53 protein-coding genes, 6 tRNA genes and 1 rRNA gene (2 of these 60 cut by a window edge) are annotated in these 57,671 nt (G+C 52.6%); 15 read left to right on the top strand and 45 right to left on the bottom strand.

Annotation, left to right across the window (positions count from 1 at the left end; genetic code table 11):
- Positions 1–395: the 3' portion of a homoserine/homoserine lactone efflux protein gene (gene rhtB / locus CJP72_RS08050; protein WP_162380347.1), read on the top strand. Its footprint begins 226 nt before the window's first position; the window shows 395 of its 621 coding nt (coding positions 227–621); its start codon lies beyond the left edge, outside the window; it ends in the stop codon at positions 393–395.
- Positions 396–435: 40 nt separating this feature from the next.
- Here rhtB and rhtC read toward each other — a convergent pair whose 3' ends face one another.
- From rhtC to pldA, 3 genes are all read right to left on the bottom strand, one after another.
- On the bottom strand, positions 436–1,056 hold the full coding sequence (rhtC, locus tag CJP72_RS08045) for a threonine export protein RhtC (RefSeq protein WP_162380346.1): 621 nt from the start codon (positions 1,054–1,056) through the stop codon (positions 436–438).
- A gap of 63 nt (positions 1,057–1,119) precedes the next feature.
- A complete protein-coding gene (recQ, locus tag CJP72_RS08040) occupies positions 1,120–2,949 on the bottom strand; it encodes an ATP-dependent DNA helicase RecQ (RefSeq protein ID WP_162380376.1) in 1,830 nt (609 codons plus the stop codon).
- A gap of 77 nt (positions 2,950–3,026) precedes the next feature.
- Positions 3,027–3,896 (bottom strand): phospholipase A, encoded by an 870-nt coding sequence (gene pldA / locus CJP72_RS08035; RefSeq protein ID WP_162380345.1) that lies wholly within the window; start codon positions 3,894–3,896, stop codon positions 3,027–3,029.
- A 161-nt stretch (positions 3,897–4,057) separates the two neighbouring features.
- Between pldA and yigI the strand changes: the two genes are divergently transcribed.
- Together yigI and rarD are read left to right on the top strand one after the other, a co-directional pair.
- Positions 4,058–4,525, top strand: a complete 468-nt coding sequence (gene yigI, locus CJP72_RS08030) for an acyl-CoA thioesterase YigI (RefSeq protein ID WP_162380344.1) — start codon at positions 4,058–4,060, stop codon at positions 4,523–4,525.
- Between the two features lie 51 nt (positions 4,526–4,576).
- Complete coding sequence (gene rarD / locus CJP72_RS08025) at positions 4,577–5,473, top strand: EamA family transporter RarD (RefSeq protein WP_162380343.1); 897 nt, start codon at positions 4,577–4,579, stop codon at positions 5,471–5,473.
- 84 nt (positions 5,474–5,557) lie between these two features.
- Here rarD and corA read toward each other — a convergent pair whose 3' ends face one another.
- From corA to lptM, 8 genes are all read right to left on the bottom strand, one after another.
- On the bottom strand, positions 5,558–6,508 hold the full coding sequence (gene corA / locus CJP72_RS08020; protein ID WP_162380342.1) for a magnesium/cobalt transporter CorA: 951 nt from the start codon (positions 6,506–6,508) through the stop codon (positions 5,558–5,560).
- Positions 6,509–6,661: 153 nt separating this feature from the next.
- On the bottom strand, positions 6,662–6,718 hold the full coding sequence (gene ysgD / locus CJP72_RS25430) for a YsgD/CorL family protein (RefSeq protein WP_238340021.1): 57 nt from the start codon (positions 6,716–6,718) through the stop codon (positions 6,662–6,664).
- Positions 6,719–6,931: 213 nt separating this feature from the next.
- Positions 6,932–9,094 carry a DNA helicase II gene (gene uvrD, locus CJP72_RS08015; protein ID WP_162380341.1) on the bottom strand — a complete coding sequence of 721 codons (2,163 nt, stop codon included), beginning with the start codon at positions 9,092–9,094 and terminating at the stop codon, positions 6,932–6,934.
- A gap of 149 nt (positions 9,095–9,243) precedes the next feature.
- Positions 9,244–9,960: a 5-amino-6-(5-phospho-D-ribitylamino)uracil phosphatase YigB gene (yigB, locus tag CJP72_RS08010; protein ID WP_162380340.1), complete on the bottom strand. Its 717-nt coding sequence runs from the start codon at positions 9,958–9,960 to the stop codon at positions 9,244–9,246.
- A complete protein-coding gene (gene xerC / locus CJP72_RS08005) occupies positions 9,960–10,862 on the bottom strand; it encodes a tyrosine recombinase XerC (RefSeq protein WP_162380339.1) in 903 nt (300 codons plus the stop codon). Before xerC ends, yigB begins: the two co-directional genes overlap by 1 nt.
- Positions 10,859–11,566, bottom strand: a complete 708-nt coding sequence (locus tag CJP72_RS08000; protein ID WP_162380338.1) for a DUF484 domain-containing protein — start codon at positions 11,564–11,566, stop codon at positions 10,859–10,861. The genes xerC and CJP72_RS08000 overlap by 4 nt, the downstream gene beginning before the upstream one ends.
- Positions 11,563–12,387, bottom strand: coding sequence for a diaminopimelate epimerase (gene dapF / locus CJP72_RS07995; protein WP_162380375.1), 825 nt, complete (start codon positions 12,385–12,387; stop codon positions 11,563–11,565). Before dapF ends, CJP72_RS08000 begins: the two co-directional genes overlap by 4 nt.
- A gap of 36 nt (positions 12,388–12,423) precedes the next feature.
- The gene (lptM, locus tag CJP72_RS07990; protein WP_162380337.1) at positions 12,424–12,627 is read right to left on the bottom strand and encodes an LPS translocon maturation chaperone LptM; all 204 of its coding nucleotides are present in this window, start codon (positions 12,625–12,627) and stop codon (positions 12,424–12,426) included.
- A gap of 137 nt (positions 12,628–12,764) precedes the next feature.
- Between lptM and cyaY the strand changes: the two genes are divergently transcribed.
- A complete protein-coding gene (gene cyaY, locus CJP72_RS07985; protein ID WP_162380336.1) occupies positions 12,765–13,085 on the top strand; it encodes an iron donor protein CyaY in 321 nt (106 codons plus the stop codon).
- Positions 13,086–13,127: 42 nt separating this feature from the next.
- On the opposite strand, the gene cyaA is transcribed toward cyaY, so the two are convergent.
- Positions 13,128–15,674, bottom strand: a complete 2,547-nt coding sequence (gene cyaA / locus CJP72_RS07980) for a class I adenylate cyclase (RefSeq protein ID WP_162380335.1) — start codon at positions 15,672–15,674, stop codon at positions 13,128–13,130.
- Between the two features lie 391 nt (positions 15,675–16,065).
- Here cyaA and hemC point away from each other — a divergent pair, with 391 nt between their 5' ends.
- Genes hemC through hemY form a run of 4 tightly spaced genes read left to right on the top strand, consistent with a single transcriptional unit; the run spans position 16,066 to position 20,206 of the window.
- Positions 16,066–17,007 carry a hydroxymethylbilane synthase gene (hemC, locus tag CJP72_RS07975; RefSeq protein WP_162380334.1) on the top strand — a complete coding sequence of 314 codons (942 nt, stop codon included), beginning with the start codon at positions 16,066–16,068 and terminating at the stop codon, positions 17,005–17,007.
- A complete protein-coding gene (hemD, locus tag CJP72_RS07970; protein WP_162380333.1) occupies positions 17,004–17,753 on the top strand; it encodes a uroporphyrinogen-III synthase in 750 nt (249 codons plus the stop codon). Before hemC ends, hemD begins: the two co-directional genes overlap by 4 nt.
- 12 nt (positions 17,754–17,765) lie before the next feature.
- Complete coding sequence (gene hemX, locus CJP72_RS07965) at positions 17,766–19,007, top strand: uroporphyrinogen-III C-methyltransferase (RefSeq protein WP_162380332.1); 1,242 nt, start codon at positions 17,766–17,768, stop codon at positions 19,005–19,007.
- A 2-nt stretch (positions 19,008–19,009) separates the two neighbouring features.
- Positions 19,010–20,206 carry a protoheme IX biogenesis protein HemY gene (gene hemY / locus CJP72_RS07960; protein WP_162380374.1) on the top strand — a complete coding sequence of 399 codons (1,197 nt, stop codon included), beginning with the start codon at positions 19,010–19,012 and terminating at the stop codon, positions 20,204–20,206.
- 595 nt (positions 20,207–20,801) lie between these two features.
- Here hemY and CJP72_RS07955 read toward each other — a convergent pair.
- The 20 genes from CJP72_RS07955 to trxA form a co-directional block, all read right to left on the bottom strand.
- Positions 20,802–20,878, bottom strand: a tRNA-Pro gene (locus CJP72_RS07955).
- A 42-nt stretch (positions 20,879–20,920) separates the two neighbouring features.
- Positions 20,921–21,007 (bottom strand) — tRNA-Leu (locus tag CJP72_RS07950).
- 22 nt (positions 21,008–21,029) lie between these two features.
- Positions 21,030–21,105, bottom strand: a tRNA-His gene (locus tag CJP72_RS07945).
- Between the two features lie 56 nt (positions 21,106–21,161).
- Positions 21,162–21,238: transfer RNA gene (locus CJP72_RS07940), tRNA-Arg, on the bottom strand.
- 102 nt (positions 21,239–21,340) lie between these two features.
- Entirely contained in the window at positions 21,341–22,726 is a 1,386-nt protein-coding gene (gene thrP / locus CJP72_RS07935; RefSeq protein WP_162380331.1) for a bifunctional threonine/serine APC transporter ThrP, read from the bottom strand.
- A gap of 274 nt (positions 22,727–23,000) precedes the next feature.
- Positions 23,001–23,741 carry a lipopolysaccharide N-acetylmannosaminouronosyltransferase gene (gene wecG / locus CJP72_RS07930; RefSeq protein ID WP_162380330.1) on the bottom strand — a complete coding sequence of 247 codons (741 nt, stop codon included), beginning with the start codon at positions 23,739–23,741 and terminating at the stop codon, positions 23,001–23,003.
- A 2-nt stretch (positions 23,742–23,743) separates the two neighbouring features.
- Entirely contained in the window at positions 23,744–25,096 is a 1,353-nt protein-coding gene (wzyE, locus tag CJP72_RS07925) for an ECA oligosaccharide polymerase (RefSeq protein ID WP_162380329.1), read from the bottom strand.
- The gene (locus tag CJP72_RS07920; RefSeq protein ID WP_162380328.1) at positions 25,093–26,172 is read right to left on the bottom strand and encodes a TDP-N-acetylfucosamine:lipid II N-acetylfucosaminyltransferase; all 1,080 of its coding nucleotides are present in this window, start codon (positions 26,170–26,172) and stop codon (positions 25,093–25,095) included. Before CJP72_RS07920 ends, wzyE begins: the two co-directional genes overlap by 4 nt.
- Positions 26,169–27,419 carry a lipid III flippase WzxE gene (wzxE, locus tag CJP72_RS07915; protein WP_162380327.1) on the bottom strand — a complete coding sequence of 417 codons (1,251 nt, stop codon included), beginning with the start codon at positions 27,417–27,419 and terminating at the stop codon, positions 26,169–26,171. Before wzxE ends, CJP72_RS07920 begins: the two co-directional genes overlap by 4 nt.
- A 1-nt stretch (position 27,420) precedes the next feature.
- A complete protein-coding gene (rffA, locus tag CJP72_RS07910) occupies positions 27,421–28,551 on the bottom strand; it encodes a dTDP-4-amino-4,6-dideoxygalactose transaminase (protein WP_162380326.1) in 1,131 nt (376 codons plus the stop codon).
- A gap of 4 nt (positions 28,552–28,555) precedes the next feature.
- Positions 28,556–29,233, bottom strand: a complete 678-nt coding sequence (rffC, locus tag CJP72_RS07905; RefSeq protein WP_162380373.1) for a dTDP-4-amino-4,6-dideoxy-D-galactose acyltransferase — start codon at positions 29,231–29,233, stop codon at positions 28,556–28,558.
- Positions 29,211–30,092, bottom strand: coding sequence for a glucose-1-phosphate thymidylyltransferase RfbA (gene rfbA, locus CJP72_RS07900; RefSeq protein ID WP_162380325.1), 882 nt, complete (start codon positions 30,090–30,092; stop codon positions 29,211–29,213). Before rfbA ends, rffC begins: the two co-directional genes overlap by 23 nt.
- 18 nt (positions 30,093–30,110) lie before the next feature.
- Entirely contained in the window at positions 30,111–31,178 is a 1,068-nt protein-coding gene (gene rffG, locus CJP72_RS07895) for a dTDP-glucose 4,6-dehydratase (protein ID WP_162380324.1), read from the bottom strand.
- Complete coding sequence (gene wecC, locus CJP72_RS07890) at positions 31,178–32,440, bottom strand: UDP-N-acetyl-D-mannosamine dehydrogenase (RefSeq protein ID WP_162380323.1); 1,263 nt, start codon at positions 32,438–32,440, stop codon at positions 31,178–31,180. The genes rffG and wecC overlap by 1 nt, the downstream gene beginning before the upstream one ends.
- On the bottom strand, positions 32,437–33,567 hold the full coding sequence (gene wecB, locus CJP72_RS07885) for a non-hydrolyzing UDP-N-acetylglucosamine 2-epimerase (RefSeq protein WP_162380322.1): 1,131 nt from the start codon (positions 33,565–33,567) through the stop codon (positions 32,437–32,439). The genes wecC and wecB overlap by 4 nt, the downstream gene beginning before the upstream one ends.
- Before the next feature lie 55 nt (positions 33,568–33,622).
- Positions 33,623–34,669, bottom strand: coding sequence for an ECA polysaccharide chain length modulation protein (wzzE, locus tag CJP72_RS07880; protein ID WP_162380321.1), 1,047 nt, complete (start codon positions 34,667–34,669; stop codon positions 33,623–33,625).
- Between the two features lie 12 nt (positions 34,670–34,681).
- A complete protein-coding gene (wecA, locus tag CJP72_RS07875; RefSeq protein WP_162380320.1) occupies positions 34,682–35,785 on the bottom strand; it encodes a UDP-N-acetylglucosamine--undecaprenyl-phosphate N-acetylglucosaminephosphotransferase in 1,104 nt (367 codons plus the stop codon).
- Between the two features lie 239 nt (positions 35,786–36,024).
- Positions 36,025–37,284 (bottom strand): transcription termination factor Rho, encoded by a 1,260-nt coding sequence (gene rho, locus CJP72_RS07870; protein ID WP_002437993.1) that lies wholly within the window; start codon positions 37,282–37,284, stop codon positions 36,025–36,027.
- An 87-nt stretch (positions 37,285–37,371) separates the two neighbouring features.
- On the bottom strand, positions 37,372–37,491 hold the full coding sequence (locus CJP72_RS26110) for a rho operon leader peptide (RefSeq protein ID WP_162380372.1): 120 nt from the start codon (positions 37,489–37,491) through the stop codon (positions 37,372–37,374).
- 130 nt (positions 37,492–37,621) lie between these two features.
- Complete coding sequence (gene trxA / locus CJP72_RS07860; RefSeq protein ID WP_001280776.1) at positions 37,622–37,951, bottom strand: thioredoxin TrxA; 330 nt, start codon at positions 37,949–37,951, stop codon at positions 37,622–37,624.
- A 166-nt stretch (positions 37,952–38,117) separates the two neighbouring features.
- Here trxA and rhlB point away from each other — a divergent pair, with 166 nt between their 5' ends.
- Entirely contained in the window at positions 38,118–39,383 is a 1,266-nt protein-coding gene (rhlB, locus tag CJP72_RS07855; protein WP_162380319.1) for an ATP-dependent RNA helicase RhlB, read from the top strand.
- A gap of 6 nt (positions 39,384–39,389) precedes the next feature.
- Positions 39,390–40,877, top strand: a complete 1,488-nt coding sequence (gene gppA / locus CJP72_RS07850; protein ID WP_162380318.1) for a guanosine-5'-triphosphate,3'-diphosphate diphosphatase — start codon at positions 39,390–39,392, stop codon at positions 40,875–40,877.
- Between the two features lie 10 nt (positions 40,878–40,887).
- On the opposite strand, the gene CJP72_RS07845 is transcribed toward gppA, so the two are convergent.
- Together CJP72_RS07845 and rep are read right to left on the bottom strand one after the other, a co-directional pair.
- Positions 40,888–41,898 (bottom strand): hypothetical protein, encoded by a 1,011-nt coding sequence (locus CJP72_RS07845; protein WP_162380317.1) that lies wholly within the window; start codon positions 41,896–41,898, stop codon positions 40,888–40,890.
- A gap of 24 nt (positions 41,899–41,922) precedes the next feature.
- Positions 41,923–43,944, bottom strand: coding sequence for a DNA helicase Rep (gene rep / locus CJP72_RS07840; protein ID WP_162380316.1), 2,022 nt, complete (start codon positions 43,942–43,944; stop codon positions 41,923–41,925).
- Positions 43,945–44,060: 116 nt separating this feature from the next.
- Here rep and ppiC (CJP72_RS07835) point away from each other — a divergent pair, with 116 nt between their 5' ends.
- Together ppiC (CJP72_RS07835) and ppiC (CJP72_RS07830) are read left to right on the top strand one after the other, a co-directional pair.
- The gene (gene ppiC, locus CJP72_RS07835; RefSeq protein WP_162380315.1) at positions 44,061–44,342 is read left to right on the top strand and encodes a peptidylprolyl isomerase PpiC; all 282 of its coding nucleotides are present in this window, start codon (positions 44,061–44,063) and stop codon (positions 44,340–44,342) included.
- A 49-nt stretch (positions 44,343–44,391) separates the two neighbouring features.
- Positions 44,392–44,673, top strand: coding sequence for a peptidylprolyl isomerase PpiC (gene ppiC, locus CJP72_RS07830; protein WP_162380314.1), 282 nt, complete (start codon positions 44,392–44,394; stop codon positions 44,671–44,673).
- A 95-nt stretch (positions 44,674–44,768) separates the two neighbouring features.
- Here the strand turns inward: ppiC (CJP72_RS07830) and ilvC are convergent, their stop codons facing one another.
- Positions 44,769–46,244, bottom strand: a complete 1,476-nt coding sequence (ilvC, locus tag CJP72_RS07825; RefSeq protein WP_162380313.1) for a ketol-acid reductoisomerase — start codon at positions 46,242–46,244, stop codon at positions 44,769–44,771.
- Between the two features lie 167 nt (positions 46,245–46,411).
- Between ilvC and ilvY the strand changes: the two genes are divergently transcribed.
- Positions 46,412–47,302 carry an HTH-type transcriptional activator IlvY gene (gene ilvY / locus CJP72_RS07820; RefSeq protein WP_162380312.1) on the top strand — a complete coding sequence of 297 codons (891 nt, stop codon included), beginning with the start codon at positions 46,412–46,414 and terminating at the stop codon, positions 47,300–47,302.
- Positions 47,303–47,496: 194 nt separating this feature from the next.
- Here ilvY and ilvA read toward each other — a convergent pair whose 3' ends face one another.
- From ilvA to ilvL, 6 genes are all read right to left on the bottom strand, one after another.
- Positions 47,497–49,041: a threonine ammonia-lyase, biosynthetic gene (ilvA, locus tag CJP72_RS07815; protein WP_162380371.1), complete on the bottom strand. Its 1,545-nt coding sequence runs from the start codon at positions 49,039–49,041 to the stop codon at positions 47,497–47,499.
- A 2-nt stretch (positions 49,042–49,043) separates the two neighbouring features.
- Positions 49,044–50,894, bottom strand: a complete 1,851-nt coding sequence (ilvD, locus tag CJP72_RS07810) for a dihydroxy-acid dehydratase (protein ID WP_162380311.1) — start codon at positions 50,892–50,894, stop codon at positions 49,044–49,046.
- A 61-nt stretch (positions 50,895–50,955) separates the two neighbouring features.
- Entirely contained in the window at positions 50,956–51,885 is a 930-nt protein-coding gene (locus CJP72_RS07805) for a branched-chain amino acid transaminase (RefSeq protein WP_162380310.1), read from the bottom strand.
- A 17-nt stretch (positions 51,886–51,902) separates the two neighbouring features.
- On the bottom strand, positions 51,903–52,166 hold the full coding sequence (ilvM, locus tag CJP72_RS07800) for an acetolactate synthase 2 small subunit (RefSeq protein WP_162380309.1): 264 nt from the start codon (positions 52,164–52,166) through the stop codon (positions 51,903–51,905).
- Positions 52,163–53,809 (bottom strand): acetolactate synthase 2 catalytic subunit, encoded by a 1,647-nt coding sequence (gene ilvG / locus CJP72_RS07795; protein ID WP_162380308.1) that lies wholly within the window; start codon positions 53,807–53,809, stop codon positions 52,163–52,165. Before ilvG ends, ilvM begins: the two co-directional genes overlap by 4 nt.
- 139 nt (positions 53,810–53,948) lie before the next feature.
- The gene (ilvL, locus tag CJP72_RS07790; RefSeq protein ID WP_001311244.1) at positions 53,949–54,047 is read right to left on the bottom strand and encodes an ilv operon leader peptide; all 99 of its coding nucleotides are present in this window, start codon (positions 54,045–54,047) and stop codon (positions 53,949–53,951) included.
- Positions 54,048–54,397: 350 nt separating this feature from the next.
- On the opposite strand from ilvL, the gene CJP72_RS07785 reads away from it, so the two are divergent.
- On the top strand, positions 54,398–55,918 hold the full coding sequence (locus tag CJP72_RS07785; protein WP_162380307.1) for a YifB family Mg chelatase-like AAA ATPase: 1,521 nt from the start codon (positions 54,398–54,400) through the stop codon (positions 55,916–55,918).
- A 25-nt stretch (positions 55,919–55,943) separates the two neighbouring features.
- Here CJP72_RS07785 and maoP read toward each other — a convergent pair whose 3' ends face one another.
- Positions 55,944–56,282 (bottom strand): macrodomain Ori organization protein MaoP, encoded by a 339-nt coding sequence (gene maoP, locus CJP72_RS07780; protein WP_162380306.1) that lies wholly within the window; start codon positions 56,280–56,282, stop codon positions 55,944–55,946.
- A 106-nt stretch (positions 56,283–56,388) separates the two neighbouring features.
- Between maoP and hdfR the strand changes: the two genes are divergently transcribed.
- Entirely contained in the window at positions 56,389–57,234 is an 846-nt protein-coding gene (hdfR, locus tag CJP72_RS07775) for an HTH-type transcriptional regulator HdfR (RefSeq protein ID WP_162380305.1), read from the top strand.
- Between the two features lie 116 nt (positions 57,235–57,350).
- Here the strand turns inward: hdfR and CJP72_RS07770 are convergent.
- From CJP72_RS07770 to rrf, 3 genes are all read right to left on the bottom strand, one after another.
- Positions 57,351–57,426 (bottom strand) — tRNA-Trp (locus CJP72_RS07770).
- A gap of 53 nt (positions 57,427–57,479) precedes the next feature.
- Positions 57,480–57,556: transfer RNA gene (locus CJP72_RS07765), tRNA-Asp, on the bottom strand.
- A gap of 54 nt (positions 57,557–57,610) precedes the next feature.
- A 5S ribosomal RNA gene (rrf, locus tag CJP72_RS26275) occupies positions 57,611–57,671 on the bottom strand; it runs 51 nt beyond the window's last position.

The raw sequence follows: 57,671 nt of genomic DNA, 5'->3' as shown, positions 1-57,671 counted from the left end.
AGTGGGCGGGGGCCGCCTATCTGATTTGGCTGGGTATTCAGCAATGGCGCGCCGCAGGCGCTATCAACCTGAACACAATGGCCAATACCCAGTCGCGTGGCCGATTGTTCAAACGCGCCGTCTTTGTCAATCTGACCAACCCAAAGAGCATTGTTTTTCTTGCCGCCCTGTTTCCGCAATTCATCATGCCGCAAGAACCACAACTGATGCAGTACATCATCCTCGGCATCACGACTATTGTGGTCGATGTGATTGTGATGATCGGTTATGCGACGCTGGCGCAACGCATTGCTGCGTGGATTAAGGGGCCAAAACAAATGAAGGCGCTGAACAAAGTGTTCGGTTCGTTGTTTATGCTGGTCGGCGCGCTATTGGCCTCAGCAAGACATGCCTGAAACGTTGCCGGAAAGCGCAACGCTTATCCGGCCTACCTACTTAGCGCGAAATAATCAGATGAATACCAAAACCCGCAAATAGTGCGCCAGCAAAACCGTCGATCCACTTCGCCAGGCGCTGATAACCGCGACGCATTTTCGGCAGGGCAAACAGACTGGCAACAATCGTAAACCACGCCAGCGTTTCCACGATAATCAGCGCGAAAATACCCCAGCGCGCTGTCGTACCGATATTATCACCGACAAACAGTGAGAATACCGAGCCGAAGTAAATAATCGCTTTTGGATTCGCCAGGTTGGTCAGTAAACCTTTCAGGAAACTACGTCCGCTCTGCGCCAGTTCCACCTGCGGTGCGGGAGCCGTCGTTTCCTGTTTTTTCAATGCGCCACGGAGCATTTGATACCCCATCCAGCACAGGTACAGACCGCCGCCCACCATGATAATGGTGTGCAGCCAGGCCATTTTCTCAATGATCAGATGCAGCCCAAGCAGCGCCACGCCCGCCCAGACCATCACGCCACAGGTAATGCCCAATACGCCCATCATCGCTTCTTTACGGGAACGGCTGACCGCCGTTTGGGAGACGAAGAAAAAGTCTGGTCCAGGACTCATCAACGCAACAATGTGTACCATGGCTACGGTGAGAAATAGCATCAACATAAAAATGACTCGCGGGGGAAGAGTTCAGTGAGTCACCATCCTGGCACTTTTTTTCCTGGCTGACTACTCTTCGTCGCCGCCATCAACATGCGCGCGAATTAGCGCCATAAATTCTTTGCCAAAACGCTCCAGTTTCCGCATGCCGACCCCGTTTACGCTGAGCATTTCACTCGGCGACACCGGCATCTGTTCCGCCATTTCAATCAGTGTCGCGTCGTTGAACACCACATAAGGCGGGATATTTTCTTCATCGGCAATCGCTTTACGCAGTTTACGTAATTTAGCAAACAGCTTGCGATCGTAGTTGCCGCCGAAGGATTTCTGCATCACACGCGGCTTCAACGCAACGATACGCGGCACGGCAAGCTGAAGGGGCACATCGCCGCGCAACACCGGACGCGCCGCTTCTGTTAACTGGAGCGCAGAGTGGTGGGCGATGTTTTGCGTCACCAGCCCAAGATGAATCAGTTGGCGGATCACGCTCACCCAATGCTCGTGGCTCTGTTCGCGGCCAATGCCGTAGACCGGCAGTTTGTCATGGGCTAATTCACGAATACGTTGGTTGTTCGCGCCGCGAAGTACCTCCACGACATAGCCCATACCAAAGCGCTGGTTAACACGATAGATCGTCGACAGCGCTTTGCGCGCATCCATTAATCCGTCGTACTGTTTTGGCGGATCAAGGCAGATATCGCAGTTGCCGCAGGCTTCCTGGCGCCCTTCGCCAAAATAGTTAAGCAACACCAGGCGGCGGCAGGTTTGCGCCTCAGCAAACGCCCCCATCGCATTCAGCTTATGCCGTTCGATATCCTGCAACTGTCCGGCAGGTTTTTCTTCAAGACAGCGTCTGAGCCACGCCATATCCGCCGGATCATAGAACAACATCGCCTCAGCTGGCAGACCATCTCGCCCTGCCCGACCCGTTTCCTGATAGTAGGATTCAATATTACGCGGAATGTCGAAGTGCACCACAAAGCGGACGTTGGGTTTGTTAATCCCCATGCCGAACGCCACGGTCGCCACGACGATTTGCAGATCGTCGCGCTGGAATTTTTCCTGCACATCTGCGCGAACCGTATTCTCCAGACCCGCATGATACGCCGCCGCGCTGATCCCGCGACTTTGCAAACGCGCGGCGGTGTCTTCCACTTTCACACGGCTATTACAGTAAATAATGCCCGACTTACCGCGCTGCTCCTGAACGTAACGCATAAGCTGATCGAGCGGTTTAAACTTCTCCATCAACATGTAGCGAATGTTTGGGCGGTCAAAACTGCTGATCTGAATTAACGGATCGTTGAGTCCCAGCAGACGAACAATGTCCAGTCGGGTGGTGTCGTCAGCCGTTGCGGTGAGCGCCATAAACGGCAGGGCGGGGAAACGCTGGCGAAGCTGACCCAGTGCGGCATATTCCGGGCGGAAATCGTGCCCCCACTGCGAAATACAATGGGCCTCGTCAACGGCTAACAACACGGGGTTCCAGTGCGCAAGATGCTCAAGAAAGTTATCCAGCATCAGGCGTTCAGGTGCGATATACAGCAGGCGGACTTGCCCGGTACGACAGCCCGTCATGACCTCAAGCTGTTGTTCACGGCTCTGGCTTGAGTTCAGACACGCCGCTGCCACGCCGTTGGCCAGCAGTTGATCAACCTGGTCTTTCATCAGAGAAATGAGCGGTGAAACAACGACGGTTAGCCCGTTCAGAAGCAGCGCCGGGATTTGATAGCACAGGGATTTCCCGCCACCGGTCGGCATTACGACCAGACAGTCGCGACCGGAAAGAACGGTGTCGATAATCGCTTCCTGACCAGGGCGAAACTGTTGGTAGCCGAAGGTTTCCTGCAAAACCTGTTTAGCTCCCGACTCCAGATTCAACACTTCCGCCTGCGCCACATTAACCCCATTCACCAGAATAAAAACAGGCGCTATTTTCAGCGCCTGAGAAAGAAACTGCAATGTTTAACTGCTTATCAGAAGATATCGTTCAGCATCACACCCACACCGACACGCGTCTGATTAAAGTTATAGTCAATCAGGGATTCGCCATACCCGCTGTAGACCTGAGTATAGAGACGAACGTGTTTCGTTATCGGATAGCTGAGTCCAAGCTCTGCGCCGCCGTATCCGGTATTCCAGTTATACTGCCCTTTTGCACTTAACACCGCGTCACCGAGGTGGTAGCCGATTTTAAGCTGGTAATACCCCATGTATTTGGTGATGTCAGGGTTATCATCGGTACTGCCCACGACAAACCATGGCTTCACTTCCACCAGCCAGTTGCCATTATCAGCCATCAGACGGGTATAAATACGGTTCCAGCTACGCGATGTCGGATCAGAACGGCCATTAGAATCGTGGTTATACCCCGTTTCTACGTCGCGCAGTGTCCAGCCCGCAAAGCGATAGTCGGTAGCAAATCCAAGGAACAGTTGCGGCTCGTAGTTCGTTTCACGGAAAGGTGAAGACTCTTCGCTATTCGACAATTGCCACCAGGATTTCTGGGTGTAGGACGCCCCCAGCACTGAATTCTCCCCCAGAATGCCACGCCAGAGAGGGAAAGCCAGACTCAGTTGAAACTTCACTTCATCTTTCCGGGCATTATCCGACCAGTCATAGCTACTGATCGCTTCTTTGTTCATGTCACTGGTAGCGGTGTAAATCAGATAGTTAGTGTCATAGGGATACAGCGTGAACGGACTGTCATGCTCTTGCAGCATGTTGGCGATAATACTGCCCCGCACCACCGGTACATTTTGAACCTCTTTCTCTGTCGCGTCCTGCGCAAACGCGGCCAACGGCAGCATTGCTGCTGGTAATAACCCCCCCAGAATTGCCCGCATCGTTACACTTCTCCTGAACTAAATATTGATGATTGTAAAATTATGTATCACGCATTCTACATACTTACTCAATACCTGTTTAGTTATCCTCTCCTAAAGTAGAAAACAACAAACAAGAAGCATAATATCAACATTTCATTAACCATGGAGTATCCAATCGTATGTCTGTTGTACTTACTGCTGAAGAAGCCCTGAAATTAGTGGGTGAAATGTTTGTCTACCATATGCCGTTTAACCGGGCATTGGGGCTGGAACTGGAGCGCTATGAAAAGGAGTTTGCCCAATTAGCTTTCAGTAATCAGCCGATGATGGTCGGGAACTGGTCGCAGAGCATTTTACATGGCGGGGTGATTGCTTCCGCGTTAGACGTTGCGGCCGGACTGGTTTGCGTGGGGAGTACGCTGACCCGCCACGAAACCATCAGTGAAGATGAACTACGCCAGCGGATGTCACGCATGGGGACAATCGATCTACGCGTCGATTATTTACGCCCAGGCCGTGGGAATCGTTTTACCGCCACCAGTAGTTTGCTCCGGGCGGGTAATAAGGTCGCCGTGGCGCGTGTGGAATTGCATAACGAGGATCAGCTTTATATCGCCAGCGCTACCGCTACGTATATGGTGGGGTAAGCACGTAAAAAAAGGTAAACTGCCGTTACATTTCTGATATGAGTTTTCCCGATGGATGCTAAGCAAACGCGGCTGGGCGTATTACTCGCTCTTGCTGCTTATTTTATTTGGGGTATCGCACCCGCATACTTCAAGCTGATCTCTTACGTTCCAGCGGACGAAATCCTGACGCACCGCGTAATTTGGTCATTCTTTTTTATGGTGGCGCTGATCAGCGTCAGTCGCCAGTGGTCGTATTTAATCACGCTACTGCAAACGCCGAAGAAGATCTTCCTGTTGGCGTTGTCGGCGGTCTTGATCGGCGGCAACTGGCTGCTCTTTATCTGGGCTGTGAATAACCACCACATGCTGGAAGCCAGCCTGGGCTATTTCATTAACCCTCTGGTGAACATTTTGCTGGGTATGCTGTTCCTTGGCGAACGTTTCCGTCGCATGCAATGGCTGGCCGTCGCGATGGCGGCCTGCGGCGTGCTGGTGCAACTCTGGACCTTTGGTTCTTTACCCATTATCGCGCTGGGTCTGGCGTTCAGTTTCGCCTTTTACGGTCTGGTTCGTAAGAAGATTGCCGTGGAAGCGCAAACCGGCATGTTGATCGAAACGCTGTGGCTTTTACCGGTCGCCGCGATTTATCTGTTCGGCATTGCCGACAGCGCCACCAGCCATATGGATAAGAACCCGATGTCGCTGAACCTGTTGTTGATCGCCGCAGGCGTTGTCACCACGATACCGCTGCTCTGTTTTACTGGCGCGGCAACGCGTCTGCGTCTCTCCACCCTGGGATTCTTCCAGTATATCGGCCCAACGTTGATGTTTATTCTGGCGGTCATGTTTTACGGTGAAACGCCGGGAGCCGATAAAATGGTGACGTTCGCCTTCATTTGGGTGGCGCTGGCGATTTTCGTGATGGATGCGATTTATACCCAGCGCAGAACGCGCAAAGGGTTGTAGTGTTTTTTTGCCGGATGGCGGCTGCGCCTTATCCGGCCTACGGGATCTGTAGGCCCGGTAGGCGTCGCGCCACCGGGCGAATCATCAAAGCCAGTTCTTCCGCTTAAAGTACAGATACGGCGCCAGCCCCGCGAGCATCATAAAGACAATCGCTCCTGGATAACCGAAGCTCCAGTGCAGTTCCGGCATAAATTCAAAGTTCATCCCGTAACTGGAAGCCACCAGCGTCGGCGGCAGGAACACCACAGAAACCACCGAGAAGATCTTGATAATCCGGTTCTGCTCGATGTTGATAAAACCCATCGCCGCCTGCATCAGGAAGTTCACTTTCTGGAACAGGGATTCGTTATGCGGCAGCAGGGATTCGATATCGCGCAGGATCTCACGCGCCTGCTCCAGTTGTCCGCCCGGCAAACGCGCTTTACGTACCAGGAAGTTGAGGGCGCGCTGGGTATCCATCAGACACAGGCGAACCTTCCAGCCGATATCTTCCAGTTCCGCCAGCGTGGAGAGCGCTTCGTCATATTCATCACCCTGATGCCCTTCCATGATCACGCGGCTGAGTTTTTCCAGATCGCTGTAGATGTTTTCGATTTCATCCGCCAGTTGTTCGATTTTGGTTTCAAACAGATCCAACAACAGCTCATACGCATTGCCGTCTACCATCGCCTGGCTACGCGCACGCATGCGATAGAGACGAAACGCCGGCAGTTCACGTTCACGCAGGGTGAATAAACGGCCATCACGGATGGTAAATGCCACCGTGGAGTTACCGGCGTGGTCTTCCGCATCTTCAAAGAAGAAAAAGGAGTGAATGTGCAGACCGTCGTCGTCTTCAAAGAAACGAGCGGATGCTTCGATGTCTTCCAGTTCAGGACGTGTTGCCAGGCTCTGACCCAGTTCAGATTGTACGCGCAGGCGCTCGTCGTCGTCCGGTTCGACCAAATCGACCCATACAGCATCAATCAGGGTTTGTGACTCCTCGACTTCCAGCCGGGTCAGTCGGTTTTTTTCCAGTTGAAATGCGCTCAGCATGACCGGGACTCCCAATGCATAAAAATATCGGACGTTCGGTGGGCACACAGAAACAAATTGGGTTTCAGACCATTAAACAGCCTGACTCAACGCGACGGGAAAAGAGAGAAAGTCGCTGACAACCGCGAAGGCTATCAGCAAAAAGGGATAGCCTTAGGAGTTGATCCTGGATGACAGGATAATGAGCCAGCATCTACTGGGTGTGTCCAAGGCGAATGTCCTCTTAGCGTAATCGTGCGCGCATGTTACGCCAGCATAAATTTGACGTCAACTCGCAACGGAACGCGAAAAAGTAATTATTTCCCCTAATGCTTTAAGGTTAGCAGAGAGGGATGATTTATCTATGTTTTCAGAACATTAAGCGGCAGATTGCCGGATGGCGACTTCGCCTTATCCGGCCTACGAATCATAAGGTTAGTGATGTTAGACCGTTTCCAGCCGGGCATAGGCCGCCACTAACCATTTGATTCCCTGCCCCTGAAACGCCACCTGCAAGCGACTGTGCTCACCGCTACCTTCCAGATTCACAATGGTGCCCTCGCCGAACTTAGCGTGGCGCACGCGCTGGCCGAGTTTGTAGCCAGTGTCGTTCTCCGCCATCGGTGTTCCCATCCGCTGATGACTAACCGGGCGGCTTATCGTCGCGCGCAGACGCACTTCTTCTACGCAGTTTTCCGGTAGTTCACCGATAAAGCGCGACGGGCGGTGGTAAACCTCTTTTCCGTACAGACGACGCGTTTCGGCGTAGGTCAGGGTCAGTTTTTGCATCGCTCGGGTCACGCCGACGTAAGCCAGACGACGTTCTTCCTCCAGACGCCCACCCTCATCAAGCGACATCTGGCTCGGGAACATCCCTTCTTCCATACCGACGATAAACACCTGCGGGAACTCTAACCCTTTCGCCGAATGCAGGGTCATCAACTGCACCGCATCCTGCCAGGTATCCGCCTGCCCTTCGCCCGCTTCCAGCGCAGCATGGGAAAGGAACGCCTGCAACGGCATTAAATCTTCGTCTTCTTCGTTGTAGCTGAACTGGCGCGTTGCCGTCACCAGTTCGTCTAAGTTTTCGATACGTGTCTGGCCCTTCTCGCCCTTTTCCTGTTCGTACATCATGCGCAGACCGGAGTCTTTCACCACGCGATCAGTCTGAACGTGCAGCGGCATATCGGCCGTTTCTTGTGCCAACGCGTCAATCAGCTCCATAAAGCGCTGTAACGCGCTCGCAGCGCGGCCCGCCAGCGCTTTCTCCTGCAACAGCTCGCGGCAGGCTTGCCACAGCGTCAGTTGACGATCACGTGAAGTCTGACGCACCACATCCAGGGTACGATCGCCGATGCCGCGCGTTGGCGTGTTGACCACGCGCTCAAACGCTGCGTCGTCATTACGGTTGGCGATCAGGCGCAGATAAGAGAGTGCGTCTTTGATTTCCTGACGTTCGAAGAAGCGCATACCGCCATAAATGCGGTACGGCATACTCGCCTGGAGTAACGCCTCTTCCAGCACGCGTGACTGGGCGTTGCTGCGATAGAGAATGGCGCACTGATCCAGCGCGCCGCCGTTGTCCTGCCAGGTTTTAATGCGGTTGACCACGAAGCGGGCTTCGTCGAGTTCGTTAAAGGCGCAGTAGAGCGAGATAGGCTCGCCGTCCGCACCATCGGTCCACAACTTCTTACCGAGACGACCGTTGTTGTTTTCAATCAGCGCGTTCGCCGCGCTCAAAATATTGCTGGTTGAACGGTAGTTCTGCTCCAGGCGGATGGTCTCCGCACCGGGGAAATCATTGAGGAAGCGCTGGATGTTTTCAACCTGCGCGCCGCGCCAGCCGTAAATTGACTGGTCATCGTCGCCCACGATCATCACTTTGCCAGTATCGCCCGCCAGCAGGCGGATCCACGCGTACTGAATGTTGTTGGTATCCTGGAATTCGTCGACCAGGATATTGGTGAAGCGTTCGCGGTAGTGCTGAAGGATATGCGGTTTGTTGAGCCACAGTTCGTGAGCGCGCAGCAGCAGTTCTGCGAAATCGACCAGCCCGGCGCGGTCGCACGCTTCCTGATAAGCCTGATACACCTTCTGCCAGGTCTGCTCAACAGGATTACCGTAGCTCTGGATGTGATGCGGGCGCAGCCCTTCGTCTTTCTGGCTGTTGATGTACCACATCGCCTGACGCGGCGGCCACTGCTTCTCGTCGAGATTCATGGCTTTGATTAGGCGCTTCAGCAGACGCAACTGGTCTTCGCTATCGAGAATTTGGAAATCCTGCGGCAGATTAGCATCCAGATGGTGCGCGCGCAGCAGACGGTGCGCCAGCCCGTGGAAGGTGCCGACCCACATCCCGCCCTGCGTCGTCCCCATCAGTTGCCCGATACGATGGCGCATCTCCGCCGCCGCTTTGTTGGTGAACGTCACCGCCATAATGGAGTACGGCGAGCAGTTTTCTACGCTCAGTAACCAGGCGATACGGTGAACCAGCACACGCGTCTTACCACTCCCTGCCCCTGCCAGCACCAGCATGTTAGTGCGCGAGGCAGCGACGGCTTCGCGCTGTTTATCATTAAGGCTGTCGAGTAGGTAAGAAACGTCCATTGGTGGCACCGCCGCGTTAGGAATAGATAAACTGCGAAATGCCCGATGGCGCTTCGCTTATCGGGCCTACGTGATTGCAGTCACCGTAGGGCGGATAAGCCTAGCGCCATCCGCCAAAACCCTGGAATTTTATACAGAACTATTGAGGATTATATCAGCGAGACCAGCGATGCCAACCGGGAAATTTCCAGATGCGGCAACAACCGGCTGTCATTGGTCTGCATCAAATCAGCATTCTCTGGCTTGATCCAGCACGCCTGCATGCCGCAGCGAATGGCGCCAGCGACGTCAGTGGTCAGATCGTCACCCACATGCATGATTTCGCCAATCGGGACGTTGAGCTTCTCCGCCGCTAAGGCATACATGTCGCTAAACGGCTTAGAACGACCGTCCGGCCCCGCCCGCAGAACAAACTCAAAATAGTCGCCCAGACCAAACAATTCCGGCTGCGCATTACCGTTGGTGATCGCCACCAGCGGCCACTTTTCAGCAAGCGCAGCCAGTGTGTCGTGTGTCTCCTGCGGGACGACAATCCGGCTACGCCACTTTGCGAAATTCATCATTGCGGCGTTGGCACCCGCTGTTGCCTCTTCCGCTGATAATCCCGCATTCAACATGGCTCGTTCTACCGCACGGTGCCGCCATTCGGTCACATCATGATAAATCTCGGGTTCCGCTTCACGCACCGCCTGGCGTAAACGCTGCAGGTCGGTGTTTTGTAATGTGCGGAGCGCAGGGTGATAGTTTTGCACAAAGGCGAGCGCTTCCTGCTCCGTGCGCAAAATAACCTGACGGTTATCATAAAGGGTGTCATCCAGGTCAAAGGTGAGCGCAGAGATGCGCCCCAACGGCCGGTAAAAACGCATTATTTCCCCCGTTTGGCGCGCGGATGCGCCGCATCGTACACCGAGGCCAGGTGTTGAAAATCAAGATGAGTATAGATTTGGGTGGTCGAGAGGTTGGCATGCCCCAACAGTTCCTGCACGCCGCGTAGATCGCCGCTCGACTCCAGCATATGGGTGGCAAACGAGTGGCGCAGTTTATGCGGATGCACATGGCTATTCAGCCCCTGCTTAATGCCCCACTCAGCAAACCGTTTTTGCACGTTACGCGCTGAAATCCGTTTCCCCAGTTTGGAGAGAAATAACGCATCGTCATCACCGCCAAACAAACCGCGAAGATCCAGCCAGTGTTCGATCCACGCCACCGCATTACGCCCGATGGGCAGGCGTCGCTCTTTGCTGCCTTTCCCCATCACCCACACTTCGCCAGTGTCAAGATCGAGATGTTTAATATCCAGCCCAACCAATTCTGACAAACGTAACCCTGCGCCGTACATCACCTCCAGCATTGCCCGGTCGCGCACGGCAAGCGGATCATTGAGGTCGATATCCAGCAGGCGATTCACATCGTCAACGTCGATATTTTTCGGCAGATGGCGCGGCGCTTTGGGTGCGGAGATCCCTTTCGCCGGGTTGGCCGGTAACTCGCCCTGGCTCACCAGCCAGTCGAAGAAACTGCGTAATGCAGAGAGGCGCAATGCCAGACTGGCTGGCCCAAGCCCTTTGCGACGACTGCGCACCGCAAAACTGCGTACTCTCGCAGCATCACATTGTTGCCAGCTTTGCATTCCGGTTTCCCCGGCTAAAGCGATAATGGCATCAAGCTGACGCTGATAGTTCAGGAGTGTTATTGGGCTAAGCTGCCGCTCCACGCCCAGATAACGCAAAAAACGGGCAACATCCTGAGAAAGCGGCAAATCCGTCATACACGTTCAATCCAACGCTCAAGCAACTCCGGCAATATTAGCGCTATCTCTTGCAGCAACTGCGTCCCTTGCCCCTGCTGATAATGGTGAGCATCACGACTGCTGAAAAGCATGACGCCAAGATCGCCCTCGCGTCCCAGCATTGACATCGCCACCGAGCCTATCGCTTTGGCTTCCGGCAGCACCACCAGCAGTTCCGGACCGTTGAGCGGACCAAGATAGTGCTGTTCCTGCCCCAGACGCTGAATACGCAACGGTTCGAAGGCCTGGCGGCTTAATGCCAGATGCGTGAAACTCGACGGCGCACCGAGACGCCAGCGATCGGGGAATAGGCGGATTGTTGCGCCTGCAAGCCCAAGATCGCGCGCCCAGCGGTGAAAACGTATCAGCAACTCATCCAGACTGCTGGCTGACGCCAGTCGCCCCTGGAGATGCAACAGCCGATTAAACAGGCTTTCGTTGGCGTTCGCCTGCTCCATCAGTAGCGTCATGTTCTCTTCGAGAACATTGATATGGTTGCGCGCGCGCGCCATATGCCATTCAACTAAAGAGATGGTTCCACGCACCGGGTGCGGGACACGCATCGCTTCGACAGCGCGCGCATTGCGGATAAAAAACTCAGGGTGACGCTGCAAATACTCGACGACCGCACGGTCATCCAGTTCCATGAGTGTTTCCTGTAGTTCTTCCCCTGGTTGCTTCATAGATGAATAAACCCGTCGTAGACATGTGCCGCCGGGCCAGTCATATATAACGGATGGCCCGGACCTCTCCAGGCGATATCAAGACGACCGCCCGGTAATTCCACGCGTACTTCTTCTGCCAGCAAACCCTGCTGAATACCGACAGCCACAGCAGCGCACGCGCCACTGCCGCAGGCCTGGGTTTCTCCTGCCCCACGCTCATAAACGCGTAACCGGATATGCTCGCGTTTGACCACTTGCATGAACCCGATATTAGCGCGCTCCAGAAAGCGTTCATGATTTTCCAGAACCGGTCCCAACGTTTCTACGGCAGCCGTATCAACATCATCAACCTGAATCACGCAATGCGGGTTCCCCATCGAAACGACGCCGCACAATACTGTCTGTTCAGCGGCTCGCATAATATAGGTCTTTTCCGCTTTGTTGGCGCGAAAAGGCACTTGCGCCGGTTCAAAGTTGGGCTCGCCCATATTGACCCGCACCAGTTCGTCGTCGGTGACGCTCAGAACCATGCGGCCATTGGCCGTGCTGACGCGTATATCGCGCTTGTTCGTCAACCCTTTCAGGCGAACAAACCGGGCAAAACAGCGTGCACCGTTGCCGCACTGCGAGACTTCACTCCCATCCGCATTAAAGATGCGGTAATGAAAATCCAGCTCGGGATCGTAAGGCGGTTCGACAACCAGCAGTTGATCGAACCCGACACCCAGATGTCTGTCCGACAGACGGCGGATCAGCTCCGGCGAGAAAAAGACATTCTGCGTTACCGCGTCGACGACCATAAAATCGTTGCCAAGGCCATGCATTTTAGAGAATTGCATCATTCGCTCCATTCACGCGGGTACAGGAGTTTACCGTCAGTAATTCACCTGAGTAGGGCCGTCGCCTGTTGCACGATCATTTCGTTCTGGCACGGTGGATTGCGTTTGCGGTTCAACCTTATGCGTCGGAGGCGGTGCATTTTTGTCCTCTGGCGGAAAATAGAGCGGGCCTTTAAGACCACAGCCTGTCAGGCTGAACAGAGTAAGAAGTACAGCGAGTGCCGGAAACACGTTTTTCATTGTGGATTGCCTGTAGGTTCATGCTTTCTGTTTTCTATCATCGCAGGAGAAGACGTAAAAGCAAGAGTTTGCCTGCAAACTGCAACGTGTTTTGTTTCGCGTTATACTGCGAACATCACGAAAAATGGGATAAAAAAATGAACGACAGTGAATTTCATCGCCTTGCAGATACCCTGTGGATGACCATTGAAGAGCGCCTGGACGACTGGGACGGCGACAGCGATATCGACTGTGAAATTAACGGTGGCGTGCTGACCATTACCTTTGAAAACGGCAGTAAAATCATCATCAACCGCCAGGAGCCACTACATCAGGTGTGGCTGGCGACCAAACAGGGTGGCTACCATTTTGATCTGAAAGGCGACGAATGGATCTGCGACCGCAGCGGCGAGACGTTCTGGGCACTACTGGAACAAGCTGCAACGCAACAAGCGGGTGAAGACGTTAGCTTCCGTTAAGTTTTATGCCGGATAGGGTCTTCGCCTTATCCGGCACAAACATCAAGAGAAATACTGCTGTAACAACGGCGTGTCGTTGTCCTGGCTGGCCGGGGGTACCGTACCAATCGACTGCGCGCGGAACGGGATCACCTGCAGACGGCCATCGGTATTCACGATCTGGTAGAACTGCGGCAAGTTGAAGTTGATGAAACTGGAGCCATAAGTAAAGCGATCGTGGGAGGACGAGTAGAAGCGGCTAACGTCGCGTACCAGCTCCTCTTTGCTACCTTCGCAATGATGGTACACTTCCGGCCGGTTACTTTCGTCCAGAATGTAGATGTTAAAGCCTTTATCATCGCCCGTTTCTTCGAAGAAGAACTGGATAATCCCTTCGCTGGCAAAACCATCCACCACGGACGGTAATTTCACATGGTTTGTCTCAACCTGCACAGAAAGCCCGTGCAGCTTGTTGTGTGAAATCGCGCCATAGAACTCAATGGCGTTTTCCAGCTTCTGTACAGAAACGTTCAGACGTTCAAAGAACAGTCCCCAGGTCTGGCCTGCAACGCGTAGCGCTTTGAAACGCCCGGTTTCCTGCCGCGTGCTGGAGAGACGCAGTTCAATACACTCAGAGACCAGTTGCTGTACGCGGGTGCGAATCAGTCCACGTAAATGCTGGCTGTAGCAGAACACTTCCACGCTGTCCGGCGGGGCGGCATCCTGGTGCATTTTGCCCAGAATCGTTTTCAGCGCTTCAATCATCGCCTGCTCACCGTTGAAATGCAGAGTACGCACTTCGTTCCATGAGTTGCGATACAGCAAGTCAACGCTGCCCACCAGGCAATTTTGCTCTTCGCCAAAGCTGAAAATATCCAGCTTGCGGAAGTCAAAATGCACCACCTGATTACGGAACGCCGCTGTCGGATCATATTCAAGGTTAACGATAATCGCCAGGTGACGAATTTCACACGGACTGTAGAGCGCTTTTGGCGTTGGTGCTGGCAAACGCAGAGGGAAATGGTGCGACACGTCAGCGACCATCTCCTGCAGCTTCGGCAGATCAACAATGCCATTACCTTTAATAAACAGATGGGTACGTGAGGTCAGAAGACCATTAAACCACGCCCAGGCCACCAGTTTGTTCAGATAACGGTTATATTCCAACGGCTGGTGACTGATGATGGAATCCATGTTCGGCGCACGGTTGTAGAGATACCAGCCTGAACGGTTGGCACGCCCCGGCGGCACATGGATAAACGTCAGATTCGGCTCGGAGAGATCCGGAGAAATCTGCGGGTTCACCAGCGTCACTTTACCCGGCAGCGCCTCAAATGCAGCATACAGTTTACGGGTCAATACCCCGATATCCTGTGGACTGGCGCTAACGCTAAGGTTGTTACGGCGCGCAAAACGGATCAGGTTACGATAGCTCTGCATCATGGCATCGAGCAGTTCGTTGTGTGCTTCACGGACTTGATCGATCTTCCAGTTAGCGCGATTGTCGAGCATGGTCAGACGCGCTTCGTCCCATCCCCACTCTTTGACTAACTGACTTAATACTTCACGGCGCCAGCCAACACAGGCGCGTTCACGACTCAGTTTCTCGCAGACTTTCAGGTAGAAACACCGACGCACCAGATCCAGGCGCGTTGGGTCTTCAATCGCCGTGAGATATTCAGTCACGCGTTCCAGCATCATGCAGTAGGGATCAAGACCAAAGGAAACGATCTCGCCATCGTGCAGACGCTGTTTGATGTCTTTCGCCAACAGGCGCGGATTCGGGTATTCCCAGGAATAGGCTTCCAGCAGCAGCGTTTTCAGCACCGCCTTGTACGGTGAATCAATGCTCTTGTACAGCTGCCAAAGACTGGCGCCAAAGTACTCTTCCGCAGAGAGTGAGCTCAGCCCGCCCAGATCCAGCCATTCATTTGGTGTTAACACGCCCTGTGCGTAGAGCGTCATCACGTAATCGTCGTAATGCTCTTCTTCGTCGCACGGCACCATACTCCACAGAATACGTTTGCCGGCCAGACGCACAGCGGTGCGATAAAATTCATCCAGCAGCAGGATATGCTGTGTGGAGCCACAGTCTTCACCACCCAGACTGCCGCTTTCATTGTGGCGGAAACGGTTTTCATCGATCAGGAAGAAGCTGACTTCAACACCCAGCGAGGCGGCCCAGCTTTCCAGAAGACTGCATTTACGTTGCAGTAACTGGCGCTCTTCGCTATCGAGCCAAGATTGATGGCAGACCCAGATATCCAGGTCTGAAGAACAGCTTTGCCCTACTGAAGACGTACTGCCCATTGAGTAAACGCCAGTGATCGGCAATTCACCTTTCGGCGGATTCTGCACAGACATACCGCGGTGCAGTTCCAGTTCATTCAGATAGTGGCGTTGGGTTTCATCAGGCGAGTAGAAACAGATGCCTTTGGGAACGTTACCATCCAGGTATCCCGGCATCAGCGGATGGTGATAATGCAATAATGTCGGCAGCAGACTGTATACCTGCTGGAAAGCAGGTCCCATGGCAGCAAGCGCGCGATCCACACGCAGTTGATTTATGGCATCCAGTCTCTGTTTCAAAGTCTCAATATAGAGGTACAAGACGTATCGCCTGATGTTGCTACCCGTCATGTTTCTGTTTGCCGCCACTGTAGCGTGGCTTTGCAAACGTCATCACTCGGGATATACCGTATGTCAAAAATAGCCGTTGCCTTTTTTCGCCCCCGTCATTTTGAGGGACAGACGAAAAAATGGTCTAAAACGTGATCAATTTAACACCTTGCTCATTGACCGTAAAGAAAGTTGCACTACTTACCAGTGTAGCACCGTTCGCTTCGTGTAAATTCCGTAGTATGGCAAGGCGCTTTCTCGTCACTCTTCACTGCCATTGACGACACAACGCCTTCTCTCTCACTCACCTTTGACCGTAACACTGACATCCCACTTGTAAGGATGTTAGGATGGTCCACGGACGATAATGACGGTAACAAGCATGTTAGACAATGTTTTAAGAATTGCCACACGCCAAAGCCCTCTTGCGCTCTGGCAGGCACATTTTGTCAAAGACGCCTTGATGGCGAATCATCCTGGACTGGTTGTTGAACTGGTGCCAATGGTGACGCGTGGCGACGTAATTCTTGATACCCCTTTAGCAAAAGTGGGAGGAAAAGGGTTATTCGTCAAAGAGCTGGAGGTCGCGCTGCTGGAAAAGCGCGCTGATATCGCGGTGCATTCCATGAAAGATGTACCGGTTGAATTCCCGCAAGGCCTCGGACTGGTCACCATTTGCGAACGCGAAGACCCGCGCGATGCGTTCGTCTCAAATACCTATCATCATCTGGATGAACTGCCGGCAGGCAGCATTGTCGGCACCTCCAGCCTGCGTCGCCAGTGCCAGTTGGCCGAACGCCGTCCGGATCTCATTATCCGCTCGTTGCGCGGCAATGTTGGGACGCGCCTCAGCAAACTGGATAACGGTGACTACGACGCCATTATTCTGGCCGTTGCCGGATTAAAACGCCTCGGTCTGGAGTCACGTATTCGCACCGCCATGCCGCCAGAAATTTCGCTTCCCGCCGTCGGGCAAGGCGCGGTTGGCATTGAGTGTCGACTGGATGATACCCGTACCCGGGAACTGCTGGCACCGCTGAATCATGATGAAACCGCTGTACGTGTCAAAGCGGAACGCGCCATGAATACCCGCCTGGAAGGCGGCTGCCAGGTCCCCATTGGCAGCTATGCTGAAATCATCAACGGTGAAATCTGGTTACGTGCGTTAGTGGGTGCCCCTGATGGTTCGCAGATGATTCGTGGCGAACGTCGCGGCTTGCCTCAGGATGCCGAACAGATGGGCATCTCCCTGGCCGAAGAACTGCTGGAGAACGGAGCCCGCGCCATTTTGACAGAGGTTTACAACGGAGAAGCCCCCGCATGAGTATTCTGGTCACCCGCCCGTCTCCCTCAGGGGAAGAGTTAGTGAGCCGTCTGCGCACACTGGGGCAGGTGGCCTGGAGCTTTCCGCTTATTGAGTTCACGCCAGGCCGCGAGCTCACTACACTTGCCGACCGCCTGACCACGCTGACTCAGAACGATCTCGTTTTCGCCCTTTCACAACATGCTGTCGCTTTCGCCCATGCTCAACTTCAGCAGCAAGGGCAAAACTGGCCAGCGCTCCCGCAGTATTTTGCTATTGGTCGCACCACAGCGCTGGCGCTTCATACGGTGAGCGGATGCAATATTCGTTATCCTCTGGATCGGGAAATTAGCGAAGTCTTGCTACAATTACCTGAATTACAAAATATTGCAGGTAAGCAGGCCCTTATTTTACGTGGCAACGGTGGACGTGAACTGTTAGGAGACACCCTAATCGAACGCGGGGCTGATGTCACTTTTTGTGAATGTTATCAACGCAGTGCAAAACATTACGATGGTGCTGAAGAGGCCATGCGCTGGCACTCTCGTGGTGTGACAACGGTGGTTGTCACCAGTGGCGAGATGTTGCAACAGCTCTGGTCAATGACACCACAATGGTATCGGGAACACTGGTTACTACGCTGTCGACTGCTGGTCGTCAGCGAGCGTCTGGCGCACCTCGCCCGGGAACTGGGCTGGCAAGATATTAAGGTCGCTGATAACGCCGACAACGATGCGCTACTGCGCGCATTACAATTACTCTCATAATGGGATGCCATAATGACGGAACAAGAAAAATCCTCCGCCGCGGTTGAAGAGACCAGGGAGGCCGTGGAAACCACATCACAGCCAGTCAAAACTGAGAAAAAGAGCAAAAATAGCACCTCGCTGATCCTGAGCGCAGTCGCCATTGCCATTGCCCTTGCGGCAGGTGTTGGACTTTATGGCTGGGGGAAACAGCAGGCGACGACGCAGACTGCCACCAGTGATGCGTTGGCTAACCAACTGACAGCGTTGCAAAAAGCGCAGGAAGCCCAAAAAACAGAACTCGACAGCATTATTAAAAAACAGGCAATGCAGTTGGATGAGGCGAACCGTCAGCAAACGACACTGGCGAAACAGCTCGCCGACGTGCAGCAAAAAGTCGCCACGATCTCCGGAAGCGATGCCAAAACCTGGTTGCTGGCGCAGGCTGATTTTCTGGTGAAGCTTGCCGGACGTAAGCTGTGGAGCGATCAGGACGTCACCACCGCCGCAGCGCTGTTAAAGAGCGCAGATGCCAGCCTTGCGGATATGAACGATCCGAGCCTCATCATCGCTCGCCGCGCCATTACCGATGATATCGCCAGCCTGTCATCTGTCTCACAGGTGGATTACGACGGTATTATCCTCAAAGTTAACCAACTCTCTAACCAGATCGATAATCTGCGTCTGGCTGACAACGACAACGATGACTCACCGATGGATTCCGACAGCAGCGAACTGTCGAGCTCCATTAGCGAATGGCGCATTAACCTGCAAAAAAGCTGGCAGAATTTTATGGACAGCTTCATTACCATTCGTCGTCGCGATGAGACTGCCGTGCCGCTGCTGGCGCCAAATCAGGATGTTTACCTGCGTGAAAATATCCGTTCACGCCTGTTAGTCGCGGCGCAAGCCGTTCCACGCCACCAGGAAGAAACATACCGCCAGGCGCTGGATAACGTTTCCACCTGGGTTCGCGCTTACTACGACACCGAAGATGCGACGACCAAAGCGTTCCTTGATGAAGTGGACAAACTGAGCCAGCAGAGCATCACCATGGATGTGCCGGAAACGCTGAAAAGCCAGGAAATTCTTGAGAAGCTGATGCAAACCCGCGTGCGTAATTTGTTGGCGCAATCAGCAACTTCGGCACCTGAGCCGACATCTGAATCTGAATCTGCACCTGCACCTGCACCTGCACCTGCACCTGCACCTGCACCTGCACCTGCACCTGCACCACAATCAGACACTCCGTCCACTGCACCGCAAGGAGAATAATGATGCTAAAAGTATTATTGCTCTTTGTATTGTTGATCGCCGGCATTGTGGTGGGCCCGATGCTCGCGGGTCATCAGGGATACGTGCTGATCCAGACCGACAACTACAACATTGAAACCAGCGTCACCGGCCTTGTGATTATTCTGATCGTCATGATGGTTGCTCTGTTTGCGATCGAATGGCTGCTACGCCGCGTTTTCCGCACAGGTGCACACACACGCGGTTGGTTTGTGGGTCGTAAACGCCGCCGTGCGCGCAAGCAAACGGAACAGGCGCTCCTCAAACTGGCAGAAGGTGATTATCAGCAGGTTGAAAAGCTGATGTCGAAAAATGCCGATCATGCTGAACAACCGGTGGTGAACTACCTTCTGGCCGCCGAAGCGGCGCAACAGCGTGGCGATGAAGCGCGTGCAAATCAACATCTCGAGCGCGCTGCCGAGATCGCAGGTAACGATACCATCCCGGTGGAAATCGCCCGCGTACGTCTGCAACTGGCACGCAATGAGGACCACGCGGCGCGCCACGGCGTAGACAAACTGCTGGAAGTGACGCCACGCCATCCGGAAGTGTTGCGTCTGGCAGAGCAAGCCTATATCCGCACCGGCGCATGGGGATCGTTGCTGGAGATTATCCCGTCGATGGCGAAAGCCAAAGTCGGTGATGAGGAGCATCGTACTCTACTGGAACAGCAGGCATGGATTGGTCTGATGGATCAGGCGCGCGCCGATCAGGGCAGTGAAGGGTTACGTAGCTGGTGGAAAAACCAAAGCCGTAAAACCCGCCATCAGGTTGCCCTGCAGGTTGCCATGGCAGAACATCTGATCGAGTGTGACGATCACGACACCGCACAGCAGATCATCATCGATGGCCTGAAACGCCAGTATGACGATCGTCTGGTAATGCCGATCCCACGTCTGAAAACCAACAATCCGGAGCTGGTGGAAAAAGTACTCCGCCAACAGATTAAAAATGTCGGCGATCGTCCGCTACTGTGGAGCACGCTGGGTCAGTCGCTGATGAAACATGGTGAGTGGCAAGAGGCTGCTCTTGCCTTCCGGGCTGCGCTCAAACAACGCCCGGATGCCTATGACTACGCCTGGCTTGCCGATGTGCTGGACAGACTCCATCAGCCAGAAGACGCTGCAGCTATGCGTCGCGATGGCCTGATGTTGACGTTGCAGAATAATCCCCCGCAATAACGCCCTCATGCCCGGTGGCGAGCAGCTTACCGGGCATTCCTCTCTACGGTAACGCCCATAAAAAAACGCCCACTCCATCAGGAGCAGGCGTTAAAACAGGTCTGTATGACAACAAAATGGGTGCTTCACTCAACGTTATGCCCATGGTGTTTGATGAGGCGAAAGCGACATCTGTCTGTGGACGATAAGCACCGTAAACGGCTCTGCATCATTCCTGAGTTTATGAGGCACTAAGGCGAACATAAGAGATGGAATGAGCATCTACCCGTATATTATTGCACAATGTGTGCCATGATTGAACTGCAAAAAACAGGGATTCGGACTATTCGGGGAACCGCATCCTGAGCGGGTCAGCGATGGCTGACATCCGCCCCCGACTACACCACGAACCGCCATTTGTCTCTGCATAACGACAAATATCCGCGAATATAAAGAAACACTGTAAACACATAAAATTACCTGTCGCCCGACAGCGACAACCTTACGCGATGGCGTCGTCAGATAGTGACATAGCGTTTGCGGATCTATTCGGGGATAAAACAAATGAGGGGAAATACCAGAAAACAAAAAACCCCGCCGAAGCGGGGTTCAAAATTGGTCGGCGAGAGAGGATTCGAACCTCCGACCCACTGGTCCCAAACCAGTTGCGCTACCAAGCTGCGCTACTCGCCGATGTACTGCTTTTTTGAATTTTTAGTTCAATTCTTTAAGTCGTGGTGCGAGGGGGGGGACTTGAACCCCCACGTCCGTAAGAACACTAACACCTGAAGCTAGCGCGTCTACCAATTCCGCCACCTTCGCATTGTCACAACTTATCAAATAATGGGGTGGCTAATGGGATTCGAACCCACGACAACTGGAATCACAATCCAGGGCTCTACCAACTGAGCTATAGCCACCACTACAAATCTTTTACGCGGTCTTTAAAACCACCGCAGCTCCAGCACCGGGTAAATGGTGCGCCCGACAGGATTCGAACCTGAGACCTCTGCCTCCGGAGGGCAGCGCTCTATCCAGCTGAGCTACGGGCGCTTAGCGCCGTTGCGGGGTCGGATAATACGGACTTCCCCCCCCGCTGTCTAGTGCCTTTTAAAATAAAATGATCGTTTGCTCAGTGTTTGTGCGTTTTGTCGCTTATTTCTCCACTTCCTGAATATCAACACCCCGATTCAAGCCAAAAACCTTGTAGGCGAGGGAAACGACACACAGAAAGAGCAGGCCGACAAACAGCGACATACGAGTCTCTTCATTAAAGTACATGCCAATTAAAACGCAAACCAGGAACGCCATCGTCACATAATTCGCCCAGGGGAACATAATTGAGCGGAAAGGATGGCGGGCGATCGCCTCTTTATGTGCCTGACGAAAGCGCAACTGGCTAATCAGGATCACAAACCACGGCACCATACCCGGCAATACGCTTGCACTGTAGACATAGACAAACACGCGCTGAGGGTTTGGGATGATGTAGTTAAGGCAAGAACCTATCAGCAAAATCACGATAGAGAGCGCCACACCGGCAACCGGTACGCCGTGGCGAGACACTCTGGCCATCGCCGTGGGGAGCTGGCGGTTCTTCGCCAGCGCGTAGAGCATACGACCGCAACTGTACATCCCACTGTTACAACCGGAAAGTGCCGCCGTCAGCACCACGAAGTTAATAATCCCGGCCGCGGCGGTAATCCCGATTTTGGCAAAGGTCAGGACAAATGGGCTTCCGGTGCTACCAATTTCGTTCCACGGGAAGATGGTCACAATAACGAAAATCGCGGCCACATAGAAAATCAGGATACGCCATAACACTTTGCCCACCGCGCTACGCAGCGTAACCTGCGGGTTTTTCGCTTCACCAGCGGTAATGCCAATCAGCTCAACGCCCTGATAGGAAGCCACCACAATACACAATGCCGTGAGAAACCCTTTCCAGCCACCGGCAAAGAAACCACCGTGCTCCGTCAGGTTGCCAAAACCAATCGCCTGACCGCCGTTACCAAAACCGAAGAAAATCACCCCCAGACCGACCACGATCATCACAATAATGGTGGTGACTTTGATCATCGCAAACCAGAACTCGATTTCACCATACAGGCGAACGGCAGCGAGATTCGCGAGAGCGACCAGCCCTACGGCGATCAATGCGGGTATCCATTGCGCCATTTCTGGAAACCAAAATTGCACGTAAACCCCAATGGCGGTGATCTCCGAAATCCCCACCGCCATCCACATAAACCAGTAAGACCATGCCGTGAGATACCCGAAGAAAGGACTCATGTAGCGGTGTGCGTAGACGGCAAAGGAACCAGCAACAGGCTCGAGGAACAGCATTTCGCCCATTGAACGCATGATGAAAAAAACAAAAAGCCCGGCAACAATATACGCCAGCAGGACTGACGGTCCGGCCCATTTCAGCGTACTGGCCGCGCCCATAAACAAGCCGACGCCAATAGTGCCCCCAAGAGCAATCAATTCGATATGACGAGCTTCCAGCCCACGCTGTAGCTCCGGTTTCTTCTCTGCCATAGTTCCTCTGGTCGTGTTTGCCTTTTTACCGGTATGACCGGTTATTGTTATGAATATGTCTTTTGCCATAACTGACCATGCAGTGCCGGGCGGTTTACGGCTGGCGTAAAAAACACCACGGCACGGCAATGATGGGGGCGAATGGTTTCTTAAATTTTCCAAAATGGCAAACAAAGCATTAAAAAAATAAATGCTTTGAGCAATAAATCAGCGATTATGAGGCGAAGGGGTAGTGCATTAAGAAGTGCACTACCCGGGAGATCAGGAGGGAAATTCAGAGGTCGCCGGTATAGTGCCAGCGGAGGTAACGCAGTAAACGTAACTGTCGGGTAATACGGCTCGGCTGTGATAATAAGCGGTACAGCCATTCCAGCCCCAGCGCTTGCCATACTTTTGGCGCGCGCTTAACGTATCCGGTAAAAACGTCATACGTCCCCCCCACTCCCATGTATAAGGCATGTGGATGAATCAGACGACAATCACGCATCAGGATTTCCTGTTTTGGCGACCCCATCGCGACCGTCACAATCTTCGCGCCGCTGGCATGAATTCGCTCAAACAGCGCCTGACGTTCTTCCGGCTTAAAATACCCGTCCTGGCTGCCGACGATATTCACATTCCATTGCGAGCGTAATTTTTCTTCCGTTTGCGCCAGCACCTCCGGCTTGCCGCCAACCAGAAAGACCGGTGTGCCTTCCTGCCCCGCCCGCGCCATCAACGCTTCCCAGAGATCGGCTCCGGCAACACGCGAGATACGCGCCTGAGGGAATTTTTTGCGCACCGAGCGCACAACGCTAATACCGTCCGCATATTTAAATTCAGCGGCATTAATCAACGCCCTGACTTCGGGGTTATCTTCCGCCGTCAGCATCTTCTCGGCGTTGATTGCCACCAGCGTTCCTTGCTTGATCTGGCCTTCTGCAAACAGGTAATTGAGCGCATGCTGCATATCGCGCCATCCAATCAACTGTAATCCACGCAGCGCGTAGACGGGTGCAGTCGTGTTATCTGTCATTTTTACCCTTCAACCTGTGTCTGCGGCAGCGCGGATTTTCGTTTTTGAATGAGTCCGGCAGAGTCAAAAAGCCAGAACAACAGTTTCGCCACCAACAAACAAACACCAAAAATCACGAGGAAAAAAACCACCCGTGAGACAAACGAATCCAGCCCTTCTCGTGCAAGGACAATCATATTGAAGATGGCGCCAAAGCAAAAACTGTGCAGAATCGCCGCCTTATAACGATTGGTTTCCCGATTACCCAGTTCATACAACCAGTCGAACCACTTGATAATCAATCCAACCACAATAGCCCCGAGCGGAATAAACAACGCCCCTCCCATCACGACCAGCGAACCGATAAGAGTCGGAGAGATAGCAAGGCCCGAGTGGTTGTTGAGAACTTCCCAGGTAAAATAATTCGCGGAGTTGAGCACAATACCAGGACGTCCTGGCCAGAGCCAGGATGGGATAAAGACATAAAAATCACGGACGATAGGCGCCAGGCCCTGAAAATCGATATTGTTATAGTTCTGCAATAACAGCGCCAGGTTCTCCCACGGGGAGAACGTATCCCGGGTCAGATACAAGAAGGTGTAAAACGCTTCATCGCCGCTGACGTTCATCCCGTAGCGCTTCAGCGCCAGCCAGAACATGCCGACGATCCCCAGTACACCCGCCGCTGCCAGCATCCAGAGTGAAATCCAGCCACGAATAATGCCAATAAACAGAAAGATGGCAAACGCGATGATGATATTGGCGCGCGTGCCGCCGACAATTATGTAGGTAAGCAAACCGAATGCGACGGTGCTGACCAAAAAGAACAGCCACGCTTTGCTGTCCTGACGTAAAAAATAAATCACCAGCATCGCCGGAATAAAGAAATAGAAGAAGCGCTTCAATGCCACGCCGGAAACTTCACTGGAGAAGATCTGACTGTATGAATTGAGCTTGAACAGCAGAAATCCGTTGTGCATGAAGAAAATCCCCACGCTCACCAACGCAATCCCCATCAGTAATACCCAGGTAAGATGCGTCTCAACCCGGTTCATCGTAAAAAGCGGCTTCCGCTGTGTAGTTGAAACCCGCTTACGCAAGCGCGTTTTATATGTGACGTAATAAACCGCATAGAAGCAGGCCGCAGACAACAGCGCCTGCAGCAGAATTTCTGGCGGTGCCACCCCCACGTCAAAACGAAACACCAGGACGCAGGTCAGAGGAAAGCCAAAAAAGAACGTCAGCAGAAACAACAACGAGAAAAACACATTGAAGTTAAAGCGAATGCGACGAAACTCAAACCAGGTCAGCATGCCGATAAACAGGGTAGAAAGCAGCCAGACCACCAGCAGACCGCTGAATTGCATCAAACTCATACAACGTCTCCTGCGGCAATCTGTAACGCTTTATGCCAGGGTTGCAGATAGTTCGGGCTAAAGAAGGTAATGCCGTTCTTATCGACAGACGCCAGCTGGCGCTGCGCTTCACGAACGACGGGTTCATTGAGAAGATCGGTCGTGAACAGCACCGGGAGATGCTGCTCCGCCATATCCTGCCAGAACGGATTCTCGCGGTTAAGCACACACGGGATCCCAGCCTGAATCAGAAGGCACAACGTCCCTATCCCCTGCTGACGCGCAAAAATAAAATACCCCAAATCACACTGACGAAGCAGCGCAAGATACGCATCAAACGCCAGCTTTTCACTGAGGATCTGTAAATTTTCAGCGCTAAACAGCGCCAGACCGGCCTGGCGAACCTCTTCGATATAGACCTCGTTATTCGCCGGATACCCCATTGGCACGATGACATTCACTGTATCGCCAAACTGTTGGTGTACCGCACGTAACGCCGCAATATGCTCGTTGCTGCGATCGCCGGAATTTCCCACCAGAATCGTCATTTTCCCTTCACGCTGGCGCTCATTTGCCAGGTTATTCAATGATGGGTCCATTCGCGTCGGGAAGTAGAGCAATTCTCCACGTACGCGCGGATGACGCTGGGCGAAATAGCTGAGGTCGCCGCGAGTGGCAAACACCCCACCCACACGACCCTGTGCCATGCGGCGAATAGGATAAAACAGTTTGAATTTCAGCCCACTGGAAACTTCATACAGATCCGCGCCCCAAATGTGCCAGTAAAACTGTTCCGGCTTAATTCCGCCGCTCAACAGCGCCAGCCACAGGCTGGTATTGAACTGACCGTGGAAGAAGAAGCGCTGTTGGCGATTGGCTTTCGCAAGCGCAATCACCGCGTCTGACAGTGTTTTTTTACCGGTATAGAAGCTCAATGAGAGCGCCGGGCAGCTTTCACTGTATCCCGCATCCTGGCCAGCAACCATAAAGACGCGCGCATGCTCGCTCGTGGCGGCCAGCGCGTCATTGAAAAACCGCAACACGGTTTGATTATGGTGAGGGATATCCGATCCCAGTACGTGAATCAGTACAGTCATGCCCGCCTACGCCAGAGTAAAAATACGCCACAACAAAGAGAAAAATAGACGATATACGTTGCCATATACGCCTGTGCCGCTCCCAGCGCGCCATGCGCGGGGATCAGCCAGTGGGCAAATGCCGTCAACAAAATGAACTGGCTAATTTCGGCCAGAATATAAAACCGCAGCGATGCTTTGGCGATCACCAAATAGCCAAAAACATATGCACCCACTTTCAATACATCGCCGACAAGCTGCCAGGCGAATAAATCGCGCATCGCCGTAAATTTAGCGGAAAACAACAGCCAGATGGCAAAATCGCGCAGCAACCACACGGTAAAGCTCGCTACCGCGACCGCCGGTAAAACAAACTTGAGCGACTTCACGAGTTCCCGCGTAATATCGCGCTTTTCCGTCAGACGCGACAATGTCGGCAGGAGATAAACGCTAAACGAGGCGGTAATAAATTGCAGATATGCATCAGAAATGCTGCTGACACCTTGCCAGATCCCAACGTCATCCCAGCTGTAGTGTGCCGCCAGCAGGTTTCGCATCATCACATACGCTACCGGAATCGTGATAGATGTGATCAGCGCCATCAACGTAAATTTACAGAGTTGCCCGGCAAGGACGCCATTCCAGGAAGGTTTAAGATAGCGCAGAGGGAGCGTTCCACGCTTAAGCAGCAGCGCCGCAGCAGGCACAACGACCAACGCGGGTACTAACGCCATACCTAACAATGCGCCTTCGTAGTCGCCGACGCGATAGCAGACATACCAGGCAATCACGCCCAACACACTACCTACGATCAGCGATAAGGCATTACCCGCCGCGTCACGAAACCCTTTCATCAGCGCCAACAGAAGATTCGCCCAGGCAATCCCCATTTGCACCAGGGCAACAAGACGCACCAACCCCTGATAGTGAGTATGTCCAAACAACCCCTGGCTGATGGGGGCCGCCGCCAGCAAAAAGATCAGCGCCAGCAGAGTCGAGAATCCCAGAACCATCGCCGAGGAAGTGCCGACCACATTGCGCAATTGCGCCGGATTATCGTGATGCTGGGCAACGTATTTGGTGACACCGTTAAAGATGCCAGCGCCAGCCAAAACGCCCAACACCGTCACCATCTGGCGAAAGTTACCCGCCTGACCGACGCCTGCGGGACCATACGCCACAGCCAACAGCTTCACCACCAATAGTCCCGCGCCAATTTTTACCAGCGTGCTGGCAGCCGTCCACAGGGACGCTTTTGCGAGCGACATTTCAGGAGAAGTAGTTGAGCAAAGTCGTGATCACCGTACGCTGATTGGTGGGTGACAGATTGTAAAACAGCGGCAGGCGCAGCAAGCGCTCGCTCTCTTTGGTGGTGTAGCGATCTTCGCCGATAAACTCACCAAATTTGTCACCCGCCGGGCAACCATGCAGCGGAATGTAGTGGAAGACCGCCATAATTTCGGCTTCTTTCATAAAGTTAATCAACGCGCTCCGATCATCAATATCCCGCAATTTGATGTAGAACATATGGGCATTTTGCGCACAACCATCAGGGATTGAAGGTAAAGTAATGCGTCCAGCACGCGCCAGCGGAGCCAGGGCGTCATAATATGTCTGCCACAACGTCAGACGCTGTTGATTGATGCGATCTGCCGCTTCCAGTTGCGCCCACAGATATGCGGCCTGGAGATCGGACATCAGATAGCTGGAACCAATATCCCGCCAGGTGTATTTGTCCACCTGACCACGGAAGAACTGGCTACGGTTAGTGCCTTTTTCGCGGATAATTTCCGCACGCTCGATTAACGATCGATCATTAATCAACGTCGCGCCGCCTTCACCACCAGCGGTGTAGTTTTTGGTTTCATGGAAACTGAAGCAGCCAATATGCCCAATCGTGCCTAACGCGCGACCTTTATAAGTGGACATGACGCCCTGCGCGGCATCTTCGACCACAAACAGATTATACTTTTCCGCCAGCGCCATAATGACGTCCATCTCACAGGCAACGCCCGCGTAATGAACCGGCACAATAGCTCGCGTCTTCTCAGAAATAGCGGCTTCGATAAGCGTCTCATCAATGTTCATGGTATCCGGGCGGATATCAACAAAGACGATTTTAGCCCCGCGCAATACGAAAGCATTCGCTGTCGAAACAAAGGTGTAGCTCGGCATGATAACTTCATCGCCAGGCTGAATGTCGAGCAACAGCGCCGCCATCTCAAGCGAGGCGGTACAGGACGGTGTCAGCAGTACTTTTGCACTGCCGAAACGTTGCTCCAGCCACTGCTGACAGCGGCGTGTAAAACCGCCGTCTCCGCAAAGTTTGCCGCTGCCCATGGCCGATTGCATGTATTCGAGTTCGGTTCCCACCACCGGCGGTGCGTTAAATGGAATCATTTTGTCACCTGTATAACCAATACGCGGTGCTTTCGATGTTGGCACCACTCTGTATGTAACGTTTAAGCGCAGCGGTGTTGCCCATCTGGGTCGCCACCCGCAATGTTGTTTTTCCGCGAGATTGCGCCCAACTGAGCGCAGCCTGCATTAATTCAGCTCCCGCTCCGCGTCCAGCCAACAGGCCAATTCGCGCATCGGCGTCATTCAATTCACGCAGCGAAACAAAACCACGAATCTCGTCCCCCGTCTCCCGGAGAACCAGACACTGATGGTCAAACGTGCCCAGCACCGCATTCTCGATCCATTGTGCGTAGAAACGGGCGCTGGCATCTGGCGCATACCACGGCGCACGAAAGCGGCTTTGAGCAAACGCTTCACTGGCCAACTGGCGTAACACCGGAATATCTGCCTGTTGTGCCACTTCTGCGCCGCCGTCATCCCGGACGTTTGCGACTGACAGCGCTAAATCGACTTCACCTTCGACCAGCGAGAATCCCAGTTCTTGTAAGGCATCCAGCTCATCCACACACGACGCTGAAATTTTTGCCTGCACCCGTGACCAGGGCTGTAAGGCGTCTGGCGTCAACAGAGGTGCATCGGGATTGATACGCGCAATGGCGCTGTTCACGCCAAAGAACGTATTTTCCCAGTTCAGCGGTTCAATACTGGCGTGGACGGGCACGGAGTAACTCCAGTAAATATTGGCCATAGCCTGTTTTCGCTAGCGAACTGGCGGCACGTTTCACACCTTCGTCATCCAGCCAACCGTTACGCCAGGCTATCTCTTCCAGGCAGGCTATCTTAAATCCCTGCCGTTTTTCCACCGTCTGCACAAAGGTACTCGCTTCAATCAGGCTGTCATGTGTTCCCGTATCCAGCCAGGCAAAACCGCGCCCCAGTAGCTCAACCGTCAGATTTCCCGCCTCCAGATACATCTGGTTGATTGAGGTGATCTCCAGTTCGCCGCGTTCTGAAGGTTTTACCTGTTTCGCATACTCAACAACTTTATGGTCGTAGAAATAAAGTCCGGTTACTGCCCAGTTGGATTTCGGCTGTTTCGGTTTCTCTTCCAGCGAGACAGCGCGGAAATTGTCGTCAAACTCCACCACACCAAAGCGCTCAGGATCCATAACCTGGTAGCCAAAGACCGTCGCCCCTTCTGTACGCGCTGCAACGTGGCGTAGTTTCGGACTAAACCCCTGACCAAAAAAGATATTATCCCCAAGAACCAGGCAGGAAGGTTCACTATTCAGAAAGTCTTCACCGATGATAAACGCCTGTGCCAGGCCGTCAGGGCTGGGTTGTTCGGCATAATGTAATGCAATGCCAAACTCTGAACCATCACCCAGTAAGCGCTTGAAATATCCCTGGTCTTCCGGCGTAGTGATGATCAGGATTTCGCGGATCCCCGCCAGCATCAGCACGGAGAGCGGGTAGTAGATCATCGGTTTGTCGTAGATAGGCAATAGCTGTTTTGACACACCGCGCGTAATCGGGTGCAACCGGGTGCCTGAACCGCCTGCCAGAATGATACCTTTCATAGATTCCCCCGCCGCAATTTAGCCTTTCAAGCCTAAACGTTCACCCTGATAGCTACCGTCCTGCACCTGTTTCCACCAGGTTTCATTAGCCAGATACCATTGCACTGTTTTACGCATACCGCTTTCAAACGTTTCCTGCGGCATCCAGCCAAGTTCGCGGGCAATCTTCGACGCATCAATGGCATAGCGCAAATCATGCCCTGGGCGGTCGGCGACAAACGCGATCAGATCGCGATAGTGCGCCACGCCATACGGTTTGTTCGGTGCCAGCTCTTCCAACAACGCGCAAATAGTTTCCACCACCTCGAGATTCTTACGTTCGTTGTGACCACCAATATTATAGGTTTCACCCACTTTCCCGGTGGTCGCCACGCAATAAAGCGCACGCGCGTGATCTTCTACAAAAAGCCAGTCGCGGATTTGCTGTCCATTGCCATACACCGGCAACGGTTTTCCCGCCAGCGCGTTGAGGATCATCAGCGGAATCAGTTTTTCCGGGAAGTGGTAAGGACCATAGTTATTGGAACAATTGGTAATTAGCGTTGGCAAACCATAGGTGCGCAACCAGGCACGAACCAGATGGTCGCTGCTGGCTTTCGAGGCAGAATAGGGGCTACTTGGCGCATACGGGGTGGTTTCGGTGAAGAAATCATCCGTAGAGTGCAGATCGCCGTAGACTTCATCGGTGGAGATATGGTGGAAGCGGAATGTCGATTTTTTCTCATCGGGCAGCGCGTTCCAGTAAGCTCTTGCCGCTTCCAACAGCGTATAAGTCCCGACGATGTTGGTTTCAATGAACGTCGCCGGGCCATCAATAGAGCGGTCTACATGGCTTTCAGCCGCCAAATGCATAACGTAATCCGGCTGATACTGTTGGAAGACTTGCTCAAGCGAAGCCCGATCACAAATATCCACTTTCTCAAACGCAAAACGGTCATCTTGAGCGACAGAGGCCAGCGACATGAGGTTTCCTGCGTAGGTGAGTTTATCGACTACCACCACCGCATCAGACGTATTGTTGATAATATGCCGCACGACAGCAGAGCCGATAAACCCGGCGCCGCCGGTTACCAGGATCCGTTTCATTAACGCCAGACTCCTTTGGTATCCACCACATATTGCTGGTGAACCGCATCACCGTTAATCGCTTTAAATTCGTTATGATCAACCAGCATCACCAGTACATCGGCGTCAGCCAGCGCGTTTTCCAGCGTGGCTAAAGTACATTGGCCATTCAGTTTTTTCGGCAGTTGGTGAATGTTCGGCTCCACCACCAGTGTTTCACCTGCGTGCCACTGGGCAATGTTCAGTGCAATGCCCATCGCCGGGCTTTCGCGCAGGTCATCAATGTTGGGCTTAAATGCCAGACCAAAGCAGGCAATTTTCACTTCGCTGGCGCGTTTATTTGTCGCAGCCAGACAATCCGCCACGGCGGCTTTTACCTGGTCAACCACCCAATGCGGTTTACCATCGTTCACTTCGCGAGCGGTACGGATAAGACGCGCCTGCTGTGGGTTTTGCGCCACGATAAACCACGGATCGACGGCAATGCAGTGCCCACCGACGCCGGGACCAGGCTGGAGAATATTCACACGCGGGTGGCGGTTCGCCAGACGAATCAGCTCCCAGACGTTGATCCCCTGATCGGCGCAAATGAGCGACAGTTCATTAGCAAATGCAATATTCACATCACGAAAACTGTTTTCGGTCAGCTTACACATCTCTGCCGTACGGGAATTCGTTACTACACATTCACCTTCAAGGAAGATGTTGTAGAGTTCACTGGCGCGCGCTGAGCAAACTGGCGTCATACCGCCAATCACGCGATCATTCTTGATCAGCTCGACCATCACCTGACCCGGCAACACGCGTTCTGGGCAGTATGCAATATTCACATCTGCCTGCTCACCCACTTGCTGTGGGAAAGTCAAATCAGGACGCATCTCCGCCAGCCACGCGGCCATCTGCTCTGTCGCCCCGACCGGAGAGGTCGACTCGAGGATCACCAACGCGCCTTTCTTCAGCACAGGCGCAATAGACTTAGCCGCCGCCTCGACATACACCATATCGGGGTCATGATCGCCTTTGAAAGGCGTCGGTACTGCTATCAGATAGGCATCGGCTTCAACAGGGGTCGTCGTGGCACGCAGAAATCCCCCTTCAACAGCCTTTTTCACGACGCTGCCCAGGTCCGGTTCAACGATGTGGATCTCACCGCGATTGATGGTTTCCACCGCATGCTGGTTAACATCCACGCCAATGACATGCTTTTGGCGGGAAGCAAAAGCGGCTGCTGTTGGCAGTCCAATGTATCCCAGCCCAACAACAGAAATGGTCGTAAAACTCATAGCAATACCCGATTATTTTTTAACGCGTGTAAAATCCGCCCACATGCCTGACCATCACCATAAGGATTATGGGCGCGACTCATGGTTTGATATTCATTTTCGTCGTGCAGCAAGCGCGTGACTTCTTCCACAATACGCTGCGGATCGGTTCCAACCAGACGCACCGTACCTGCGGTAATCGCTTCCGGTCGTTCCGTGGTTTCACGCATTACCAGCACAGGCTTACCTAATGATGGCGCCTCTTCCTGAATCCCGCCGGAATCGGTCAGGATAAGCCAGGCGTGGTTCATCAGCCAAACGAAGGGCAAATAGTCCTGCGGTTCAATCAGAATCACATTTTCAACGTGACCCAGAATACGGTTGACCGGTTCGCTGACATTAGGATTCAGGTGCACCGGATAGACAATCTGCACATCCTGATTAGCGGCAGCAATCTCTGCCAATGCATGACAGATGTGCTCAAAACCCTTGCCAAAACTTTCGCGGCGATGGCCTGTTACCAGGATCATTTTTTTATTGTTGCTGAGGAAAGGGTACTGCTCAGCCAGTTCTGCCCGTAAGGTATCGCTTGCCAGAACACGGTCTCGAACCCAAATCAGCGCGTCAATGACCGTATTACCGGTGACGAAAACGCGACTATCAGGAATATTTTCCCGCAGCAAATTCTGCCGTGAGTTTTCAGTCGGCGCAAAATGATACATCGCCAGATGCCCGGTCAACGTGCGGTTGGCCTCTTCAGGCCAGGGGGAGTACAAATCGCCAGTACGCAATCCGGCCTCTACATGCCCCACCGGAATACGTTGATAAAAGGCAGCCAGACTGGTGGCAATAGTTGTTGTTGTATCCCCATGAACCAGCACTACATCAGGCTTGAAGTCAGCAAGGATAGGCTTTAGTCCTTCCAGGATCCGACAGGTTATTTCCGTTAGTCCCTGACCCGGTTGCATTATGTTGAGATCGTAGTCAGGTTCGATGGAAAAGAGGTTTAACACTTGGTCCAGCATCTCCCGATGCTGCGCAGTGACGCAAACTTTGGCCTCAAAATAAGGGTCTTTTGCCAGCGCATGAACCAGAGGCGCCATTTTAATCGCCTCCGGTCGCGTGCCAAATACAGTCAGTACTTTCACATCGATTCTCTTCGGATTGGCAGTGAGGGCCCAGCCCCTCACTGCAACGGTGTTGCTAAATCGTGCGGCGACGGGTTAGTGCGACACCAGCACCGATCAGCCCCCCCACAATGCCCCACATCATCATCAGGAAGGCACGGCGTGGGCTATCACGTTTTACCGGTTCTTCCGGCGTACGCAAATAACGATAGGTCTGAAAACGCGGATCCAGGGTTGGACCGACATTCAGTGTGTTTAACATAGCCCGGTTTTGGAAGTAATCCAGATCGAACGCGGGACCGACGGCCTGCAGGTTTTCGAGTCGAGCCTGCAACATCGGACGTCCAAGCAAAAATAGCTCAGAATCGGGCAATTCATCGGCAGGAATATCAGTAGAAGTGCGAGAAATATTATGTTGTTCTGCGATTTTAAGCGCTTGTTCAATGCTATGAACGCGACGAGAGAAAATCGCTTTGGCGACCTCTTCCTGGCGTTTCACCTGCGCTTTCATTTGTACCGTACGCGCCGCCCATGCCCCTTTTAATTCTTCGTTGAGGTGACTTGCTGCCCGCTGGCTGGCAAATGCGACATACTGTCGCAGCAAATTATTGGCATCAGGCGCCGTTTCTGCCACCAGCTTTACACTGTCATTGGTATTGCGGGCAACATCGCCTGGCGTAAACAGAATATTGTTGATCATCTCATCGAGCATAGCCGCATCGGCTTTGCTGTTTCCGACCATGCGCTGTTTGTAATAATCCGTCTGTAACCAGAAATCGCGACGGGTATCCCACGAAGCCAACTGCATCACGAACTCTTTATACGCTTCATCCATGACGGAAGGTTGATCGGGGGGCGCAACACTCGCCTTTACGTCCAGATTACGTAAGAACTGTTGCTGAGAGTAATAACCTCCCAGCATATTGACGGTTGGACGGTCTGAGATAGCGGTTGCACTCCACTCCTGGCGCGCAAAAAAAGTGTAGGCTAGCGCAACAAGCGCAAAGACCAGCGCACAACCCACAATCCATAGTTTTCCAGCCCATAAGGTACGAAACAACCCACGAATATCCAGTTCATTTTCAGCGCTCACAGCGTGTGCCCCCGGTAATGGTTGTGTCATCGTATCCTCAATTTACTTGGTTAGATTTGGCTTGTTATCACGGTTCCTACGGAGTCTGCGCTTCACACGCTTGATAAATCTTGCCACCTTCCAGGCCCGTTTAATACAGTAACCATAAAGGAAGAATGCTAGCAAAAAGAGCACCAACATGACCCATTCGGGGACAAAATGAGAATATTCTGCCGCAACGCCGATTGATGCCAGAATCGCTGCAGCCAGCGTAATAAGCACAAAAGCCTGTCGGGAAGTAAACCCTGCGCGCATGATCAAATGATGAATGTGTTGGCGATCGGGAGAGAAAGGGCTCATCCCTTTACGCAAGCGACGGTACATGATCGCCACCATATCCATTAATGGAATGGCAATAATCCACAGCGCCGTTACCGGGCTTATCGGGTGTGTCTTACCCTGCGTCGTTTCCAGCAGAACCCAAATGACGGTGAATCCAATCAACGTACTGCCCGCATCGCCCATAAAGACTTTGTAGCGACGCCCCAAAATCCCCAGGTTCAGCATAATGTAAGGCAGGATGGCGGCAATCATCGCAAAACACCAAACAGCCAGGCTCGTCTGTCCATCAAACCACAGAATAAGCCCCATAGCCGCGAACGAAACGCTGGAAAGTCCGCCGAGCAGCCCGTCAATACCGTCGACCATGTTGAAAGCATTGATGGCTGCCCACACGGCGAAGAGCGTAAGAAAATAACCGAAAGGACCGAGAACCATCTCCCAGGGGCCAAAAATGTACCCCAGGCTGCGTAAATAGAGTTGACCGGCGACCATCATGACGACGCCGATAGCGGCCTGAATAGTGGCGCGAATTTTTACGCTGATATCAAAGCGATCGTCAAGTGCACCAATAAAGACCAGTACGCCAGCACAAGCCAGATAGAGAGAAGCATGTGGAATGTAATAATCAACAATTCCAAAAGTGAAGCAAATACCCGCGTAAACCGAAATTCCACCAACTAGCGGTATCAGTCCCTGGTGACGTTTGCGGAAGTTGGGTTTATCCACTAAACCGACCTTTTTTGCCACCTTACGTGCAAAAAACAGGAACAGTGTCGTGAATAAAAAAATACTGATGAGATCAGTACTCACTGTAAGTAAATTCACAATGCATGCTCTCAGAGAAAATTAATAGCAGAAGTATAACCATGAAGACCTTTATTCAGAAGGGAAACCCTGTTCTGAATCAGGTGCTTTTGTATAATTATCAACCACACGGTACGAATCATGAATAAAACGCAAAGCAACGGCATGTGATACCGTACTTTTGTAAAGGTGTCGTTAAGATTACAGATATAAATGCAAAACGCCACGTAAAAACGTGGCGTTTTCTCGTAAAAACTGGCTTACGAACGTTTCATCATATCGAAGAAGTCGTCGTTGGTTTTGGTCATCGCCAGTTTGTTGATGAGGAATTCCATAGCATCGATTTCGCCCATTGGGTGAATAATTTTGCGCAGGATCCACATCTTCTGCAGCTCTTCCTGAGTGGTGAGCAGCTCTTCTTTACGGGTGCCGGAACGGTTGTAGTCGATAGCCGGGAAGACGCGTTTTTCGGCGATCTTACGAGAAAGGTGCAGTTCCATGTTACCTGTACCTTTAAACTCTTCGTAGATAACTTCGTCCATTTTGGAGCCGGTATCAATCAGCGCCGTCGCGATGATGGTCAGGCTACCGCCCTCTTCCACATTACGCGCAGCACCGAAGAAACGTTTCGGACGATGCAGAGCGTTGGCGTCCACCCCCCCGGTCAGCACTTTACCGGAAGCTGGCACCACGGTGTTGTAAGCACGCGCCAGACGAGTGATGGAGTCGAGCAAAATGATAACGTCTTTCTTATGCTCAACCAGGCGTTTCGCCTTCTCAATCACCATTTCTGCAACCTGAACGTGGCGAGATGCGGGTTCGTCAAAGGTAGAAGCAACCACTTCACCTTTCACCAAACGCTGCATCTCTGTCACTTCTTCCGGACGTTCGTCAATCAGCAGGACCATCAGCACGCAGTCCGGGTGATTGTACGCAATGCTCTGCGCGATGTTCTGCAGCAGCATTGTTTTACCGGCTTTCGGCGGCGCCACAATCAGACCACGCTGACCACGGCCAATTGGCGAAGCCAGATCCAGTACGCGAGCAGTCAAATCTTCTGTTGAACCGTTACCACGTTCCATACGCAGACGAGAGTTTGCGTGCAGCGGAGTTAAGTTCTCAAACAGGATTTTATTGCGGGCGTTTTCCGGTTTGTCATAGTTAACTTCGTTAACTTTCAACAGCGCAAAGTAGCGTTCGCCTTCTTTCGGCGGGCGAATCTTACCAGAAATGGTATCACCAGTGCGGAGGTTGAAACGACGGATTTGGCTGGGGGAAACGTAGATGTCATCAGGACCGGCGAGGTAGGAGCTGTCTGCAGAGCGGAGGAAACCAAATCCATCCTGCAATATCTCCAGCACACCGTCACCAAAGATATCTTCGCCACTCTTTGCGTGCTGCTTCAGGATGGCAAAAATAATGTCCTGCTTGCGCATACGAGCCAGGTTTTCCAGCCCCATATTTTCGCCGAGAGTGATCAGCTCAGAAACCGGCGTATTCTTTAATTCGGTAAGATTCATAATGGTGTGAGTTCTTAAACTTGGGGTAAATCTCGAACTTAATGTTGTGAATGGTATGGCAGGATCATCCATGCCTGTTTACGGCCATCAACTCATGTCTGTTCGCTGTCTGGTCACAGGAAAGTACACAGAACTGAAACGACAAGACGGATTGAGTGACAAGCCAGGAATCTGTCCACTTCTCGCGTGAGATAAAACGGGAAGTATTGGATAAAACTAGATTCAAACTTAATAAGGTATGTTTAATACGAAGTCAACACTAACTTAGCATGACTCAAGCCGGGCGTCCAGTCATCCACCTAATTTAGGATGCCGGTCGCCCGAACATGATATTTCCTTACGCCAGGTTGGCGTCGAGGAACTCTTTCAGCTGACCTTTGGACAGAGCGCCCACTTTGGTTGCAGCTACTTCACCGTTCTTGAACAGTAACAGGGTCGGGATGCCACGGATACCATACTTCGGCGCAGTGCCTGGGTTCTGGTCAATGTTCAGTTTAGCAACCGTCAACTTGCCCTGATATTCGTCAGCGATTTCATCCAGAATCGGGGCGATCATTTTGCACGGTCCGCACCACTCTGCCCAGAAATCAACGAGGATCGCCCCGTCCGCTTTGAGTACATCCGTGTCAAAACTGTCGTCAGTCAGGTGAATAATTTTATCGCTCATATATAACTCCACAGGAATAAGCCTGGCATGTTGGTTCAGGATGTGTCGCTCAGGGCCACCATCACTCACAATTGAGGGACGCAGCCTTCAAAACCAACTAAAGGTTGACTTTATTTCACCGGATACGCTTTCGTAAAGCAATAGTAAGCTGATATTCTACCACACTATGAGCAAAACACATTTAACAGAACAGAAGTTTTCCGACTTCGCCCTGCATCCTAAGGTGATAGAAGCCCTTGAAAAAAAAGGGTTTCATAACTGCACGCCCATTCAGGCACTGGCCCTCCCGCTAACGCTGGCAGGTCGTGATGTTGCAGGGCAGGCGCAAACCGGTACCGGGAAAACGATGGCGTTTCTGACGTCAACGTTTCATTATCTTCTCTCTCATCCCGCGATTGCCGATCGCAAAGTGAATCAGCCGCGCGCGCTAATTATGGCGCCGACACGCGAATTAGCCGTGCAGATCCACGCTGATGCGGAGCCTCTGGCTCAAACGACCGGCCTGAAGCTAGGTTTGGCTTACGGCGGTGACGGTTACGACAAACAGCTTAAAGTGCTGGAAAGCGGCGTCGATATTCTGATCGGCACCACAGGTCGTCTGATCGACTACGCGAAACAGAATCATATCAACCTTGGCGCTATTCAGGTCGTCGTGCTTGATGAAGCCGATCGTATGTACGATCTGGGCTTTATTAAAGATATCCGTTGGCTGTTCCGCCGTATGCCGCCAGCCACTCAGCGTCTGAACATGTTGTTCTCTGCTACCCTCTCTTACCGTGTTCGTGAACTGGCTTTCGAGCAGATGAACAACGCCGAATACGTTGAAGTTGAACCGGAACAAAAGACGGGTCATCGCATTAAAGAAGAGCTTTTCTACCCTTCTAATGAAGAAAAGATGCGTTTACTGCAAACGCTGATCGAAGAAGAGTGGCCAGATCGCGCCATTGTTTTTGCGAATACCAAACATCGTTGCGAAGAGATCTGGGGTAGCCTTGCCGCTGATGGTCATCGCGTAGGTCTGTTGACCGGCGACGTGGCACAGAAAAAGCGTCTGCGCATTCTCGATGAATTTACCCGTGGTGACCTTGATATTCTGGTTGCAACTGACGTTGCGGCGCGCGGTCTGCACATTCCAGCGGTGACACACGTCTTTAACTACGATCTGCCGGATGACTGTGAAGATTACGTCCACCGTATCGGCCGTACAGGTCGTGCTGGCGCAAGCGGTCATTCCATCAGTCTGGCCTGCGAAGAGTACGCATTGAATCTGCCAGCGATTGAGACCTACATTGGTCACTCTATTCCGGTGAGCAAATACAATCCGGACGCGCTGATGACCGATTTGCCTAAGCCATTGCGTCTGACGCGTTCGCGCCCTGGTAACGGGCCACGCCGCACTGGCGCACCTCGTAACCGTCGTCGTTCAGGTTAAGAAAATATGCTCAGCTCCACCTCGTCGCTTTATGCAGCTATCGATCTCGGTTCCAATAGTTTTCATATGCTGGTTGTACGCGAGGTGGCAGGAAGCATCCAGACGCTTACCCGCATCAAGCGCAAGGTGCGTCTGGCTGCCGGGCTGAACAGCGATAATACACTTTCCGTAGAAGCAATGGAGCGCGGCTGGCAATGCCTGCGTCTATTTGCTGAACGCCTGCAAGATATTCCCCAACCGCAAATCCGCGTGGTCGCAACAGCAACATTACGTCTTGCAGTCAATGCGGGTGAGTTTATTGCCAAAGCACAAGATATTCTCGGTTGTCCCATTCAGGTTATTAGCGGTGAAGAAGAAGCCCGTCTGATTTATCAGGGGGTCGCCCATACCACCGGCGGCGCTGACCAGCGTCTGGTTGTCGATATCGGCGGAGCCAGCACTGAAATGGTTACCGGTACCGGAGCGCAAACCACCTCCCTGTTTAGTTTATCGATGGGTTGCGTTACCTGGCTTGAGCGTTACTTTACCGATCGTAACCTGGCGCAGGAAAACTTTGATGAGGCGGAAAAAGCCGCACGCGAAGTGCTGCGTCCCGTTGCTGACGAGTTGCGTTATCATGGCTGGAAAGTGTGTGTGGGTGCTTCTGGCACAGTGCAAGCGCTACAAGAAATCATGATGGCGCAAGGCATGGATGAGCGTATTACGCTGGCGAAGCTTCAACAGTTAAAGCAGCGCGCCATTCATTGCGGTCGTCTGGAAGAGCTGGAAATTGAGGGGTTAACACTCGAACGCGCTCTGGTATTCCCAAGCGGTCTGGCCATTCTGATCGCCATTTTCACCGAACTGAACATTCAGTGCATGACCCTTGCCGGCGGCGCCTTACGTGAAGGTCTGGTCTACGGGATGCTACACCTCGCCGTTGAGCAGGATATTCGCAGCCGCACGTTGCGTAACATTCAGCGGCGATTTATGGTCGATACTGAACAAGCAAACCATGTCGCAAATATTGCGGTCGCTTTCCTCGGTCAGGTGGAGAATGAGTGGCATATTGAACCGATCAGCCGCGAAATATTGATAAGTGCCTGCCAGTTACATGAGATTGGGTTAAGCGTCGATTTCAGGCAAGCGCCGCAACATGCGGCCTACCTGGTGCGCAATCTTGATTTGCCCGGCTTTACGCCTGCGCAAAAGAAATTGTTGGCAACGCTATTATTAAATCAGACCAACCCTGTCGATCTCTCCTCTCTCCACCAGCAAAATGCGGTTCCTCCGCGCATGGCAGAACATCTTTGTCGCTTACTGCGACTGGCCATTATTTTTGCCAGCCGTCGACGCGACGATCTGGTGCCGGAAATTGTCTTGCAAGCACAGAATGAAAATCTGACATTATTCCTCCGTGAAGGCTGGCTTGCGCATCATCCGCTGGGCAAAGAACTTATTGATCAGGAAAGCCAGTGGCAAAGCTATGTCCACTGGCCGCTGGACGTTCGTTAACAGCGATGGACTACCTCAATTCACTGGCAGAAACCCATCCTACTGTCACATTCTGTGTCACCGGATGGGTGTAGCGAACAAAGGAATAACCAGCGTACGCAGGCCGATTCAACACCTGAACGTTATCACCAGCAACAATGAATGTATTCTCTCCACGGGGACAGACTTTATCTGGCGCATCATAGAAATAGAGGCGCTGTTGCTTGTTAGCAACCTCCCGCATTACAAACTCGCTGGCGGAAGGATTTTCTACTCCGGATTTCAACCTGGCATCGTTGCAAACCTGCTCTTTTGTCACCAGCATATCTTCTGGAAGCCAGCCTTCTGTAGTTTGCTTCGTTTTGGGATTGATATAGCGGCTCCAGACAAAGCCATTATTTCGTCCCCAGGACAGTGCATAAACCTTATCGTTGTTAACAAGAAATGCCTGAACAGCGCAGTGTTTATTAGGTGACCAATAAAAGGGTTGCCGTTTTTGAGAATACTTCACATAGCGCTCGCTGGAATCACCTGCAATTTCAAAAGGATTAGGGTAGAAACCGCCAGTGGGATCATCGCTCATGTTCTGATTCGCCTGATAACATTGTTCATCTAATGCACGACAGGAGCGATATTCTTGAGCGGCAGTCGAATCAACAGAAAGTTTCTCCGGTTGGTCTGGATCACGGCTTTCATCCCATAATTCTCCCGTCTTAGGATCATACACTACCCACCCATAATGACCTGCCCCAGGTGCTGAATCTATTTTCCTCTCACGCTCATTCGTGATTTGAATAAATTCCAGCCCCTTACGATCATCATGGTGTTCAATAAGAAAACGAAGATCTTCAGGTCGTGGATGCTCTTTGGCAATCCAATATTGATTAGAACTTGCCAGGAACTTTTTAAGAGAAAGACTGCAATTCCTTACAGGTTGAGCCAAAGGGCTTTGGCTCAAGGTAACGTTCGTAATTTCTGCACCAAAGACGGGATAAACCACTAATGTGGTAAAAAACGAAATAGTTAAAGCCACTAATTTCATACAAACGTCCTTATTCGCTTCAACTTATTGTCCTTTTGCTTTCGCCATCATCGCTTTCAAATTTGCCAGATGGTTCTGCCCTTTCTGCATCCGTTCTTCTGCACTCACCACTTTACGTTCCTGTTCCCACACCAGATCATCCTGCGGCAGCTCTAACAGAAAACGACTCGGCTCCGGGCGCACCAGCTCGCCATACTGACGGCGTTCTTTGCACAACGTGAAGATAAGCTCTTTCTGTGCACGCGTGATCCCAACGTAGGCCAGACGGCGCTCTTCATCGATATTATCTTCATCAATACTGCTCTGGTGCGGCAGGAAGCCCTCTTCCATCCCCACCATAAAGACGTACGGAAATTCGAGGCCTTTTGAAGCATGCAGCGTCATCAGTTGAACCTGATCTAACTCCTCTTCACTTTCGCCACGTTCCATCATGTCGCGCAGGGTGAAGCGCGTCACCACCTGGGTAAGCGTCATCGGTTCATCAATTTCACTGCCTTCCAGCATCTCCGTCATCCAGCTAAACAGCTGGTTGACGTTTTTCATGCGCATCTCAGCGGCTTTTTGGCTGGGCGAAGTTTCATACAACCAGGATTCGTAGTCGATTCCGTGAATGAGGTCGCGTACCGCTGCAATCGGTTCACGCTCCGCCAGGCGCTGGATTTCGCCCAACCACTGCGTAAAGCGAGTGAGTGAATCATACCCACGCCCGGTCAGTGTCTGGCTAAGCCCCATATCAAAGCTGGCGGTAAACAAACTCTTGTTGCGGGTCATCGCCCATTCACCCAGTTTTTGCAGGGTGGCCGGGCCGATTTCACGTTTTGGGGTGTTCACAATGCGCAAAAACGCGCTGTCATCATCCGGATTGGTCAAAACGCGCAGGTAGGCAAGCAGATCTTTAATCTCAGGACGGGAGAAGAACGACGTGCCGCCAGAAATTTTGTACGGGATCCGGTTCTGCATCAGGAATTTTTCAAATACCCGCGACTGGTGATTCCCGCGGTACAGAATGGCGTAATCCTTGTATTCGGTTTTATTCACAAAGTGATGGGCGATAAGTTCACCCGTGACGCGCTCGGCTTCATGCTCTTCATTGTTCGCGCTCAACACTTTAAGCTCGGCGCCATAACCCAGCTCAGAAAAGAGACGTTTTTCAAAGACATGAGGATTGTTAGCGATGAGAATATTCGCCGCCTTCAGGATACGCCCGGAGGAACGGTAGTTCTGCTCGAGTTTAATCACCTGCAAAGCCGGGAAATCCTGGCTCAGCAGCACCAGGTTTTGCGGGCGGGCGCCGCGCCAGGAGTAGATGGACTGATCATCATCCCCCACCACTGTAAAACGTGCGCGCTGGCCCACCAACAGCTTAACCAGTTCGTACTGACTGGTGTTGGTGTCCTGATATTCATCCACCAGCAGATAGCGAATTTTATTCTGCCAGCGTTCTCGCACCTCTTCATTACGTTGCAACAGCAGCGTGGGCAGCAGGATCAGATCATCAAAATCCAACACGTTACATGCCTTCATATGCGCATCGTACAAGCCGTAGCAGTGAGCAAAAATGCGCTCCCGCTCGCCCTTCGCGCTGGCCGCTGCCTGCGCCGGGGTTTTCAGATCGTTTTTCCAGTTGGAGATCGTCGAGATCAGCTGTTGCAGCACCACTTTATCGTCTTCGATCAGCCCTTCAGTCAGATCCTTCAACAACGCCACCTGATCGGTGTCATCGAATAGCGAGAAGTTGGATTTCATCCCCAGCGCGGCATATTCCCGCTTGATGATATCCAGCCCCAGCGTATGGAAAGTGGAAATCATCAAGCCGCGCGCTTCTTTACGTCCCAGCGTTTGCCCGACACGCTCTTTCATCTCACGCGCCGCCTTGTTGGTAAAGGTCACCGCAGCAATGTGGCGCGCCTGATACCCACAGCCACGAATAAGGTGGGCAATTTTGTTAGTGATAACGCGTGTTTTACCAGAACCCGCCCCCGCCAGCACCAGGCAAGGTCCGGTGACAAATTCGACGGCATGTTGTTGTCCGGGGTTCAAACGCATAGGGGGATTGCTCAATCTATAAACACGGGGATGTGGATTGTAGCAGAAAGTCAGGCTGAGATTTACCCGTCAAATGGTAAAGTGTTGGACGGCAATCCTATGATGAGAACGACCCTATGGTTAAGAGCGCGGCAGCCCTGCATATCCTGGTAAAAGAAGAGAAACTGGCTCTCGAGATCCTGAGCAAACTGGAGCGCGGTATCAGTTTCGATCATCTGGCAAAACGTTACTCCCGCTGCCCTTCCGGGCGCAATGGCGGCGATCTTGGCGAATTCAAACAGGGGATGATGGTGGGGCCATTTGATGCCGCAGTGTTTAGTATCCCGCTGCTTAAACCCTACGGACCGGTAAAAACCAAATTTGGCTACCACATCATCAAAGTGCTGTATCGACGGTAAGCCATGCTAAAATTGCGAGCCTTATAGACCCCCTTTTGAAGGCACGATCATGGCAAAAACAGCAGCAGCAGTGCATATCCTTGTTAAAGAAGAAAAACTGGCATTAGATATTCTTGAGCAAATTAAAAATGGCGCCGACTTCGGCAAGCTGGCGAAGAAGCACTCAATCTGCCCGTCAGGTAAACGTGGCGGTGACTTAGGCGAATTCCGTCAGGGCCAGATGGTTCCAGCCTTCGATAAAGTGGTTTTCTCCTGCCCGGTGCTGGAGCCAACCGGTCCACTGCACACGCAGTTTGGTTACCACATCATTAAAGTGCTGTACCGTAACTAATAAAAAAGCCCGGTGGCGGCTAACGCCTTACCGGGCCTACAAAATGGCTGTAACATTGTAGGTCGGGTAAGCTATGCGCCACCCGACTTTTTATCTTAACCCGCTACGGCAATACGTTTCATATCGGTCATATAACCGCGCAGTTTCTGACCCACTTTCTCGATTGCATGGCCACGAATCGCTTCATTCACATCACGCAACTGCGCGTTGTCGACTGCACCGTCAGCAATCGCTTTGCCCAGGTCGCCCGGCTGAATTTCAGTCATGAACGATTTCAGCAGCGGTACGCAAGCGTAAGAGAACAGGTAGTTACCGTATTCTGCGGTATCAGAGATAACCACGTTCATTTCATACAGACGCTTACGGGCGATGGTGTTCGCAATCAGCGGCAACTCGTGCAAGGATTCGTAGTAAGCCGACTCTTCGATGATGCCGGAATCCACCATCGTTTCGAATGCCAGCTCAACGCCCGCTTTCACCATCGCGATCATCAGAACGCCTTTATCGAAGTACTCCTGCTCGCCGATTTTGCCTTCATACTGCGGCGCGGTTTCAAACGCGGTTTTGCCGGTCTCTTCACGCCAGGTCAGCAGTTTCTTATCGTCGTTCGCCCAGTCAGCCATCATGCCGGAGGAGAATTCACCGGAAATAATGTCATCCATGTGCTTCTGGAACAGCGGCGCCATGATCTCTTTTAACTGCTCGGAAAGCGCGTAAGCACGCAGTTTCGCCGGGTTAGAGAGGCGGTCCATCATCAGAGTGATGCCGCCCTGTTTCAGCGCTTCGGTGATGGTTTCCCAGCCGAACTGAATCAGTTTTTCAGCGTATGCCGGGTCGGTCCCTTCTTCCACCAGCTTGTCGAAACACAGCAGAGAACCAGCCTGCAGCATGCCGCACAGAATAGTCTGCTCACCCATCAGATCAGATTTCACTTCCGCAACGAAGGAAGATTCCAGAACGCCCGCGCGGTGACCGCCCGTTGCCGCAGCCCAGGCTTTAGCGATGGCCATACCTTCACTTTTCGGATCGTTTTCCGGGTGAACCGCAATCAGGGTTGGAACACCGAAACCACGTTTGTACTCTTCACGAACTTCAGTACCTGGGCACTTCGGCGCCACCATCACGACGGTGATGTCTTTACGGATCTGCTCGCCCACTTCGACGATGTTGAAGCCGTGGGAGTAACCCAGCGCCGCGCCCTCTTTCATCAGCGGCTGCACGGAGCGCACAACGTCAGAGTGCTGTTTGTCTGGCGTCAGGTTAACCACCAGATCCGCCTGCGGGATCAGATCTTCGTAAGTACCGACTTTGAAGCCGTTTTCGGTCGCTTTACGCCAGGAAGCGCGTTTCTCAGCAATCGCTTCTTTACGCAAGGCATAAGAGATATCCAGACCGGAGTCACGCATGTTCAGGCCCTGGTTCAGACCCTGAGCGCCACAGCCGACGATGACCACTTTTTTACCCTGAAGGTAGCTTGCGCCATCGGCGAATTCGTCGCGCCCCATAAAGCGACATTTACCCAGCTGTGCCAGCTGCTGGCGCAGGTTCAGTGTATTGAAGTAGTTAGCCATGGTGAACTCCGTGATGTTGTGTTGTCGTGCTTTCTTGTTAGGTTCGCTTGCCGTGTCATTGCAAGAGAGAATGCACTCACTATATGACAGGAAATTTATTGCGGAAATTGATATATTCACAACGTCACGTTGCAATTTCTGCAATGTAAAAGAGTGGAGTGCGATCTGTGGATTTACGCGATCTGAAAACCTTCCTGCATCTGGCGGAGAGCCGCCATTTTGGCCGCAGCGCGCGGGCGATGCACGTCAGCCCCTCGACGCTTTCCCGGCAGATTCAGCGCCTGGAAGAAGATCTCGGCCAACCGCTGTTTGTGCGCGATAACCGCACCGTGACGCTGACCGAAGCAGGTGAAGAGTTACGCGTTTTTGCCCAGCAAACCTTGCTGCAATATCAGCAACTGCGCCACACCATTGACCAGCAGGGACCGTCGCTCTCCGGCGAATTGCATATCTTCTGCTCGGTGACCGCCGCCTATAGCCACCTGCCGCCGATTCTCGACAGGTTTCGGGCGGAACATCCATCGGTAGAAATTAAGCTCACCACCGGTGATGCCGCCGATGCGATGGAAAAAGTGGTTACCGGCGAAGCGGATTTGGCGATTGCGGGGAAACCGGAAACGCTGCCTGGCGCAGTGGCATTTTCAATGCTGGAAAATCTGGCGGTAGTGCTGATCGCCCCCGCGTTGCCCTGCCCGGTGCGTAATCAGGTCTCGGTAGACATCCCGGACTGGTCGACAATTCCATTTATCATGGCCGACCAGGGACCGGTACGCCGCCGTATTGAGCTGTGGTTTCGGCGCAACAAGATCAGCAATCCGTTGATTTACGCCACCGTGGGTGGTCATGAAGCGATGATCTCAATGGTCGCGCTCGGCTGCGGTGTGGCGCTGCTGCCGGAAGTGGTGCTGGAAAACAGCCCGGAGCCGGTGCGCAACCGCGTGATGATTCTTGAGCGCAGCGATGAAAAAACACCGTTCGAACTTGGCGTATGCGCACAAAAAAAGCGGCTGCATGAGCCGCTGATTGATGCGTTTTGGGCGATTTTGCCGAACCATTAACCCCATGCAGGATGCATTGTAGGCCTGATAAGCGAAGCGCCATCAGCCGGGGTTTTGCCGGATAGCGGCGCAAGCTGCAAACGGCGTGTAGGCCTGATAAGCGAAGCGCCATCAGGCGGAGTTTTGCCGGATAGCGGCGCAAACTACAAACGGTGTGTAGGCCTGATAAGCGAAGCGCCATCAGGCATCCCGTCCTAACCCGCCAAAAAGAACCTGAATGCCGGGTTATGCGTCTCATCGTGACAGTCATAACCCAGCTCGTTCAGACGCGTTTCGAAATCCGGCTCGTGCTCGCCTAACTCAAACGCCGCCAGCACCCGACCATAGTCAGTGCCGTGGCTACGGTAATGGAACAGGGAAATATTCCAGTGCGTACCCAGCGTATGCAAGAACTTAAGCAGCGCGCCCGGCGATTCGGGAAACTCAAAGCTGAATAGCCGTTCCTGTAACGGCTTGGACGGACGTCCGCCAACCATATAGCGAACGTGCAGTTTCGCCATTTCGTCATCGGAGAGATCCACCACGCTATAACCACCGTCATTGAGCAGTTGCAGAATCTCTTTACGCTCTTCCAGACCACGGCTCAGGCGTACACCCACGAAAATGCAGGCATCTTTAGCATCGGCAAAGCGGTAGTTGAACTCGGTGACTGAACGCCCACCGAGCAACTGGCAGAACTTGAGGAAGCTGCCCTTCTCTTCCGGGATGGTCACCGCCAGCAGGGCTTCGCGCTGCTCACCCAGTTCGCAGCGTTCGGAAACGTAGCGCAGACCGTGGAAGTTGACGTTGGCACCGGAAAGAATATGCGCCAGTCTCTCGCCACGGATATTGTGCTGGGCGATATACTTTTTCATCCCCGCCAGCGCCAGCGCACCGGACGGTTCTGCCACCGCACGCACATCTTCGAACAGATCTTTCATCGCCGCGCAGATAGCATCGCTGTCGACAGTGATGATGTCGTCGAGATACTCCTGGCACAGACGGAAGGTTTCATCGCCAATGCGTTTGACGGCTACGCCTTCAGCAAACAAACCTACACGCGGCAGGTCGACCGGATGACCGGCTTCCAGTGCCGCCTTCAGGCAGGCGGAGTCTTCAGCTTCGACGGCAATCACTTTGATTTGCGGCATCAGTTGTTTGATAAGCACCGCCACGCCTGCCGCCAGACCGCCGCCACCGACCGGCACAAACACCCGGTCCAGATGCGCATCCTGTTGCAGTAGCTCCAGCGCCAGCGTGCCCTGGCCGGCAATCACCATCGGATGATCAAACGGCGGCACCCAGGTAAAACCTTGCTGCTGCGACAGCTCAATCGCTTTGGCTTTCGCTTCATCAAAATTGGCACCGTGCAGCAACACTTCACCGCCGAAACCACGCACAGCATCGACTTTGATGTCGGCAGTGGCGGTTGGCATAACAATCAGCGCTTTTACACCTAATCGCGCCGAAGAGAACGCCACGCCTTGCGCATGGTTTCCTGCGGATGCGGTGATCACACCCTGCGCTTTCTGTTCTTCCGTCAGACCCGCCATCATGGCGTAAGCCCCGCGCAGCTTGAAACTGTGCACCGGCTGGCGGTCTTCGCGTTTCACCAGGATCACGTTATCAAGGCGCGACGAGAGTTTTTCCATTTTTTGCAGCGGCGTGACCTGCGCTGCTTCGTAGACCGGTGCGCGCAGCACCGCTCTGAGATACTCGGCACCCTCAGGGGTGCCGGACAGGGGTTGCGAGTCAGCCATCATTAACCCCCCAGTTTCGATTTATCGCGCACAGCACCTTTGTCGGCGCTGGTCGCCAGGCTGGCGTAGGCACGCAGGGCAAAGGAGACCTGACGTTCACGGTTATTCGGCGTCCAGGCTTTATCACCACGGGCTTCCTGCGCCTCACGACGTGCCGCAATTTCCTGATCGCTCAGCGTCAACTGAATGCCGCGGTTCGGGATGTCGATTTCAATCAGATCGCCATCTTCGATGATCGCGATGTTGCCGCCGCTCGCCGCTTCTGGAGAAACGTGGCCGATAGAAAGACCGGAAGTGCCGCCGGAGAAACGGCCATCGGTCACCAACGCACAGGCTTTGCCAAGGCCCATTGATTTCAGGAAGGTGGTTGGGTAGAGCATCTCCTGCATCCCCGGGCCGCCTTTCGGACCTTCATAGCGGATAACAACCACATCGCCTGCGACCACTTTGCCACCGAGAATGGCTTCTACCGCCTCATCCTGACTTTCATACACTTTGGCCGGACCGGTGAATTTCAGAATGCTGTCGTCCACGCCGGCGGTTTTCACAATGCAGCCGTTTTCCGCGAAGTTGCCGTACAGTACTGCCAGACCGCCGTCTTTGCTGTACGCATGTTCCAGCGAACGGATACAGCCTTCGGCGCGATCATCATCCAGCGTATCCCAACGGCACTCCTGCGAGAATGCCTGAGTGGTGCGGATACCCGCAGGCCCTGCGCGGAACATGGTTTTCACCGCATCATCTTTCGTCAGCATGACATCGTATTGATCGAGCGTCTGCGGCAGAGAAAGTCCGAGTACGTTTTTCACTTCACGGTTCAGCAAACCGGCGCGATCCAACTCGCCAAGAATACCCAGAACGCCACCAGCGCGGTGCACGTCTTCCATATGGTATTTCTGCGTACTTGGCGCCACTTTACACAGCTGAGGTACCTTGCGGGAAAGCTTGTCGATGTCACTCATGGTGAAGTCGATTTCCGCTTCCTGCGCCGCCGCCAGCAGGTGAAGTACGGTGTTAGTGGAACCACCCATCGCGATATCCAGCGTCATGGCGTTTTCGAATGCCGCTTTGCTGGCGATATTGCGCGGCAGGGCACTTTCGTCGTCCTGCTCGTAATAACGTTTGGTCAGCTCAACAATGCGGGAACCGGCGTTGAGGAACAGCTGTTTACGGTCGGCGTGCGTCGCCAACAATGATCCATTGCCTGGCTGTGACAAGCCCAGCGCTTCGGTCAGGCAGTTCATCGAGTTGGCGGTGAACATCCCGGAACAAGAGCCGCAGGTCGGGCAGGCTGAACGTTCAATCTGATCGCTTTGCGAGTCGGAGACTTTCGGGTCAGCCCCCTGGATCATCGCATCGACCAGATCCAATTTGATGATTTGGTCAGAGAGTTTGGTCTTCCCGGCTTCCATTGGGCCACCGGACACGAAAATCACCGGAATGTTGAGGCGCAAAGAGGCCATCAGCATGCCCGGGGTGATTTTGTCGCAGTTGGAGATGCAGACCATGGCGTCTGCGCAGTGGGCGTTGACCATGTACTCGACAGAGTCGGCAATCAGCTCGCGAGACGGCAGTGAATAAAGCATCCCCCCATGACCCATTGCGATACCATCATCCACCGCAATGGTGTTGAACTCTTTGGCCACACCGCCTGCCGCTTCGATTTGTTCGGCAACCAGTTTACCGAGGTCGCGCAGGTGCACATGGCCCGGCACAAACTGAGTAAACGAGTTTACAACCGCAATAATAGGCTTACCGAAATCGGCGTCGGTCATCCCGGTTGCGCGCCACAATGCGCGGGCCCCCGCCATGTTGCGCCCGTGAGTGGTGGTGGCAGAACGGTACTTAGGCATGCTTTTTTACTCCCAGTGTCTGTCTGTTAAATGGGACGGTGCGTGCCGTCCCATTTTTTAATTATTGATTAACATGATCCAACCAACCCCATTTATCTTCCGTTTCACCGGTAAAGAGGCCAAAGAATGCTTGCTGGATACGTTTGGTGACCGGGCCACAGCGGCCTTCCCCCACCTGGATGCCATCTACGCTGCGAACAGGGGTGATTTCTGCTGCGGTTCCGGACATAAACACTTCATCCGCCAGATAGAGCGATTCACGGGACAGCACTTGCTCACGCACTTCGATATCCAGCTCTTTTGCCAGTTTGATGATCGCATCACGAGTAATCCCCGGCAGTGCGGATGAGGTGAACGGCGGGGTGAACAGAATGCCATCTTTCACTTCAAACAGGTTCTCGCCTGCGCCTTCAGAAATGTAGCCGTTCACATCCAGCGCAATCCCTTCCTGATAACCGTGGCGACGCGCTTCGCTACCCACCAACAGAGAAGAAAGATAGTTACCGCCAGCTTTTGCCGCGGTCGGGATGGTGTTCGGCGCAACGCGGTTCCAGGAAGAAACCATCGCGTCAATACCCTGATCCAGTGCTTCAGCGCCCAGATAGGCTCCCCATGGGAACGCGGCAATGATCACATCAGTGGTGTATCCCGGAGGCGGGTTAACGCCCATCCCTACATCGCCCACAAATACCAGTGGGCGGATATACGCGCTGGTCAGATTGTTTTTGCGGATAACCGCGCGACAGGCTTCCATTAACTCATCAACGCTCTGAGAAACCGGGAAACGATAAATTTTTGCTGAGTCGCGAAGGCGCTGCATGTGTTCGCGATGGCGGAACACCACTGGTCCTTTGTGAGAATCGTAGCAACGGATCCCTTCAAACACTGAGGTACCGTAGTGCAGCGCGTGGGACATTACGTGAACTTTCGCATCTTCCCAGCGAATCATCTCGCCATTGGACCAAATGTAATCAGCTTTTTTCGTCGTCATTTTTCTTCCTTTTGCGCTCAGGCGCGGATCTGTTGTGATGTGGTTGTGCTCTGGCAAATGGCAACATGTGCAACGTCTACCAGTTTGCTTAACTGACTAAACAGTAAGTCGACTGACCGTGGGCTGGCAACGGTCAATTCGATATTTATATTCTGCGCATCGCTGGCGGTTTCCATATTCATAGAACACACCTGAAAACCGCGATGGCGTACCACACGTAAAACACGCTCTAACGTTTCCGGGCTGAAGCGCGCCGCCACATTGACCTGATGTTGCATCATGATAATTTCTCCAGCATTTCTGAGTTACTGGCACCGGGCGGCACCAGGGGCCAGACATTCTCAAGTTCGTCGATTGAGACATGAAGCAGGTAAGGCCCCTCGCTGTTCAGCATGGTGTCGAGTGCCGCTTCAACCTGGTCTTTACGGGTGATGTGTTGGCCAGGAATGCCAAAGGCGCTGGCTAACATAAGGAAATCGGGATTATCGGTAAGGGTGGTTTCGCTATAACGTTCCTGAAAAAACAGTTGCTGCCATTGTCGCACCATCCCCAAACGTTGATTATCGAGTAAGACGATTTTCAACGGTAACTGCTTGCGTTTTACGGTGCCCAGTTCCTGCACATTCATCATGAAGGAACCGTCACCGGAGATACAGATAACGGTGTCATCCGGTCGCGCCACCTGTGCGCCCACCGCCGCAGGCAGGCCAAAGCCCATCGTGCCCAGGCCGCTGGAGGTGATAAAGTTTTCCGGGCGGGTATAGGTCATATGCTGTGCCGACCACATCTGATGTTGACCGACATCCGTCGTCACGACGCTGTCTGCCGGTTTACGATCTGACAATTGTTTTAACAACAACGGGGCATAGATAGCGTCACCAGGGTGGTCATAGCGCCAGCAATGCTCAGCGCGCAGTTCGGCGCAATACTGACGCCAGGCGTCAATGTTTAACGACTGCTGCAGAGCAGGCAGCAGTGTGTTCAAATCGCCCTGAAGCGCAACGTGCGCCTGACGCAGTTTGTTCATTTCTGCAGGGTCGATATCCATGTGGATTACGCCGGCATTGGGTGCGAAGGTATTCAGCTTGCCGGTCACCCGGTCATCAAAACGCGCACCGACAGCCACCAGAAGATCGCATTCCTGCACCGCAAAGTTTGCCGCTTTCGTGCCATGCATCCCCAGCATGCCAAGATAATACGGATAGTCTGACTCGACAGCGCCAAGCCCTTTCAACGTGCAGGTGACTGGCATGCGGGTCACATCGAGAAATTCACGCAACGTGGTTACCGCCTGCGCCATCCCCACGCCTCCCCCGACGTACAGCACTGGCTTTTGCGCTTGCGCTATCATTCGACGCGCTTGCTCAACCTCAGCGCCCGGGAACGTAACTTCATTTTTCACGGTGGAAAAATAGGGCTCAAGAGAACCGCTGGCCAACTGGATATCTTTAGGGATATCAACCAGGACAGGTCCCGGTCGTCCTGAATTCGCTATCCTGAAGGCGTCAGCCATGATGCGTGGTAATTCTTCCAGCGACGGCACCAGGAAACTGTGTTTGGTACAGGCCAGGGACAGCCCTAACACATCCACTTCCTGAAAAGCATCGGTGCCAATGAAGGGTGCAGAAACCTGTCCCGTGATGGCAACAACGGGAACGGAATCTAAAAGCGCATCAGCCAGACCGGTGATCAAATTGGTCGCCCCGGGTCCGGAGGTTGCGATACAGACGCCGGTTTTACCGGTCGAACGAGCATACCCGATAGCAGCCATCACAGCCCCCTGCTCATGTCGGCACAATAAGTGTTCCACGCCGCCGTCATACAACGCATCGTAAACCGGCATAATTGCGCCACCAGGATAACCAAAAACGGTTTTAACACCCTGTGCCCGCAAAGCATGTACTACCCATTGCGCCCCATTCATAGTTACTTCCCCGCCATAAATTTGGAGAAACAGAATTTTATGCTGATATTCATTTCCTGCTCCTCAGTTATGTTTTTAAGGTCAAAAAAAACCCCCGGACCTTTCGGTGCGGGGGTCTTAGTTCGTTAAGGCTTGATTTCTAAGCCTTTCCTCGTCCAAGTGCAGCCCCGCACGGTGGGATAATAATCACCACCACGCTAATCACGACCAGGCTAATCACTCGTAGAAGGGCTGTCATTTTCGGTTATTCTTGCATCTTGTTCGAAGGAATGCCTAAAGAGTTATCATAGATTTCACAAATAGCACAAGATATTTTTATTCTCTTTTTTCTGACACAGCTAACGGTTTAGTAAAAACGTATTGTTTTATATAAGAAAAGTAAAAAATGAAAATATTTCATTTTCGTTCCCACTGAATAACCATTTTCCCTCGAAATCTCGCTTATTTTCCCTTTTGCGAACCGCATTCCAATCATCACTCTTTCTTTTCAAAGTTGCACAAACTTTCATGAATCAGCTGCCAAAAAACGTTATTTAGCAAAACATTGCCGCCATTAACTTCGACATAATAGCTACATCAGGAGGAATTATGTCACTTTCAATTGTTCACACTCGCGCCGCCCTTGGCGTTAATGCGCCCCCTATAACGATTGAGGTCCATATCAGCAATGGTCTTCCCGGTTTAACCATGGTGGGATTACCTGAAACCACAGTAAAAGAGGCTCGAGATCGGGTGCGCAGCGCCATTATCAATAGTGGGTATGAATTTCCGGCGAAGAAAATCACGATCAACCTCGCCCCGGCCGATCTCCCTAAAGAGGGAGGGAGATATGATTTACCTATCGCTGTCGCTCTTCTGACCGCATCAGAACAGCTTACAACGCACAAACTTGGCGAATATGAGTTAGTAGGTGAATTGGCGCTTACAGGGGCGTTACGCGGCGTTCCCGGCGCGATTTCAAGCGCCACAGAAGCGATTCGTGCTGGCCGGAGGATTATCGTCGCCAGTGACAATGCCGCTGAAGTGGGTTTAATCAGTGGAGAAGGGTGCCTGATAGCCGATCATTTACAATCCGTCTGTGCATTTCTGGAGGGTAAACATGATCTTGAAAGGCCTGTAACACGGGATGTGGATTCCGGCGCATCATCGGATGACCTCAGTGATGTCATTGGCCAGGAACAAGGAAAGCGAGGACTAGAAATTACTGCAGCGGGTGGTCATAACTTGCTACTGATAGGACCTCCTGGAACCGGAAAAACAATGCTTGCCAGTCGCTTAAATGGGCTGCTTCCACCACTCAGCAACGAAGAAGCATTGGAAAGCGCAGCGATTCTCAGTCTGGTAAATTCCGATACCGTACAAAAGCACTGGAAGCAGCGCCCATTTCGTTCACCTCACCATGGTGCATCATTAGCTGCCATGGTCGGTGGTGGCTCAATACCCGCCCCAGGCGAAATCTCGCTGGCGCATAATGGCATTCTGTTCCTTGATGAACTACCTGAATTTGAACGGCGTACACTGGACGCACTGCGGGAACCCATTGAGTCCGGGAAAATTCATCTTTCCCGCACGCGAGCGAAAATTACTTATCCAGCGCGTTTCCAGTTGATTGCTGCTATGAATCCCAGCCCCACAGGTCACTATCAGGGAAATCATAATCGCTGCACTCCTGAGCAGACGCTGCGCTATCTCAACCGCCTATCCGGCCCCTTTCTCGATCGTTTTGATCTTTCACTTGAGATACCACTCCCGCCCCCAGGCATTCTCAGCAAACCGATAACCAAAGGAGAAGATAGTTTTACGGTTAAACAGCGTGTTATCGCTGCTCAGGAACGCCAATACAAACGACAGGGGAAACTAAACGCGCAAATGAGTAATCAGGAAATTCGAAAGTACTGCAATCTGCACAGTGATGATGCACATTGGCTTGAGGAAACGTTGCTGCAGTTGGGGTTATCCGTACGCGCCTGGCAACGACTGCTGAAAGTTGCACGTACAATTGCCGATATTGAGCATACAGACAGTATTAAACGACAGCACTTACAAGAAGCAGTCGGCTACCGAGCAATAGACAGACTGCTCATTCATCTGCAGAAACTGCTGGCATAAAAAAAGGGCAAAATGCCCTTTTTTATTAATCGTCAGATTCGGTGTAATCTTCAGCACCTTCCATCTGCGGTTTGCCACCAGACAGCGTATGGAAACGCTTGGGACGCTTGATACGCGTCATGTATTTAGACCAAACGCGTTCAGCCTCTGTAACAGGTTCACGTTCGCCACGACATACCGCGACAAACAGTTTTTCTTCTTCTGTGACTGGCTCACGTTTACCCAGATCCAGCTCATTAAAGGCATAACCATAACGTTCAAGCAGTTGTGCCTCTTTGATGGTGAAATCACCATGACGAGAGAATCCACGAGGATAATATTTATTGTCGAAATATCGATTAGTCGTCGTAAAGCTTTCCGCCATCCTGCACGCTCCTAATTCTTTGGCCGAGCTATTTATGGCGCGGAGTATTAGTTACGCTTGACAGAGTGTAAAACAAAAGATTTAAATCATAACGACAAATAATTTTGTGGAGCACATTGTGGATACGGAATTGTTGAAAACTTTCCTGGAAGTGAGTCGGACACGCCACTTTGGTCGTGCAGCTGAAGCACTCTATCTGACTCAATCAGCAGTAAGTTTTCGTATTAGACAACTGGAAAATCAGCTTGGTGTGAACCTGTTCACTCGCCACAGAAACAATATCCGTTTAACTGCGGCCGGAGAGAAGCTTCTGCCTTATGCAGAAACACTGATGAACACGTGGCAAGCTGCACGCAAAGAAGTCGCTCATACGTCACGGCATAATGAGTTTTCTATCGGTGCCAGCGCTTCTCTTTGGGAGTGCATGCTAAATGACTGGCTGGGGCGGCTGTACCAGTCTCAAGACCCGCAAAACAGTCTGCAATTTGAGGCCAGGATCGCTCAGAGACAGTCGTTAGTTAAACAACTCCATGAGCGCCAGTTGGATCTGCTGATTACCAGTGAAGCGCCCAAAATGGACGAATTTAGTAGCCAGCTTCTCGGCCACTTCACACTCGCGCTTTACAGCACGACGCCATCACGAACAAAAGACGAGTTGAATTACTTACGTCTTGAGTGGGGTCCAGACTTTCAACAACATGAAACAGGATTGATTGCGAGTGATGAAGTCCCCGTACTCACAACCAGTTCAGCAGAACTCGCACGCCAGCAGCTTTCTCCCCTCAACGGTTGCAGTTGGCTACCGGTGACCTGGGCCAAAGAGAAAGGTGGACTTCATACGGTTACAGATAGCTCTACACTTTCAAGGCCGTTATATGCCATATGGCTACAAAATAGCGATAAAAATGCGTTAATTCGCGATCTTCTAAAAACAGACGTACTGGAAGATTAAGGTCGTAGGATCGGGCAAGGATGCCGGGTGAAATACAATAACAGGCTGTGTGAGCACTACTTTTAGGCAAATTTCAGACAAAAAAAATCCTTAGCAAAAATGCTAAGGATTATTTCTGGCAGGGGCGGAGAGACTCGAACTCGCGACACCCGGTTTTGGAGACCGGTGCTCTACCAACTGAGCTACGCCCCTAAATCTTCTTATCATTAAGCCTGCTAAAGTAGCAGGCTTAATTTTCTAATAAGTGGCGGAACGGACGGGACTCGAACCCGCGACCCCCTGCGTGACAGGCAGGTATTCTAACCAACTGAACTACCGCTCCACCGAATTTTTCCACAACCACTGATTTTTATATCAGCTTACTGCTTAATTTGATGCCTGGCAGTTCCCTACTCTCGCATGGGGAGACCCCACACTACCATCGGCGCTACGGCGTT

The organism is Citrobacter sp. NCU1, from assembly GCF_010231475.1.
GTDB lineage: Bacteria > Pseudomonadota > Gammaproteobacteria > Enterobacterales > Enterobacteriaceae > Citrobacter_D.
Note: the sequence above shows the minus strand (reverse complement) of the source record. Positions and strands in the feature narration are given on the sequence as shown.

Bases quoted from the DNA above. Each gene is read 5' to 3' on its own strand.
- trxA (WP_001280776.1), bottom strand. From the start codon at position 37,951: ATGAGCGATAAAATTATTCACCTGACTGACGACAGTTTTGACACGGAT.
- pldA (WP_162380345.1), bottom strand. From the start codon at position 3,896: ATGCGGGCAATTCTGGGGGGGTTATTACCAGCAGCAATGCTGCCGTTG.
- lptM (WP_162380337.1), bottom strand. From the start codon at position 12,627: ATGAAAAACGTGTTTCCGGCACTCGCTGTACTTCTTACTCTGTTCAGC.
- ppiC (WP_162380315.1), top strand. From the start codon at position 44,061: ATGGTTAAGAGCGCGGCAGCCCTGCATATCCTGGTAAAAGAAGAGAAA.
- wzyE (WP_162380329.1), bottom strand. From the start codon at position 25,096: ATGAGTTTGATGCAATTCAGCGGTCTGCTGGTGGTCTGGCTGCTTTCT.
- rarD (WP_162380343.1), top strand. From the start codon at position 4,577: ATGGATGCTAAGCAAACGCGGCTGGGCGTATTACTCGCTCTTGCTGCT.
- yigB (WP_162380340.1), bottom strand. From the start codon at position 9,960: ATGCGTTTTTACCGGCCGTTGGGGCGCATCTCTGCGCTCACCTTTGAC.
- yigI (WP_162380344.1), top strand. From the start codon at position 4,058: ATGTCTGTTGTACTTACTGCTGAAGAAGCCCTGAAATTAGTGGGTGAA.
- uvrD (WP_162380341.1), bottom strand. From the start codon at position 9,094: ATGGACGTTTCTTACCTACTCGACAGCCTTAATGATAAACAGCGCGAA.
- ilvM (WP_162380309.1), bottom strand. From the start codon at position 52,166: ATGATGCAACATCAGGTCAATGTGGCGGCGCGCTTCAGCCCGGAAACG.
- CJP72_RS07920 (WP_162380328.1), bottom strand. From the start codon at position 26,172: ATGACTGTACTGATTCACGTACTGGGATCGGATATCCCTCACCATAAT.
- CJP72_RS07805 (WP_162380310.1), bottom strand. From the start codon at position 51,885: ATGACGACGAAAAAAGCTGATTACATTTGGTCCAATGGCGAGATGATT.
- wecC (WP_162380323.1), bottom strand. From the start codon at position 32,440: ATGAGTTTTACGACCATTTCTGTTGTTGGGCTGGGATACATTGGACTG.
- rhtC (WP_162380346.1), bottom strand. From the start codon at position 1,056: ATGTTGATGCTATTTCTCACCGTAGCCATGGTACACATTGTTGCGTTG.
- CJP72_RS08000 (WP_162380338.1), bottom strand. From the start codon at position 11,566: ATGAAGCAACCAGGGGAAGAACTACAGGAAACACTCATGGAACTGGAT.
- maoP (WP_162380306.1), bottom strand. From the start codon at position 56,282: ATGGCGGAAAGCTTTACGACGACTAATCGATATTTCGACAATAAATAT.
- CJP72_RS07845 (WP_162380317.1), bottom strand. From the start codon at position 41,898: ATGAAATTAGTGGCTTTAACTATTTCGTTTTTTACCACATTAGTGGTT.
- ilvA (WP_162380371.1), bottom strand. From the start codon at position 49,041: ATGGCTGACTCGCAACCCCTGTCCGGCACCCCTGAGGGTGCCGAGTAT.
- rho (WP_002437993.1), bottom strand. From the start codon at position 37,284: ATGAATCTTACCGAATTAAAGAATACGCCGGTTTCTGAGCTGATCACT.
- hemY (WP_162380374.1), top strand. From the start codon at position 19,010: ATGCTAAAAGTATTATTGCTCTTTGTATTGTTGATCGCCGGCATTGTG.
- hemD (WP_162380333.1), top strand. From the start codon at position 17,004: ATGAGTATTCTGGTCACCCGCCCGTCTCCCTCAGGGGAAGAGTTAGTG.
- ilvL (WP_001311244.1), bottom strand. From the start codon at position 54,047: ATGACAGCCCTTCTACGAGTGATTAGCCTGGTCGTGATTAGCGTGGTG.
- wecG (WP_162380330.1), bottom strand. From the start codon at position 23,741: ATGACAGATAACACGACTGCACCCGTCTACGCGCTGCGTGGATTACAG.
- hemC (WP_162380334.1), top strand. From the start codon at position 16,066: ATGTTAGACAATGTTTTAAGAATTGCCACACGCCAAAGCCCTCTTGCG.
- cyaY (WP_162380336.1), top strand. From the start codon at position 12,765: ATGAACGACAGTGAATTTCATCGCCTTGCAGATACCCTGTGGATGACC.
- ilvG (WP_162380308.1), bottom strand. From the start codon at position 53,809: ATGAATGGGGCGCAATGGGTAGTACATGCTTTGCGGGCACAGGGTGTT.
- wzxE (WP_162380327.1), bottom strand. From the start codon at position 27,419: ATGTCGCTCGCAAAAGCGTCCCTGTGGACGGCTGCCAGCACGCTGGTA.
- ilvD (WP_162380311.1), bottom strand. From the start codon at position 50,894: ATGCCTAAGTACCGTTCTGCCACCACCACTCACGGGCGCAACATGGCG.
- gppA (WP_162380318.1), top strand. From the start codon at position 39,390: ATGCTCAGCTCCACCTCGTCGCTTTATGCAGCTATCGATCTCGGTTCC.
- rhlB (WP_162380319.1), top strand. From the start codon at position 38,118: ATGAGCAAAACACATTTAACAGAACAGAAGTTTTCCGACTTCGCCCTG.
- hemX (WP_162380332.1), top strand. From the start codon at position 17,766: ATGACGGAACAAGAAAAATCCTCCGCCGCGGTTGAAGAGACCAGGGAG.
- ppiC (WP_162380314.1), top strand. From the start codon at position 44,392: ATGGCAAAAACAGCAGCAGCAGTGCATATCCTTGTTAAAGAAGAAAAA.
- thrP (WP_162380331.1), bottom strand. From the start codon at position 22,726: ATGGCAGAGAAGAAACCGGAGCTACAGCGTGGGCTGGAAGCTCGTCAT.
- ilvC (WP_162380313.1), bottom strand. From the start codon at position 46,244: ATGGCTAACTACTTCAATACACTGAACCTGCGCCAGCAGCTGGCACAG.
- CJP72_RS07785 (WP_162380307.1), top strand. From the start codon at position 54,398: ATGTCACTTTCAATTGTTCACACTCGCGCCGCCCTTGGCGTTAATGCG.
- rfbA (WP_162380325.1), bottom strand. From the start codon at position 30,092: ATGAAAGGTATCATTCTGGCAGGCGGTTCAGGCACCCGGTTGCACCCG.
- rffG (WP_162380324.1), bottom strand. From the start codon at position 31,178: ATGAAACGGATCCTGGTAACCGGCGGCGCCGGGTTTATCGGCTCTGCT.
- wzzE (WP_162380321.1), bottom strand. From the start codon at position 34,669: ATGACACAACCATTACCGGGGGCACACGCTGTGAGCGCTGAAAATGAA.
- rep (WP_162380316.1), bottom strand. From the start codon at position 43,944: ATGCGTTTGAACCCCGGACAACAACATGCCGTCGAATTTGTCACCGGA.
- rffA (WP_162380326.1), bottom strand. From the start codon at position 28,551: ATGATTCCATTTAACGCACCGCCGGTGGTGGGAACCGAACTCGAATAC.
- corA (WP_162380342.1), bottom strand. From the start codon at position 6,508: ATGCTGAGCGCATTTCAACTGGAAAAAAACCGACTGACCCGGCTGGAA.
- dapF (WP_162380375.1), bottom strand. From the start codon at position 12,387: ATGCAATTCTCTAAAATGCATGGCCTTGGCAACGATTTTATGGTCGTC.
- xerC (WP_162380339.1), bottom strand. From the start codon at position 10,862: ATGACGGATTTGCCGCTTTCTCAGGATGTTGCCCGTTTTTTGCGTTAT.